Below are 57,671 nucleotides of genomic sequence, written 5' to 3' on the forward strand. Positions count from 1 at the left end.
TGCGGGGCATGGCAAAGTGACGGCATGCAGAACGACTTCCCCTCACGGCTTCACCCGGCGGCGATTCTGGCGCTTTCGCTCGCGGCGCTGGTGGCGCTGTGGCAGCTGTCGGCCTGGTGGACGGCGGACCCGACGGTGATGCCCGCCCCGGCCGAGGTTTGGCGGATCGCGGCGGAGCAGGCGAAGGATGGCGCGCTGTGGCACCATCTGGGCGCGACGCTGCGCCGGGTGGCGCTGGCCTTTGCGCTGGCGATGGGGCTGGGGGTTGTGATTGGCGTGGCGCTGGGGCTGTCGCTGCGGGCTAACCGCTGGTTTGGCGCCTGGATCGTGGTGTTTCAGACGATCCCGGCGCTGGTGGTGATTGTGCTGTGCTATCTCTGGATCGGGCTTAACGAAACCGCCGCCATTGTGGCGGTGGCGGTGAACAAGACCGCGATGGTGGCCGTGACCCTGCGCGAAGGCGTGCAGGCGATTGACCCCAAGGTGAACGATATGGCGCGGGTGTTTCGCATGGGGCGCGCGCGCTGGCTGCGCCATGTGTTGCTGCCGCAGCTTTGGCCCTATCTGGCGGGGGCGATGCGCAACGGGTTGGCGATCATCTGGAAGATTGTGCTGGTAGTGGAGTTTCTCGGTCGGTCCGACGGCATCGGCTTTCAGATCCACCTGTATTTCCAGCTGTTTGAGACCGGCTACGTGCTGGCTTATGCGCTGTCTTTCGTGGTGGTGATGCTGGCGCTGGAATATCTGGTGTTGCAGACCATCGAACGCCGCACCACCCGCTGGCGGCGGCTGAGCGCGGGACAGACAGCCTAGGCGGGACCCGATTAATCGATAAATCGGTGAAAATCCATCATGGATTTTGGTCCCGCCAAGGATCAACGTTGGGCGGTCTCCCACTGCGGGTGGATCCAGGGTTCGACGTTTTCGGCGGCCAAACGCTTGCCGAGGATGTGATCCGACACTTTCTCGCCTACCATGATCGACGGCCCGTTCAGGTTGCCATTGGTGATGCGTGGAAAGATCGAGCTGTCCGCAACCCGCAGCCCATCGACGCCGATCACCCGTGCCTCGGGGTCGACCACTGCACCGGGATCGTCCGCCGCCCCCATCCGGCAGGTGCCGCAGGGGTGATAGGCGCTTTCCACATGTTCGCGGATGAAATCGTCAAGCTCGGCGTCGCTCTGAACTGCGGCCCCGGGCTGGATCTCGTGTCCGGCGTAGGGGGCAAAGGCGTCTTGCCCGAAAATCTCACGGGTGAGGCGGATGCAGGTGCGAAAATCCTCCCAATCCTTCGAGTGGGACATATAGTTGAACTGGATGCTCGGGGCCTCGGTCGGATCAGCCGAGCGTAGCGCAACCGTGCCGCGCGAGGGCGAGCGCATCGGGCCGACATGGGCCTGAAACCCGTGGCCTTCGGCTGCGGCCTTGCCATCGTAGCGCACCGCCATCGGCAGAAAATGGTACTGAATGTCGGGATAGCGCACCCCGGCCCGCGACCGGATGAACGCCGCGCTTTCAAACTGGTTCGAAGCACCGGGGCCAGAGCGGGACAACAGCCATTGCAGCCCGACCCAGGCCTTGCCCGGCAGGTTCCAGTATTTGAACAGCGAGATCGGCTGGGTCGCGGCCATCTGCACGTAAAGCTCCAGGTGGTCCTGCAAATTCCGCCCCACGCCGGGCCGATTGGCCACCACATCAATGCCAAGCGCCGACAGATGCGCGCCGGGGCCGATGCCCGACAGCATCAGAAGCTTGGGCGAGTTGATCGCGGAGGCGGCGATGATGACCTCACGTTCGGCATGGATGACTTCTTGCGCACCGCGCCGTTGCAGCTCCACCCCCGTGGCGCGCCCATTTTCGATCACCACGCGCGATGCCAGCCCTCGCACCACGGTGCACAGCCCGGTCGCGCGCGCCGGTTTGAGATAGGCCAAAGCCGCCGACCACCGCTCGCCCTTGTGGATGGTGCTGTCCATCGGGCCAAAGCCCTCTTGCTGCGCGCCATTGTAATCGTCGGTGGTTTCATACCCCGCCTGACGCCCGGCCTCGACAAAGGCCTTGACCAGCGGGTTGCTGCGACTGCCCCGGCTGACATGCAGCGGGCCGTCTGTCCCGCGCCGCTCGGGGTCGCCGCCATGGCCGCTGGCGTGCCAGTTCTCCATGCGCCGGTAATAGGGCAGCACATCCGCACCGCTCCACCCCGCAGCGCCTTGGCTGGCCCAGTGATCGAAATCCTCGGAATGCCCGCGCACATAGACCATGCCGTTGATCGACGACGATCCGCCAATCACCTTGCCGCGCGGACAGGCCAGACGGCGGCCCCCGAGATACGGCTCAGGCTCGGACTGAAAGCCCCAATCATAGCGCTTCATGTTCATCGGATAGCTCAGCGCGCCCGGCATGCGGATGAACGGCCCCGCGTCGGTGCCGCCGTATTCGATAACAATCACCGAATGGCCGGCTTCGGTCAGACGGTACGCCATGGCGCAACCGGCCGAGCCTGCGCCAACGATGACATATTCGGCTTTCATATCAGAACGGTGCCTCGATTTGCGACATGCGGACAAAGACCGATTTGAGCTGGGAGTAGTGCTCGATCGCGGCCTTGGCATTTTCGCGCCCGACGCCCGACATCTTGGACCCGCCAAAGGGCACCTCGACAGGGGCGTCGTTGTAGGAATTGATGAAACAGCTGCCCGCCTCAAGCTGGCGGATCACACGGTGGGCGCGGGTGATGTTGGTGGTGAACACCCCGGCAGAGAGGCCAAATTCGGTGGCATTGCCACGGGTGATCGCCTCGGCTTCATCGTCGAATTTCAGCACCGAGAGGACCGGGCCGAAAATCTCTTCGCGCGCGATGGTCATGTCGTCGGTGACATCGGCAAACACCGTGGGCGCGACCCAGAAACCGGGGCCGTCCATCGCCGTGCCGCCGGTGACAAGGCGCGCGCCTTCGGCTTTGCCTTTTTCGATGTATCCCAGCACCTTGTCACGCTGATCGGCGCTGACCAGTGGGCCAAAGTTCACCTCGGAATTCATCGGATCGCCGGTTTTCACGCCCTTCAAACGCTCGGCCAGACGCGCCACAAAGGCGTCGTAAATCCCGGCTTGCACAAAGACCCGGGTGCCGTTGGAACAGACTTGGCCGGAAGAATAGAAGTTGGCGAGGATCGCGCCCGATACCGCATCCTCCAGCACCGCGTCGTCAAAGATCAGCAGCGGGGATTTGCCGCCCAATTCCATCGTCACGTTCTTGATGCCCGCGGCGGCCGCGGCGTAAACCTTGCGGCCCGTCGGCACCGATCCGGTGAGGGATACCTTGGCGATCCGAGGATCGGAGATCAGCTTTGCACCCACATCGCCGCGCCCTTGGATCACGTTGAACAGGCCCGGAGGCGCACCGGCCTCGACCAGAATTTCCGCCACTTTCAACGCGCAGAGCGTGGTGGTTTCCGACGGTTTGAACACCATTGCATTGCCGCAGGCCAGCGCCGGGGCGGCCTTCCAGCAGGCGATCTGGGTGGGGTAATTCCATGCCCCGATCCCGGCGCACACGCCCAAAGCCTCGCGCACGGTATAGGCCCAGTCTTCGCCCAACTGGATGTGTTCGCCGGTCAAAGACCCGGCCAAACCGCCGAAATATTCCAAAGCGTCGGCCCCAGAGGTGGCATCCACCAGCGAGGTTTCCTGATAGGGCTTTCCGGTGTCGAGCGTCTCAAGCTGGCTTAGCTCATGATTGCGTTCGCGCATGATGTCGGCGGCCCGGCGCAGCACCCGGCCACGTTCGGTGCCAGAGCGCGCGGCCCAGTCTTTTTGCGCGACAACCGCCGCCGCGATGGCCTGTTCCACGATGCTGTCAGTGGCCCCGTGGACAGTGGCAATGCGCTCGCCGGTGAAGGGATACACCACGTCGATGGCGTCGCCAGAGGCGTCTTCGATGTAGTAACCGCCAACGAAGTGGCTGGCTTTCGGCTGTGCTTCGGGGTGGGTGTCGGGCAGGCTCATTGTGCCGTTCCTTTCAGTTCAATCTCGATGTGGGCCATGGCAATCTCGGCAGCATGGCGGTGTTTGGTTTCGCTCGGGTTAAGCCCCTCGCGCAGGTAAAGCCCGTCGATCAGGGCCGCCAAACGCTCGGCGGCGGCCTCGGGGTCGGGCACAAGCGGGCGCAGCGCGTGGCGCAGGTTGGACCGCAACCGCCGCTGATAGATCGACAACAGGCGCGCGGCCTCGGGCGACGACAGCGCCAGCGCGTAGAAGTTCATCCAGGCCGCCACCACCGCAGGGCGAAAGTTTTCCTCGGAAAACCCCGATCCGACGATGGCAACAAGCCGCGCTTTGGCATCCGTGGCGTTGCGCAGGGCGGCGCGGGTGTCGCGGCCATAGGTCTTGAGGATATGGGTCATCGTGGCAAGAAAGATCTGGGTCTTGCCGCCGAAGTAGTGATGCGCCAACCCCGAAGAGACACCCGCCCGGCGCGCGATTGCCGACACCGTAATATCAAGCGTGCCCTTGGCTCCGATCTCGGCAATAGTCGCCAGTATTAAAGCCTCGCGGCGGATCGGCTCCATTCCGACTTTGGGCATTGGTCGCTCCGGTGTTGCGGTTTTAGAAACATATGTTATTGATTGACTGGTCAGTCAACAAAAAACGGGGAGTGCGACGACATGAAACTCAAGATGACGGCATCGGTGCTGGCGCTTGGCCTTGCGGGGCCGGTATTCGCGGATTGCGAAGAAGTGAACTTTGCGGATGTCGGTTGGACCGATATCACCGCCACCACCGCCGCCACGACAACCATCCTTCAGGCGCTGGGCTATGAGACCGATATCAAGGTGCTCTCGGTGCCGGTGACGTATACCTCGCTCGCGAAGGGCGACATCGACGTATTCCTTGGCAACTGGATGCCAACGATGGAGGCCGACATCGCGCCTTATCGTGAGGCCGGTACGGTTGACACCGTGCGCACCAATCTGGAAGGCGCGAAATATACGCTGGCCGTCAACAAGGTGGCCGCCGATCTAGGGATCGCGGATTTTGCCGACATCGCCACCCATATGGATGCGCTTGAAGGCGAGATTTACGGCATCGAAGCGGGCAATGATGGCAACCGTCTGATCCTGTCGATGATCGAGGAAAACGCCTTTGGTCTCGACGGTTTTGAAGTTGTCGAAAGCTCCGAACAGGGGATGCTGGCTCAGGTGGCGCGCGCCGATCGCCGGGGCGAGCCGGTGGTGTTTCTGGGCTGGGAACCGCACCCGATGAACGCCAACTTCGAGATGTCTTACCTGACCGGTGGCGACGATTACTTTGGCCCCAATCTGGGCGGCGCAACCGTGCACACCAACACCTCGGCTGGCTATGTCGATGCCTGCCCGAACGTGGGTAAGCTGTTGAACAATCTCGAATTCACGCTTGCGATGGAAAACGAGATCATGGCGGCAATCCTCGACGATGGCGAAGCGCCGGAAGACGCGGCCAAGGCATGGCTCTCGGCCAATATGGGCGCACTTGACGGCTGGCTTGACGGTGTGACCACCAAAGACGGTGGTGATGCAATGGCGGCTGTGAAAGCCTCGCTGGAGTGATTTCCACGCGATCCAGAAGAAAGGCCCCCGCCGGGTGGTGGGGGCCTGCGACCTGTGCGTCATTCGGGCTTGGGCATCACGGCATTGTCCATCTCGGTGGCGCGCATATGCGCCGGGCGGCTGGTCAGCCGCTTGGCGTAATCGGCAAAGCCCGGACGCTCGGGCAGGGTGGCGAATTGCAGCCCAAAGATGATTTGAGCGCCGACATAGACATCCGCCGCAGTGAACCGCGCGCCTGTCACATAGTCGCGCCCATCGGCCAGCAGCCCGGCCAGCGCATCGGCAACATTGTCGAGACTGCCATACCCCGCACGGCCACGCGCCTCGGGGGTGTCGGGCAGATCAAAGCCAAACGCAGCATTGGTGATCGCCGCCTCGCCGGGACCGGCGGCAAAGAACATCCAGCGGTAAAAATCGGCGCGCTCGGTGTCGTTGGGCGCAAGCCCCGCTTCGGGGAAAGCCATAGCCAGATAGGCACAGATCGCCGCCGCCTCGGTAACGCTGCGGCCCTTGTGCTGGATCGCGGGCACCTTGCCCATCGGGTTGATCGCCAGATACGCGGGCGATTTCATCTCGGGGCCATAGGCCAGGATGCGCGTCTCATACGGCGCTCCGATCTCTTCCAGCATCCAGCGGACAATGCGCCCGCGCGACATCGGGTTGGTGTAGAAAATCAACTCACTCATCGGAACTTCTCCTGCGGAAACGAGGCAAGAGTGACATCACATGACACAACAGGCAATCAAGGACATCGCGCATGGACTGGCTGACCGATAACAAGATCCCCGTGGGCAAAAGCGCCGCTTGGGTGTTCGATTTGATGCAAACCTATGGCGCGTGGTTTTTCGACGGCATGTCGGATGGTTTGGACGCGATGATCGAGGGTATTCTCTGGGTGCTGCAATCGCCGCATCCGCTTATCATCATTGCGTTTTTCGCCGGGTTGACCTGGGTGTTGCAGCGCAATTGGAAGGTCGTGGCCTTTGTGGTTCTCGGCTTCCTGTTCATCCTCAACCAAGGCTATTGGGAGGAAACCACCGAGAGCCTGACGCTGGTGCTGTCGGCCTGTGTGGTTTGCATGGGGATCGGTGTGCCGGTGGGCATCGCGGTGGCGCACAGGCCCCGGCTTTATGCCTGGATGCGGCCGGTGCTGGATCTGATGCAAACCTTGCCAACCTTCGTCTATCTCATTCCCGCGATTGTGTTTTTCGGCATCGGCATGGTGCCGGGCCTGATCGCCACGGTGATCTTTGTGGTGCCCGCGCCGATCCGGCTGACCCACCTTGGGGTGACCTCCACACCGGATTCCCTGCTGGAAGCGGCGGATGCCTTTGGCGCGACGGGCCGGCAAAAGCTGCTCAAGGTCGAGCTGCCCTATGCCTTTCCCCAGATCATGGCCGGGCTGAACCAGACGATCATGCTGTCGCTGTCGATGGTGGTGATTGCTGCGCTGGTGGGGGCCGATGGGCTTGGCGTGCCGGTGGTGCGCGCACTCAATCAGGTGAACACGTCATTGGGGTTTGAGAGCGGCTTTGTCATCGTCGTTGTTGCCATCATGTTGGACCGTATGCTGAGGGTGGACCGCAAATGAACGCCGTAGAATTTGATAACGTTTCCATCGTCTTTGGCTCACGGCCCGACGAGGCGCTGCCGCTGATGGACAAGGGCATGCAACGGGCCGAAATCCAGACCCAGACCAGTCAGGTTCTGGGCGTGCACAACTGCAAGATCGACGTCAAGGAAGGCGAGATCCTTGTGCTGATGGGCCTGTCCGGGTCCGGCAAGTCGACACTGCTACGCGCGGTCAACGGGCTAAACCCGGTGGTGCGCGGCGCAGTGCGGGTGCGCTGCAATGACGAAATGGTCGATGTCACCCACGCCGACGCCAAAACCCTGCGCAATGTGCGGCTGAACCATGTGGCGATGGTGTTTCAGCAATTCGGCCTGCTGCCGTGGCGCACCGTGCGCGACAATGTGGTGCTAGGGCTGGAACTGGGCGGCATGAAGCGCGAAGAGCGCAATGCCCGCGCCGAAGAAGAGCTGGCGCTGGTCGGCCTGTCGGACTGGGCCGACCGCAAGCTGGGCGAGCTTTCGGGCGGCATGCAGCAGCGCGTCGGGCTGGCACGCGCCTTTGCCACCAAGGCTCCGGTTTTGCTGATGGACGAGCCGTTTTCCGCGCTCGATCCGCTGATCCGCACCCGGCTTCAGGACGAGTTGCTCGACCTGCAAGAGCGGCTGAACCGGACGATCATCTTTGTGAGCCACGACCTCGACGAGGCCTTCAAGATCGGCGACCGCATCGCCATCATGGAAGGCGGGCGGATTGTGCAATGCGGCACCCCGCGCGAGATTTTCTCAAATCCGGCGACGGAGTATGTGGCGGAATTCGTGGCGCATATGAACCCGCTCGGCGTGCTCTGTGCGCAAGACATGATGGTGCCGGGCCAGCCAGACGCGCAGGCAGGCGGGCCAGAAGTTGGCCCCGAAACCCCGATCAACGATCTGGTGCCGATGTTCTCGGACGAGGTGCAGGAAATCGCCGTGGCCGCCGATGGCCAACCCTTGGGCGTCGTCACCCGCGACACGCTCCTGCAACGCCTCGCCCAAACGATCCCGGACTAACCCTCAAATACCCTCTCCCAAAGGCTTCTTCTGTTTGAAAATACCTTGGGGGAGGGCTGAAAGCCCGGGGGCAAAGCCCCCAAGACCTTACTGCGGGCAAAGCCCCCAATCTTACCTGCGGGCAAAGGCCCTAAGCTTACCTGTGGGCAAAACCTCTACGCCGAAAGCGCCATCCGCGGCAGGCCATACCCCGCCACAGCGCCGGTCTTCGGCCATGTGACCAACATCGTGGCCACTCCCTGAACGCTCGCCGTTTGCAAAGTTTCGGTCAGCGTGTCGAGCGTGCAATCGAAATGACGTTCCCCCGGCTTTGACACCTCAACCGCCACACACACCCGCGCCGTGCCGGGCATGCCGCGCGCGCGCAGCCCCGCCACGATCCGCGCCGATTGCCGCACGCCCATGTAAAGCGCCAGCGTCGTGCCCGGCGCGGCGTGGCGGGCGCAATCGGGCAGGGCGTCGCCCTCGCGGCAGGTGCCGGTGGTCAGGATCAGCGTGTCCGACACGCCGCGCTCGGTCAACGACCGGCCGGTGCTGGCGGCGGCGGCAAAGGCGGCAGTGACGCCGGGCACGATCTCAACCGGAATGCCCGCGCCGCCCGCCGCTTCGATCTCTTCTGTCGCGCGGCCAAAGATGCCGGGATCGCCGGATTTGAGCCGCACCACCCGCTGCCCCTTCAAAGCCGCCGCCACGATCACCGCGTTGATCCGCTCCTGTGGCCAGGCATGCGCGCCGACAACCTTGCCAACATACACCCGCTCTGCATCGCGGCGGGCCAGTTCAAGGATCTCTTCGTCGACCAGCCGGTCATAGAAAATCACATCCGCTTCCTGCATCCGCTGCACCGCGCGCAGGGTCAAAAGATCACGCGCACCGGGGCCAGCCCCGACCAAAGCGATGGAGCCGCTTGCCTCTGCATCCGGCGCGCGGCCTGCGGCAATCGCAGATTTCAGCGCATTCGCTGCCTCGCGTTCGGCACCACGGGTCCAGGCTTTGCGCGGTGCCTCGGCAAATACCCAACGCCAAAAGGCGCGGCGTTGCTCTTGCGGCACGCGCTGCGCCACAGCGGCGCGCATCCGCCCGGCAAAGGCCGCCAGACCGCCAAGATTGGGTGCGAGCATTTGCTCAACTTGCGTCTTGATCTGGCGGGCCAAAACCGGGGCCGTTCCTTCGGTGCCAATCGCCACCACAACCGGGTCACGGTCCACCAGCGAGGGCGTTGTCAGGTCACACAGATCCGGCCGGTCGACCACATTCACCGCGCATCCGCCCGCTTTGGCCACGCCGTGCAACGCGCTGTCCAACCCCGGACACCCCGTGGCGATAAAGCCCATCGCCGCCCCTTCAAACAGCGTCGCCGTGATTGGCCCGCCGTGATGGGTGGCGCGGCCTTCGTCCACCAGCGCCTGCAATTCGGGGTCCAGCTCGGGCGCGGCCAGCACGATCTGCGCGTCGGTTTTCAGCATCAGCCGCGCCTTTTGCGCTGCCTGTTCGCCGCCGCCCGCAATGACCACGCGACGTCCGGTGGTGCGGATGAACATGGGAAAGCTTTTCATGTCAGTCTCCTTCAGGCGGCCAGTTCAAGCGGCCAGTTCATGCAGCCAGTGCCGTGTTACGTTTGGCCCAGAGTTGGCCTGCCATTTCTTCGGGGTGCGCATGGCCGAGCGTGTCGAGCGCCAGTGCGGCGGTGCCGATCACAATCGCTTCGGCAAACGGATCGTCGAGGTCGCCAGCCCAAAGCGCGGCAAGGCGGGTGGGATCATCGGTGCCATCGTCAAGCCTGCGGGTGTCAGCGATCAAGGCGGCGGCGGTGCTCTGCCAATGATCGCCGTTGCGCAGGCCATAGGTGGCGATGTCCTTTGCGACATGGCGTTCAAATTCGCCGCCGCCGCCCTTGATCACGGTCTGGCTTTTCAGTCCGAGCAACTGCGCCGCCTGGCTCTGCAATCCGCGATACGACGGGTGGAACACGCCTTGCACGCTGGCCTCGGCATTGCCGGGATTGAACATGCGGCAGACGGTGTTGACGCAAGAGCGCAGGCCAAACGTATCGCGCAGTTTCAGCAACTTAAACAACGGCGGCGAGAGCTGTTCCAGCGGCAGATAGACGACGCCGGTGCCCCGCAACGCGGCCTCAACCTCACTCGCATCGTTCAGCCTCGCAATGCCCGCCGCGTCCAGCCCGGCCCGCACCGCGCCGTCCGAACCGTTGAAACCGTGCAGCAGAACCGTGTGCCCGGCCCGCGCCACCAGCCGCGTCGACAACAGGAACCACGGCAGCCCGCGTGTGCGCCCGGCGGCATATGACGGCCAGTCGAGATCGGGGCGGGGCAGGGGCGGCAAGGACTTCGCGGCGGCGCGGGCAAAGCCTGCGATTTCCTCCGGCGTTTCGCCCTTCATCCGCAACAGCATCAACAGCGCACCGGTTGCCTCGGGCGCGGACTCACCCGACAGCATCAGCGCCATCGCGGCCTGCGCCTCATCCAAAGTCAAAGACCGCGACCGGCCGGGGCCACGGCCCAGAATGCGCACATAAGGAGCAAGGCTCATTCTGCTGCCTCGCGGGTGTCGAACCGGGCCAAAAGATCGGCCAGTTCCGGTTTGCACGAGCCGCAATTGGTGCCCGCGCCGAGGGCTGCGCCAATCGCCTCGACGCTGATCAACCCTTGGGTTTCGATCGCACTCAGGATGGTGTTCACCCCGACTGAAAAGCACGAACACAGCACCGGGCCGGGATCGGGCTGGTCGGCGGCGGTGACCCCGGTCAGCACATAAGGCGCGTCGGCACCGGGCAGGGTGGTGAGGTAGTCGCGCATCACCGCAACCGGGCTGGGCGCGATGAACAGCGCGGCCAAGAGCGTGCCATTTTGGTAGAAGGCAAGCCGGGCAACGCCGCGTTGCAGGTCGATCACCGATGTGACCTCGGCGCTGTCGAGCCCAAACAAAGCGCGGGCCTTGGCCTCCCAATCGGTGACTTTGTCGGTCCCGGCCAGTTCGGCGCGGTATCCGGTGGTGGTGCGGGCGCGGGCCCAATAGGCGCACTCCGGCGTTATCGCACTGGCAGACACCGCAAAGCCGTACCATTCGGCCTCAAGCTTTTCGATGGCAACGACGCTGGCCTTGCTTTCGGGTTGGCCCGACACCGGATCAACCACGGGCGCAACCAGCGCATCAATCCGGGCGGAGGGGGCGGTTTCGCCGGTCCAGTGCATCGGGGCAAACACATCGCCCTTGCGCACATCGGCGGTGATCCGGGCGCGCAGAATGCCACTGCCATGCGGGCTTGTGAGTGTGACCAGATCGGCCGCGCCCAGCCCGAGTTCGGCGGCATCCGCCGGGTGGATGTCGAGAAACGGCTCGGCCAGATGCGCCGACAGCCGGGGGCTCAGGGCGGTGCGGGTCATGGTGTGCCACTGGTCGCGGATGCGCCCGGTGTTGAGCCGGAAGGGAAAGCGCGGCGCGGTGCGCGCCTCGGGCGGGCGGTGGCGCAGGGGCAGCATCTTGGCGCGGCCATCTTCGTGAAAGAACTTGCCATCGGCAAAGAACCGGCCACCCTGACGGCGGATGGTCAGTGGCCAGCGCGCGGGGGCAAGCGCGTCATATTCCGCGTCCTCAAGGCCACGCAGGGCCGAAATGTCAAAGTCACGCCCGAAGTACCCGGCGATGCCCGAGAGTGCGGCGTATTCGCGGAAAATCTCGGCCGGGGTCTCGTAATCAAACGCCTCGCGCCAGCCCATGCGGCGGCCCACGTCGGCCAGAATATCCCAATCGGCGCGCGCCATGCCGGGGGCAGGCAGAACGCTGCGCTGGCGGCTGATGGTGCGGTCAGAGTTGGTGACGGTGCCGGATTTCTCGGCCCATGCGGTGGCGGGCAACAGCACGTCGGCCAGCCGGGCGGTATCGGTCTCGGCGGTGATGTCGGAGACCACCGTAAAGTCGCAGCCCTTGATCGCGTCGCGCACGCGGTTGGCATCGGGCAGGGTGACGGCGGGGTTGGTGTGGATGATCCACAGCGCCTTGATCCGGCCATCCGCCACGGCTTCGAACATGTCGACGGCCTTGAGCCCCGGAGCCTCGGGCATGGCGGGGGCCTGCCAAAAGCCGCGCACCGCGCTGCGGTGGCTGGGGTTTTCAAGATCGAGGTGGCAGGCGAGCATATTGGCCAAACCGCCCACCTCGCGCCCGCCCATCGCATTGGGTTGTCCGGTCACGCTGAACGGGCCAGAGCCGGGCTTGCCGACGCGGCCGGTGGCAAGGTGGCAATTGATAATCGCGTTGACCTTGTCAGCCCCGGCGCTGGATTGATTGACGCCTTGGCTGAACACGGTCACGACCTTTTCGGTCCTGAGCCACAGCTGGCAAAAGGCGCGAATTTCGGCGTCGCTTAGTCCGGTGACAGCCGCGTTGTCGGCATAGGCCGACCGGAGCGCCGCGTCAAAACCATCGACAGAGCGCAGGTAATCCTTGTCAAAGGCACCGCCTTCGTAAATCTCAACCAGCAGCCGATTGAACAGCGCGACGTCACTGCCGGGGGCCAAAGCAAGGTGCATATCAGCGCTGTCACAGCTTGCCGTGCGGCGCGGATCGATCACGATGATCCGTGTGCCACGGCGCGCGCGGGCGGCCAGCAGACGCTGGTACAACACCGGGTGGCACCACGCCAGGTTTGACCCGACCAGCACCACGAGATCGGCGTCGTCGAGGTCTTCGTAGGTGCCGGGCACGGTGTCACTGCCAAAGGCGCGTTTCTGGCCAGCCACAGTTGAGGCCATGCAAAGCCTTGAATTCGTGTCGATATTGGCCGAACCGATGAAGCCTTTCATCAGCTTGTTGGCGACGTAGTAATCCTCGGTCAGCAATTGCCCCGAGACATAAAACGCCACCGAATCCGGCCCGTGACGGGCAATGGTATCGCTGAACCGCTTGGCCACCAGACCAAGAGCGCGGTCCCAATCGGTGTCCTGCCCGCTGATCTGCGGGGCCAGAAGCCGCGCCTCATGCCCTACGGTTTCGCCCAGCGCCGCGCCTTTGGAACACAGCCGGCCAAAGTTGGCGGGGTGGTCCGGATCGCCTCGCACGTCCAGACCGCCCGCTCCATCCGGGCTTAGAATGACGCCACATCCCACGCCACAATAGGGGCATGTTGATTTCGTCTCACATGCGCCCCGGTCGGTCATCACGCGGCACTCCTTTGCGCAAGCTTCGTGGTGTCGATCAGGATGCGCCCCGCCTCGACCCGCACCGGATAGGTCGCGATGCGGCCCGCGTCTGCGCCCTGGGCCTCGCCGGTATTAAGGTCAAACACCCAGTTGTGCAGCGGGCAGGTGATGGATTGCCCGTGTACGATGCCGTGGTTCAGCGGCCCGCCTTTGTGCGGACAGCGGTCAGAAGTGGCGAACACCTCGGCCACATCGGTGCGGAACAGCGCCACACAGCCCACCTTGGTCTTGATCACGCGCGCGCCGCGCAGGGGGATGTCGTCGATTTGTCCGATATCGAGCCAGTTCATTCCGCAGCCTCCAGAGTAAGATCGGCAAGGGGGGTGTATTGCTCGGCCTTTTTGGTGACCTCCACTTCCCACGGGTCCTTGCGATAGATTGATTGCGACAGTTCAAAGCGTTCGATCAGGGCGGCGCGTTCGTCGAGATCGTCAACCACGCGCTCCTTGACCCAGTCGAGCCCGACTTTGGCGACCCATTTGTACGGCCGATCCAGATACTTGGCGTTCTCGCGGTAGATCTGCATAAAGGCCGCCGCCAGATCGAGCGCTTCCTGTTCGGTGGCCACATCCGCCAGCCGTTCGGTTTCCTTCAGGTCCATGCCTGCCGCGCCCGCGACGCCGATCTGATAGCCACTATCGACACAGATCACACCGATGTCCTTGCAGGTCGCCTCGGCACAGTTGCGCGGACAGCCCGACACCGCGAGCTTGACCTTATGCGGCGTCCACGACCCCCAGAGCCGTTTCTCCAGCTTGATGCCAAGGCCGGTGGAATCCTGCGTGCCAAAGCGGCAGTGATCCTTGCCAACGCAGGTTTTCACCGTGCGCAGACCCTTGGCATAGGCATGGCCCGACACCATGCCAGCGGCGTTGAGATCGGCCCAGATTGCGGGCAGGTCTTCGCCTTTGACGCCCAAAAGGTCGATCCGCTGGCCGCCGGTGACATGCACGGTCGGCACCTTGTATTTGTCGGCGGCATCGGCAATCGCGCGCAGTTCGTTCGGCGTGGTCATGCCGCCAAACATCCGAGGCACAACCGAGAATGTGCCATCTTTCTGGATGTTTGCGTGTTTGCGTTCGTTGATAAAGCGGCTTTGCGGATCGTCCTGATACTCGACCGGCCAATCGGCCAGCAGGTAATAGTTGATCGCGGGGCGGCACACATGACAGCCGTTGGGCGAGGTCCAGCCCAGCTCTTGCCAGACCGCAGGTTGCGATTTCAGCTCTTTGGTCTTGATCAAAAGCCGCACATCTTCGTGGCTGAGATCGGTACAGCCACAGATGTTCTGCGTCGCGGGCATCTGGAAACTGTCGCCCAGCGTGACCTGAAGCACCTGCTCGACCAGCCCGGTGCATGTCCCGCAAGAGGCGCTGGCCTTGGTGCTGGCCTTTACTGCGCCCAGATCGGTGGCACCGCCTTCGATCGCCTGCACGATGGTGCCTTTGCAAACGCCGTTACAGCCGCAAATCTCCGCATCAAGCGGCAATGCTGCAACGGCTGAGAGAGGGTCCACCGAGGCACCTCCCTGGTAGCTCGGGCCAAAGATCAGCGTTTCGCGCATCTCGTCGATGTTGGTGCCGTCTTTGATCATGCCAAAGAACCAGTTGCCGTCGGCGGTGTCGCCGTACATCACCGCGCCAACCAGCTTGTCGTCTTCGATCACCAGCCGTTTGTAGACGCCGCGCGCCGGGTCGCGGAACACGATGTCTTCGCGGTTGTCACCATCGGCAAAGTCACCGGCGGAAAACAGATCGCAGCCCGTCACCTTGAGCTTGGTCGACAGCTCCTTGGGGATGAAAACGCCGGGTTGAGCAAGCAGCGTGGCGGCGACAACCTTGGCTTGGTCATACAGCGGCGCGACGAGGCCAAAGAGCTGCCCGTCGAATTCCACACATTCCCCAACCGCAAGGATATCGGGGTCCGAGGTCTGCAATTGCGCGTTCACATCGATGCCGCGATTGACCTCGAGATGGGCGTCATTCGCCAGCCGGGTTTCGGGGCGGATGCCGACAGCCATCACCACCAAATCGGCGGGCAATGTTTCGCCATCGTCAAGCAGAACCGCCTCGACACGCCCATCGCCAAGGATCGCCTTGGTCGAAGCTTGGGTCTTGATGGTGATGCCGCGGCGTTCAAGATCCTTGCGCAGCAGATAGCCCGCTGCGGGGTCAAGCTGGCGGTCCATCAGGTGGCCCATCAGGTGCAGAACGGTCACTTCCATGCCGCGCTGGGCCAAGCCCGCCGCCGCCTCGAGACCAAGCAAGCCGCCGCCGATCACCACGGCGCTGCCGCCTTTGCCCGAGGCTTCGATCATCGCGTTGGTGTCATCAAGATCGCGGTAGGTGATCACGCCGGGCAGGTCTTTGCCCGGAACCGGGATGATGAACGGCGCAGAGCCGGTGCCAAACAGCAGCTTGTCATACGGCACTTCGCCGGTCTCACCGATCACAACTTTGCGGTCGCGGTCGATGCCAACCACCGATTCACCAAAGCGGCAAGTGACGTTGTTCTCGGCGTACCAAGTCTCGTCATGGGTGACGATCTCGGCATAGCTTTTCTCGCCCGACAGCACGGGCGACAGCATGATGCGGTTATAGTTGCCACGCGGTTCGGCGTTGAACAGAGTGACCTCATAGGCCTCGGGGTCGGTTTCGAACAGATGCTCCAGCACCCGGCCGGACGCCATACCAGCGCCAATAACGACGAGCTTTTTCATGTCGTTTCCTTTCAGGAATACCAGGCGACGATGTGGGAGAGTTCGCCTTTGGAATGGATCGGGACGGCAACGATTTCGCGGTTGCCGGCAGCAATGCTTGGGGTGCCGTGTTCGACCACCGGCAACCCGGTGCCGAGCGCGCGGCCAATCAGCCCCTGCCATGCGGCGACCTTGCGCGGCTCTTCCGCCTCGCCGGTCCAAAGCGGGCCTTCCTTGGCGCAGATGCCGTCGATCAGCACTGCGCTGTTGGTCTTGCCGACCTTGGCGGCGCGTGCATCCCAGATTTCAAATCGCCGCGCGATGGGGGTGCCGCGCGCTGACAGCAGGGTGAGGATATAGGTCTCATCCCCCGGCACCGGGATCGGCAGTCCGAGGCCCGTGGTCAGCCCCGCCTTGCCCGCGCTTTCGGACCGGACAAAGGCATAGCCCTGGCCAAGATCGCGCATCAGGATCGGGGTGTTCGAGGCCCAGACACCGCCGGGCAGGCCCTGACCACGGGGGAACTGCGTATGCTTTGAGACGAATTCGAAATGTTTCGCCGCGCCGTAATAGCCGTCGTCGAGCGTCAAAAGGCTGTCCGCGCCTTTCCACGATTCAATCGCGCCAATGCGGTCTTCGCTGTCACCACACAGCACCACCAGCACCGATTTCAACGTCTCGCCGTCAAACAGCGGCACCGCGACGGCACTGGTCAGACCGGCCTTTTTAGCAGCCTCGGCGCGCAGGAAGGTCGCCGGGTCAAAGCCTTTGAACACCACCGGGCGCGCCTCGGCCCAGGCCTTGCCGGGCAGGCCTTCGCCCTTTTCAAAGCTGGTCTTGCCCGAGGCTTTTGCGAAGTCGTCAAGGTCGCCGTAGTTGCCCCCGGCGAGCACCAGTTTGCCATCTTCGGGCACCCAATATTCGGTGACCTGAATAAAGGTCCGGGCGTCTTGTTCGATCAGCGCATCCATCATGCGGCCTCCTTCTTATCGGGTGTGCCGGGCGTGGTCTGGGGCGCGGCGGCCTCTGCCTTGGCAGTGTCGGATTTGCCGGTCGCGCCGTGTTCGTACTCCTCAAGGAAGCTCAGAACCTGATCGCGGTAGGCATAGTAATCGGGGTGCTCAAGCAGCGCTTTGCGGGTGCGCGGGCGGGGCAGATCGACGTTGACGATGCGGCCGATTGTGGCCTGCGGGCCGTTGGTCATCATCACCACGCGGTCGGCCAACAGGATCGCCTCATCCACATCATGGGTGACGCAAACGGCGGTCACTTTGGTCCGGCTCCAGACCTCCATCAGCACCTCTTGCAGCTCCCACCGGGTGAGGCTGTCGAGCATGCCAAACGGCTCATCAAGCAGCAGCAGTTTGGGCGACAGCGCAAAGGCGCGCGCAATGCCGACCCGCTGTTTCATGCCGTTGGACATGTCATTGGCCGAGCGGTCCATCGCATCGGCCAGACCGACCCGTTCGAGGTAGTATTCCACCACATCCTGACGCTCGGCCTGCGACGCTTTCGGGTACACCTTGTCGACGCCGATGGCGCAGTTCTCCCGCGCACTCAGCCACGGAAACAGGTTGGGCGACTGGAACACCACCGCGCGCTCGGGATCAGCGCCCTGAACGTGATAGCCATCCAGTCGGATCGCGCCTTTGGAGATGCTGTTGAGCCCAGCGGCCATGGTCAGCACGGTGGATTTGCCACAGCCCGAGTGCCCGATCAGCGAGATGAACTCGCCCCGGTTCACCTTGAGGTCGAAATCTTCGACCACGGTCAGCGGGCCTTTGGGGGTGGGGTAGATCTTGTGCAGTTGGGAAAAGTCGAGGAACCGGTCCTCGATCATGCCGTCCTGCGCGTCTTTGACGGCCTTTGGCACGCCATGCACCGGCGTCACGCTGGGCAGGATGCGGCTGCCTTCGACCTTGGATTCAATGCCCACGTCCATCAGGTAGGTGGTGACTTTCGCGCGCAACGCTTTGAACCCGTCGTGGTGGTTCATCTCGGTGCGTTCACGCGGGCGGGGGATGTCGACGCGGAATTCGTCGCCCAGCGTGCCGTCGGGGTTAAGCGGAATGATCCGGTCGGCCAACATGATCGCTTCGTCGACGTCATTGGTGATCAGCACGCAGGTCTTTTTGTCCGCGTCCCAGATTGCCTCGATCTCATCGGCCAGGTTGGCACGGGTCAGCGCATCAAGCGCTGACAGCGGCTCATCAAGCAGAAGGACCTCGGGGTTCATCGCCAGCGCCCGCGCCACATTGACCCGCTGGCGCATCCCGCCAGACAGTTCGGCAGGGCGGCGGTGGGTGGCATGCGCCAGCCCGACCATCTTGATGTAATGCGCGGCTTTTTCGGCCTTTTCCGCCTTGGGCATGCCGGGGAAGATCGTATCAACCGCCAGCATCACATTGCCCTGCACCGTCAGCCAGGGCATCAGCGAATAGTTCTGAAAGATCACGCCACGTTCGGGGCCGGGGCCGGTGATTGTCTTGCCCTTGAAGGTGACGCTGCCCTTGGTCGGGGTGTCGAGCCCGGCCATCAGGTTGATCAGCGTCGTCTTGCCGGTGCCCGAAAAGCCCAGAAGCACGAGGAACTCGCCTTCTTGCACATCAAGGTTAATGTTCTGCAAAACCGGGGTGGCCTCGGTGCCTTCTCCGAAGCTTTTGGAGACATTGTCGAACTTGAGAATACTCATCTGTTATCCTTTCTGGCGCTACCGCCGCTTGGGCGCGGATCAGCGATTGTTCGAGAATGTGAAAAGCGATTGCAGCGCGAACATCACCCGGTCGAGCAGGAAGCCGATGATGCCAACGGTCAGCACTGCGACCATGATCTTGGCGAGGCTCGAGGAGCTGCCGTTCTGGAACTCATCCCAGACGAATTTGCCAAGACCGGGATTCTGCGCCAGCATCTCAGCGGCGATCAGCACCATCCAGCCAACCCCGAGCGACAGGCGCAACCCGGTGAAAATCAGCGGCAGGGCAGAGGGCAGAACCAGCTTGGTGATCTTGGTCCAGGTGTTCATTTTCAGAACTTTGGAGACGTTGATCAGGTCTTTGTCGATGCTCGCCACGCCGAGGCCGGTGTTGATCAGGGTGGGCCAGAGCGAACAGAGCGTGACGGTGATGGCCGAGATCAGGAAGCTCTTGGAAAACATGCCGTCGTTGGTGGCGTAAACCGCCGAGACGATCATGGTGACAATCGGCAACCAGGCCAGCGGCGACACCGGCTTGAAGATCTGCACCAGCGGGTTGATCGCGGCGTTTGCGGTGGGCGACAGGCCAGCAGCGATGCCCAAAGGCACGGCAACGGCGGTGGCAATCACAAAGCCAAAGAACACGGTTTTGATCGAGGTCCAGATTTGCTGATAATACGACGGCGCGCCGGTATAGGCGACGTTCTTAACGTCCTCGGGGCGCCCCGCAGCAATCATCTTTTCATTGCGCGCGGCCACCATGGTTTCGAATTTGTCGCGCTTGGCGGCCTTGGCGATGGCGTCTTCGTGCAGGTTGACGGCCTCGACCCAGACTTCCGCCGGGCCGGGCACGGCCCCCAGCGAGGTTTGCACCTTGGGCGCCATTGTGGCCCAAAGCATCAGGAAGGCGGCGATGGCGATCAGCGGCACCACCAGCAGACGCCAGATTTCCTTCATCTGCGCTTTGGGGTTGTCACCTGCGGCGGCTTTCAATACCGGGGTCGCCCAGCTGAGGCCCAGCACCTGAAACCATTTGTCGGCGGTGTTGATGCGGGTGAAAAGCCGGGCTTTGCGGGCCTCGCGGGCTTCGGCGGCGGTGAAATCGGGATCGACGGTTGTCATCTGATCTTCCTCTGAGGAGTGTGGTGGAGGCCCCGGAGCGCTGTCCGGGGTCTCTGCCTAAGCTTCGGTCAGCCTTTGACGTCGGTGCCGACGACGGTTTGCGCGCCCTTCAGGCCGATGGGCAGGCTGTCGAGATAGGCGTTGGGGGATTTGCCGTCATAGCCGATGCCATCGATGATATCGCCCGCCGGGGTCGGGGCTTTGTAGCCATCGCTGTCCCAGGGGAAGTCGGCCTCATTTGCCAGACCGTCGTCGACCAGAAGCCGCGCGGCTTCGAGATAGATCGCGGGTTTATAAACCGACTTAGCGACCTCATCGTACCAGCTGTCCGACTTCGGCTCGGAAATCTGGCCCCAGCGGCGCATCTGGGTCAGATACCAGATCGCATCGGAATAGAACGGGTAGGTGGCGTTGTAGCGGAAGAAGACGTTGAAATCGGGAACCTCGCGTTTGTCGCCTTTTTCGTACTCAAACGTGCCGGTCATCGAGGCCGCAATCACCTCGGGGTCGGCCCCGACGTATTCTGGCTTGCTCAGGATTTCGACCGCTTCCATCCGGTTGGCATTGTCATTCTCGTCAAGCCACTGTGCCGCGCGGATCAGCGCCTTGGTCACGGCGAGGGTGGTGTTGGGGTACTCTTCGGCAAAGTCGTTGGTGATGCCGAACACCTTTTCGGGGTTGTTCTTCCACAGCTCATAATCGGTGATCACTGGCACGCCGATGCCTTTGACCACGGCCTGCTGGTTCCACGGTTCACCCACGGAATAGCCATAGATCGTGCCGGCCTCCAAAGTCGCAGGCATCTGCGGCGGCGGTGTCACCGAAAGCAGCACGTCCGCACCGATCTGGCCGGTGATGTTTTCGGGGCTGTAATATCCGGGGTGCAGGCCGCCGGCGGCGAGCCAGTAACGCAACTCGTAGTTGTGGGTTGAGACCGGGAACACCATGCCCATGTTGAACGGCTTGCCGTCGTTTTTGTAGGCTTCAACCACCGGCGCCAGCGCGGCAGCGGAAATCGGGTGGATCGGCTTGCCCTCGGCATCGGCGGGGATATTCGGCTTCATCTGGTCCCAGATTTCGTTCGACACGGTGATGCCGTTGCCGTTCAGATCCATCGAAAACGGCGTGATAATATGCGCCTCGGTGCCAAAACCGATGGTCGCCGCCAGCGGCTGACCGGCCAGCATATGCGCGCCGTCAAGCTGTCCGCCAATCACACCGTCGAGCAGAACTTTCCAGTTGGCCTGCGCTTCGAGCGTTACAAACAAGCCCTCATCAAGGAAATACCCCTGTTCATAGGCCACCGCGAGCGGCGCCATATCGGTCAGTTTGATAAAGCCGAAGGTCAGTTCATCCTTTTCAAGATTCAGTTCCGCCAGCGCCGGGCTGGTGAGCGCTGTACAGGTGGCAAGGCCGAGAAGGAGGGTCTTCATGGGGGTATCCCTTAGATCTGCGCCCGGGAGGAGAGGGTCCGAGCAAAAACAAAAAAGCCGCTGACGCACTCCGCATATGTGCAGAGGGTCGAGCGGCTTTGCTCATGGTCCCCGCTGCATTGGGGGAGAATTTCGACAGCGAACGCCATTGCTCGCCGATGTCTCTTTTATGACGCAGCACCCCTTAGGCGTGCAAAGGCTAGATTGGGAAAGGCGGCGATTATTCTGCGATGCAGCGCGATCATTGCTGCGACTGCACAATAAATGGGCGTCAGCTTAGGTCGGGGTCAAAAATCCGGCCATCGAAAAACCCGTCAGGCGACAGAATCAGGTGGCCGCGCTCTGCCGAAACCGCCGTTTGTGTGCGCACTCCGCCCTCGATCCGCGACGATGCGATGGGCAGCGTGGCGGGCAGATCGGCCAAGGCGGCGCGATGCAAATCGGCGCGAAACACCTGCGCGGCGCTGGCCTTGGCTTGCCCCCGGTCAAGCCCGGTGCGGGCCGCAAGTTGCAGCCCGATCCATTCGGCCTGTGACCGCCAGGGAAAGGTGGCGGCGGATTTGTGAAACTCGACAAAGGCCGGAACGCTGCGCTCTTCGCCGCGCTGCGAAATCACCAGCCGACCCGACAGCGCCCGCTCCAGCAGATCGGGCGCAATGTTGAGGAAATCGGGCCGCGACAGGATCTCGGCGGTCAGGCTGTGCGAGGCGCTGTCCGCCAGCCAACGCCCGGCGCGCCAGACGGCACGTATCAAGCGGCCCAACAGAACGCCCTCGGCCTCGGCCCAATCGTTGCGCACGGCCAGCACCTTTTCCGGCGCAAAGCCCCAGATTGCCGAGCAGGGCAGCAAGAGCTCGCCCATGCCACGCTCGACCGCCTGACTGCCCCAGGGTTCGCCGACGCAGAAGGCATCAATCTCGCCCGCGCGCATCGCATCGCCCATCAGCGGCGGCGGGATCGAGCGGATGTGGATCGATTGCGGCGCAGGCAGGCCCAGCGCCGAGAGCCAGTAATACACCAGCTCGGCATGCATCGAAAACGGGAAGGGCACGCCAATGCGCAGCGCCTTACCCGCCACCTGGATCAGCGATTTCCCCGCCGAATGCGCGTCGGAAAAGCCGAAATCATGCCCGGCGTCGCGCAGTTGCGCCGCCAGATCGCGGCTGACCCCGATCACATTGCCATTGACCGACAGCACCGACACCGCCGACAGCGCCGCGCCGGAACCGCCCAGCCCCAGCGCGCTGGCCACCGGCACCGGCGATAACATATGTGCCGCGTGCACCTGACCAAAGCTGAGCATATCGCGCAGCGACGACCACGACGGCGCGCGCCGCAAATCCAGCGCAATGCCCTCTTCGGCGGCAAATCCCATTTCCTGCGCAATGATCAGCGGGGCGGCATCCACCAATGGGATGAAGCCGACCGACAAGGTTGTCGCGTTCATGACAGCAGCCCCGCCGTGGTGACCAAAGCCTGCGCCACATCGGCCACGCGCTTGCCCTGGTCCATCGCGGTCTTGCGCAGCAGGGCATAGGCTTCGTCTTCGCCAATGCCGCGCGCCTTGATCAGAATGCCCTTGGCGCGGTCGATCACCTTGCGCTCTTCAAGCGCGCGTTTTGTTTCGGCCAGTTCGGTGCGCATCCGTTGGAACATGCGAAACCGGGTGATGGCGGCGTCGAGCACCGGCTTGATGCGCTGCGCTTGCAGGCCGTCGACCACATAGGCCGAGACCCCGGCCTCGATTGCGGCGGTCGACATACCGTCGGGCGATTTGTCGACAAACATCATCACCGGGCGGTCCTGCGGGCCAGAGGCCAGCGCCAATTCTTCCAAGGTATCGCGCGAAGGGTTTTCGACGTCGATCAACACCACATCGGGCTGGCGCGCCTGAATTTGGCGGGCAAGGCTGGTGGCCTCGGCAATGACCTGAATATCGTAATCCCCGGCCGCGCGCAGGCTGTCGACGATCAGCAACGCACGGTCGCGGTCGGCTTCGACAATGGTGATGGAAAGCGGGCGGGTCATCTGTGCAGATGTGCGCGCAGCCGTGGCAATGTAAATGAAAAGCGCGCGAAATCAGAGCGCCGCAGTGCTCAATGCCTGATTTTTACGCAACACTTGAGGGCGCGCTCAGCTTTGGCCGGTTTCCGAGCGGATGTCGCCGAAGGTCAGCACCGGCGCGGCATCGATATCGCGGGCGTCGAGCATCGCGGCCACCCGTTCAAGCGAGGCGATCAACTGCGCCTGCTCCCAGTCCATCAGCTTGGCGAAGGACTGGACAAACCGCTGTTGCAGCGCATCGGGCGAGGTTTCGACGGCGGCGCGCCCGGCATCGGTGATAATGACATCGGTCTGGCGCCGGTCAGTGACCGAGCGGTGCCGCATCACCATCGCGCGCGCCACAAGTTTGTCGACCAGCGCGGTCACGGTGGCCTGGCTCACCCCCATCTGCGTTGCCAGCGCCTTGGGCGTGATGCCAAGCGCATCCTTGCCCGCCACGATCTGAAGCACCCGAAGCTGCGCCGAGGACAGCCCCGCCGCCTGCGCCAAAGAGCGTTCGTAAAGCTCCGTCGCCCGCAGGATGCGGCGCAGAGCAATCAGGCTCTGATCAATGCGAGTGTCGTCGGAACGCGTCATTTCAGCAGTTTGCCACGATTTATGCAGTGCAATCAACGCTTTGATCCTCAAATCAATTAACTTAGCCTTGCTAAGGAGTTATTTCGGGGTTTTCCAGTAATAAACGGCAGTAATGCGCTGAAACGCCGCTATGAGCGTATATTTTGCTTTGAGTGTTGAAATGAATGGGGGGGAGTGTTAGTTCGAGACCTGAAGGAAATAATGAGGCCACAGTCTATGCCCGAGAGCAAAGAAAACACTCGAACGCCTACGCCCTGTCTGCGTAAACCAGAAGCGACGGATGGGGCCGCTATATGGGAGTTGGTCCGCAACAGCGCGCCGCTCGATGAAAATTCGATGTACTGCAACCTGATTCAGGCTGATCACTTCCGCGACACATGTGTCCTGGCAGAGATCGACGGTGAGGTTGTCGGCTGGATTTCGGGTCATCTGATCCCGAACCAGAATGCTTTCTTTGTGTGGCAGGTGGCTGTCAGCCCCGCCGCGCGCGGGCTTGGCCTTGGCCGCAAGATGCTCACCCACCTCGTTGAGCGTGAAAACTGCGCCGAGGCGGACGAGCTGAAAACCACAATCACCAAGGACAACGCTGCGTCCTGGGGGCTGTTCCGCAGCTTCGCCCGCTCTATCGGCGGCGACATCTCGGATGAGCCTCACTTCAAGCGCGATGCGCACTTTGACGGCCAGCACGCCACCGAACACATGGTGACGATCGAGCTGCCCGAGAAGCCCAAGCTGCTGCGCGCTGCCTGAACCCATTCAAATTACAAGTTTCCGAAGGAGGGCCACATGTCTGAGCACATGACCCAAGATATCGCTATTTTCACCCGTCGCGAGAGCGAAGCACGTTCCTATTGCCGTGGCTTTGCCACCACCTTTACCGGTGCCAGCGGTTCGATCATGAAAGACGCCGATGGCCGCGAGTATATCGACTTTCTCGCCGGTTGTTCCTCGCTGAACTATGGTCACAACGACCCTGACATGAAGACCGCGTTGATCGACCACATCGCGGGCGACGGCGTGGCGCACGGGCTTGACCTGCACACCAATGCCAAGGCCGATTTCCTGAACGCGTTCGAGACACATATCCTCGAGCCGCGCGGCATGGACCACAAGCTGATGTTCACCGGCCCGACCGGCGCCAACGCGGTGGAAGCCGCGATCAAACTGGCACGTAAAGTGACTGGCCGCACCAACGTGATTAGCTTCACCAACGGCTTTCACGGTGTGACGCTGGGCGCGCTGGCCGCGACCGGCAACGGCTATCACCGTGGCGGGGCAGGGACCGAGCTGAACGGTGTGACCCGCATGCCGTTTGACGGCTACATGGGCGAAGATTTCGACACCTCGCGCCTGCTCGACAAGATGCTGAACGATGCGTCGTCTGGCATGGACGCCCCGGCGGCGATCATCTTTGAAACCGTGCAGGGCGAGGGCGGTCTGAACGCCGCATCGACCGAATGGATCAAGAAGGTGGCTGACCTCGCGCATGAACACGGCGCGCTGCTGATCATCGACGATGTGCAGGCGGGCTGTGGCCGCACCGGCGGTTTCTTCAGCTTTGAGGAAATGGGCATCACGCCCGACATCATCACCATGGCGAAATCGATCTCGGGCTTTGGCCTGCCGATGGGCCTGGTTCTGGTGCGTCCGCAGCATGATGTGTTTGGCCCCGCCGAGCACAACGGCACCTTCCGTGGCAACAACCACGCCTTTGTCACCGCCCGCGTGGCGATTGAAAAGTTCTGGGCCGATGGCAAATTCGCCGAGGTGCTGAAAACCCGCGAACAGCTGATCATCAGTGGTTTGCAGGCCGTGTCCGACCTGTTTGACGGCGCCTACCTCAAGGGCCGTGGCCTGATGCGCGGTGTTGATGTTGGCTCGGGCGAGCTTGCCGCTGACATCTGCGCGCGTGCGTTTGAGAAGGGTCTTGTGATCGAAACCTCTGGCCCGAATGACGAAGTTGTCAAGGTTCTCGCCCCGCTGACCACGCCGGACGAGACCTTTGCCAAGGGCTTTGGCATCCTGCTCGAAGCCGCGACAGAGTCCGCCGCCGCCCGCGACACCATGAAAATTGCAGCGGAGTAACTGGTATGATTGTCAGAGATTTCAACAAGATCACCAAAACCGAAAGAGACCGTGTTGTCTCGGATGCCAACTGGACCTCGGTGCGGATGCTGCTGGCGGATGATGGCATGGGCTTTTCGTTCCACATCACCTTTCTCAACGAAGGGTCCGAGCACACGTTCGAGTACAAGAACCACTTCGAAAGCGTGTATTGCATGAAGGGCAAAGGCTCGATCACTGATCTGGCCACCGGCGAAACGCATGAGATCGTGCCGGGCGTGATGTATGCGCTCGACAAACACGACCGCCATGTGCTGCGCGCCGAAGAAGAGCTGGTCATGGCCTGCTGCTTCAACCCGCCTGTGACCGGCAACGAGGTCCACCGCGAAGACGGGTCTTATGCCGCGCCGGAGCAATTGGAGACCGCATGACCCATACTGTCGAGAAAATCGGCGGCACGTCGATGTCGCGGCTGGATGAACTGCGCGATACCCTGCTGATCGGTGGCCGGACGGGTGCCGATCTTTACGGGCGGATCTTTGTGGTGTCGGCTTTTGGCGGCATCACTGACCTGCTGCTTGAGCATAAAAAGACCGGTAAGTCAGGCGTCTACGCTGATTTCACCAATGCCGATACCGATCATGGCTGGCACGAGGCGCTTGACCGTGTCGCTGCCGCGATGGTGGCCGCGCATGACAAGGTGCTTGATCACTCCGGTGATCAGGCTCGTGCCGCTGAGTTCGTGCGTGACCGCATCGAAGGCGCGCGCAACTGTCTTATCGATCTGCAACGCCTGTGTTCCTATGGCCACTTCCGGCTCGACTCGCATCTGCTGCAAATCCGCGAGCTGCTGTCTGGCTTGGGCGAGGCGCATTCCGCTTTGGTGGCCACGCTGTTGCTGCAACGCGCGGGTGTAAACGCACGTTTGGTCGATCTGTCGGGCTGGCGCGACGAGGCCGAGATGTCGCTCGAAGAGCGTATCAACTCCGCGCTCGATGGTGTTGATCCTGCGGTCGAAATGCCAATCGTGACCGGCTATGCCCAATGCACCGAAGGGCTGATGCGCGAGTTTGACCGGGGCTATTCCGAAGTGACGTTTTCCAAGCTCGCCGCGCTGACTGGCGCGCGTGAGGCGATCATTCACAAGGAATTTCACCTGTCGTCTGCCGACCCGAAACTGGTTGGCACCGATGCCGTGCGCAAGCTGGGCCGGACCAATTTCGACGTGGCCGATCAGATGTCGAACATGGGGATGGAAGCGATTCACCCCAATGCGGCGAAAACCCTGCGGCAGGCCGAAGTGCCGCTGCGCGTGGCCAATGCCTTTGAGCCCGGCGATCCCGGCACGCTGATCGACGATCAAAAGGCCGAAAGCCCGGCGGTTGAGATGGTCACGGGCCTTGATATCATCGCGCTTGAGGTGTTTGAGCAGGACATGGTTGGGGTCAAAGGTTATGACGCCACGATCCTTGAGGTTCTGACGCGCCACGATGTGCGCATCGTCTCGAAAGTGTCGAACGCCAATACGATCACGCACTTCGTTGATGCCTCGCTGAAAACCATGCGGCGGGTCGAACGCGATGTGGCCAAGCGCTATCCGCAGGCCGAAATCCGGTCGCGCACTCTTGCCATGGCCTCGGTGATTGGCCGTGATCTCAGCGGGTTGTCGGTGCTGACCAAAGGGTTGCAGGCGATTGCCGAGACCGGTCGCGAAACCTTGGGCGCAAGCCAAGGGCCGCGGCATGTGGACACCCAGTTCATCCTTGAGCGTGAGGATCTGAAACCCGCGATCAAGGCACTGCATCAGGTGTTCATCGAAGAGGCGAAAGTGGCCTTTCCAAAAGCCGCCTGACGCCCCCTACATGAAATTCCAAAACGGGCCCGCAGTCTCTGCGCGGCCCGTTTTTCTTTGCCTGCCAGCCCGAGAGGGATTTAACCTAAGATGCCCGTTCTTGCCTTTGCATAACATCACGTTATCCTGACGGCGGGAGGTGCCACCATGTCCGAAATGACCCTCAGGCAGATCGAAGTGATCCGCGCGGTGATGATGACCGGCACGATCAGCGGCGCGGCCGAGATGTTGAACGTTTCGGCCCCCGGCATCAGCCGCCTTGTCAAACACACCGAGGAATCGCTGGGCATCCGGCTGTTTGAACGCAAGGCCGGGCTGTTCATTCCCTCGGTCGAGGCCAGCGCCGTGTTTGTGCAGGTGCGCGAGGTTTATAAAGGCGTTGCCAACCTGCAATCGGCGGTGGGGGCGTTGCAAAAGGGCGATGACGTGCGGCTGGCCTTTGCCGCCGGGCCGTCCATTGCCCAGTTCATCGCGGCGCGTGCGCTCAAACGGGTGCGGGCGCAGTACACCGACCTTTACATTGATCTCAACATTCTCAAAATCGAAGAGACCGTGGACTATCTGTTGCTGGAGCGCGGCGAATTTGTGGTGATGTCTTCCGAGGTGGAAAACGCTGCCATCGAGAATGAGCAAATTGCCGAGGGTCGGTTGGTGGTGATCCTGCCCGAGGGCCATGTTCTGGCCGACAAACGCGACATCTCGGTGCATGATTTGACCGACCATCCGTTGATCGGGGTCGAGCCCTCCGACCCTTACGGCGCGCTGATGGCGCAACCCTTTGTTGATGCCGGTCTGCCGGTCGAACACGCGATGCGCGGACGGTTTGCGCAGACGGTTGTCAGCCTCGTGCGGCACGGGCTTGGCGTCGCGGTGATTGATGAGTTTTCGGTGGCCGAGGTCTATATGCCGGGGCTGGTGCGCCGGCCGCTGCGCGAGGCGGCTTCGGTCAAATCCTTTGTGGCGCGCAAAAAGGGGCGGGTGCTGTCGGGGTTTGCCGAATACGCCATCCGCCAATTTCGCCGTGAACTGAGCCAAGCTGTTGCGGCTGGGCCGGGATTGCGCAGCCCGGATTAACATCAGGTTATCCTGATGGCATTTTAAGCATTCGACGTTAAGCGTCAGTTCTGGCAAGTTGCCAGTGTCACGGGCCGATACGAACCGGCCCAACGTTTCGACATCTAGGGAGGATACCAATGAAACGAGCACTTTTTGGCGCGCTTGGCGCGATTGCACTGACGGCCACAGCCGCGGTTGCCGAGTACCCTGAAAAAGAAATCCAAGGCATCATCCAGTGGGGGGCCGGTGGCTCGACCGATACGGTGATGCGGTCGGTTACGCCGCATGCAGAAGAGATCTTGGGCGGCACGGTCGTCATGCAGAACATGACCGGTGCGGTTGGCGCAATTGCGCTGAACCACGTCGCAGGGGCCAAGGCCGATGGCTATACCGTGCTGATGGGCGCGGAAAACCCGATGCTGTACAAGATCATGGGCCTGGGCGACAAAGACTATGGCGAATTCACTCCGATCTCGCTGCTTGCGCGCGGTACGCCGATCCTTGTGGCCAACACCGATGCGCCTTTCGACGACTATGCTGGCATGATGGCGCACATCAAGGCCAACCCCGGCGCGCTCCGGTTTGGGGCCACTGGCCCCGGCGGTCTGCCTTCGGTCATCACGGCGATGATCGACACGGTTGAAGGCGGGTTGGACGTGATCGCGGTGCCCTATGATGGCGACGGCCCAGCGCTGACCGGCCTGCAAGGCGGCGCGGTCGACGTGATGCCTGCGGTTCTGGGCGCGGCCATCGAAGGCATCCGCGCCGGCAAGATGAAGCCGCTGGCGATCTTTGACGTGAAGGCGCATGAAACGCTGCCTGACGTGCCGCCTGTCACCGACTTTAACGCGGCCTATGAGACCTATCTGCCGTGGGGGCCGTTCTTTGGCGTCTTTGTTCCCAAGGGCACGCCAGACGATGTGGTCAGCAAGCTCTCAACCGCCTACGGCGAGGCTGTGCAGCATCCTGATTTCGTCACTCTGATGGAGGATCGCGGCTTTACCCTGATGGGCCTGTCCGGTGATGAAGCCTCGGCGTTTCTGACGAAATGGCAACAGGGCACCGCCTGGCTGTTGCAGGACGCGGGCCACACCAAGAACTCGCCCGAAGAGTTCGGCATCGCACGTCCCGGCAACTGATCGCCTGACGCACGGCCAAAGTGCTCCTATCGGGGCACCCGGCGCCGCACTTCCCAACTGGCGAAGCGCGGCGCTTTTTCTTTTCAGCAGGCTATCTTTGGGAGGACGCCATGCAGCATATCGACCCTGAACACCACGACGGCACATCCGATGCCACGCCCGGCGGCGAAGTGGACAAGCGCCGCCCCGGAGAGCTTGTATTTGCGGGCGTGATGCTGGCCGCCAGCCTTGGGTTGCTTTGGAACGCCTACGGCATTTCCGGTTTCGAGGCCCTGTCTGCGCCCGGCACCGTGCCGATGGCGACAACTCTGGTGATGGCGATTGCCGCATTGGTGGTGGTTCTCAAGACCGCGAAACTGCCGCTTGACCGGGCCGAGACTTTGGCGAAAGACATCCTGCCGCTGACGGTCGTGTTCTTTGCCGTCGCGCTGGCACTCTATGGCTTGCTGCTCAAACCGTTGGGCTTTTTGCCGACTTCGGCGGTGTTCCTGATTGCCGCAATCAAATACCTTGGAAAGCGGAGCTGGCTCTGGACGGTGGGCGTGTCATTGGGCAGCCTGATCGCGATCTGGCTGATCTTTCGCATCGTGTTCTCGGTGCTGATGCCCGCAGGTATCCTGCCCGAAGCCGAATTCATTCAATTCTTCCGCAACCTGATCAACGGGGAGGGCGCATGATGGCCACTCTGATGGATTTCCTGACGGTGTTCACCCAGCCGCAATTGCTGCTGCTGGTCGGGCTGGGCACCTTTGCCGGGGTCTATGTCGGCGCGATACCGGGACTGTCGGTAACGATGGCGGTGTCGATCCTGATTTCCTTTACCTTCTCGTGGGATGTCTATCCGGCGATTTCGCTGATGATCGGCATCTATATGGGCGGCGTCTATGGTGGCTCGCGCACCGCGATCCTGCTCAACATTCCCGGCGCGCCCTCGGCGATTGCCACGGCGCTCGACGGCTATCCAATGGCCAAACGCGGCGAAGCGGGCGAGGCCATCGGCGTGACCACGGTGATGAGCTTTATCGGCGGTTTCATCGGCATCGGTGTGCTGGCCCTGGCCGCGCCGCTGGTGTCGGACTTTGCGCTGAAATTCCAGCCGCGCGACTATATGCTGCTGGCCGTGCTCGGCATTCTGCTGGTCGGCTCGCTGTCGCAAGGCTCGCTGGTCAAGGGCATCTTTGCCGGGGCGTTGGGCATCGCCATTGGGGCGGTGGGCCGTGACCCGCTGACCTTTGCCGAACGCTTTACCTTTGATTTCCAAATCCTCGAAGGCGGCATTTCCTTTATCGCGGTGATGATTGGCATGTTCGGCGTCTCTGAGGCGCTGTCGCAGTTGCACCACGTCAACAAGGACGCCGTGCGCCAAAAGATCAACCGCATCGTGCCCTCGCTGGCGACGGTCAAGAAACACCTGCCGCTCAGCGTGCAAACCTCGACCATTGGCGTGGTGATCGGCGCACTTCCCGGCACCGGTGGCGATATCGCGGCGCTGATGGCCTATGACCACGCCAAGCGCGTGACCAAGAACCCCGAGCGCCCGTTTGGCGATGGCGCAATGGAGGGCCTTGTCGCCCCCGAGACCGCCAACAACGCCGCCGTCGGCGGGGCGTTTATCCCGATGATGACGCTGGGCATTCCCGGCGATGCCGTCACCGCGATCATGATTGGCGCGCTGTTCATCCACGGGCTGAACCCCGGCCCGATGCTGATGATCGACCAGCCTGATATGTTCTGGTTTATCGTCGGCGCGCTTGTCACCGCCAACTGCTTTATGCTGCTGTTCGGCCTGACTGGCATCAAGCTGTTCACCAAGATCGTCGAGATGCCGCGCGCCGTGCTGATCCCGCTGATCATGCTGCTTTCCATCGTCGGGGCCTATGCGGTCAACAATTCGATCACCGATGTGTACTGGATGCTTGCCTTCGGCGTCTTTGGCTACTTCATGCGCCATTACGGCTATCCGCTGGGGCCGGTGATCCTTGGGGTGATCCTGTCGCGGCTTCTGGATGACAACTGGCGCCGGGCGATCATTTCGGAACGCGAAGAGCTGGGTCGTTTCTTTGAAGGGGTGGTGACAAGCCCGCTGTCGTTGGTGCTGTTTGTCTCGGTCATCCTGATCTTTGTCAGCCAGACCCCGGTTTGGGCCAAGGCCAAGGCGCGGGTGTTCGGCAAGAAAGGAGCGCGGCAATGAGTGCACAAACCATCAAACTCGGGTTGATTGGCGACAATATCTCGCGCTCCAAATCCCCCCGTTTGCACCGCGAGGCGGGGCGGCTGACCGGCAACACCGTCACCTATGATCGGTTGATCCCCAAGGATATGGGGCTGACCTTTGACGAGGTGTTCCAACAGGCCCAAGACGCCGGGTTTCGCGGCATCAACGTGACCTATCCGTATAAAGAGCTGGTGACTTCCAAGGTCACGGTGAGTGACCCCTTGGTGCGCGCGATCGGGGCGGTGAACACGGTGGTGTTCGCGGCGGAGGGCCCGCAGGGGTTCAACACCGATTACACCGGGTTCATGGCGGCCTACCGCGCGGTGCGCGGCGCGGAAAACCCCGGCACGGTCTGTCTGATTGGCACCGGCGGGGTGGGCAAGGCCGTGGCCTTTGGACTTGTCGCGCTCAAGGCCCGCGCGATCCGCTGCGTCGATCTGGATCCGGCCAAGGCCGAGGCGCTGGCCGCAGCGCTGCGCGCATTGGGCACTGGGATCGAGGTGACGGCAGGCAGCGATGCGATGGCGGCGGCCAAAGGCGCGGACGGCATCATCAATTGCACGCCGCTCGGTATGGTCGGGATCGGCGGTTCGCCTTTGCCCGCGTCCGCCCTGCAAGGCGCGACATGGGTGTTTGACGCAGTGTATACCCCGGTCGAGACGCCGTTTTTGCAAGACGCCGAAGCCGCCGGGCTGGCGATTATCTCGGGGTATGAACTGTTCTTCGGGCAGGGCGTCGACGCGTGGGACATCTTCACCGGCATCCCCCTCGACCACGCCGCATTGCGGAATGCGATCCAAGGGGATCAGATATGAAAACCTCGATTGCCACGGTTTCGATCTCTGGCAACCTGCCGGAAAAGCTCGAAGCGATTGCCGAGGCCGGTTTTGACGGCATCGAGATTTTCGAGCAGGATTTCATCGCCCACGACGGGGCCCCGCGCGAGGTGGGCGATCTGATCCGCTCGATGGGGCTTGAGATCACCCTGTTCCAGCCGTTCCGCGATTTTGAGGGTCTGCCGGACCCGCTGCGCGCCAAGGCGTTCGACCGCGCCGAGCGCAAGTTTGACCTGATGCAGGAACTCGGCACCGATCTGGTGCTGGTCTGCTCGACTGTGCATCCGCAGGCGCTGGGCGGCATTGACCGCGCGGCGGCGGATTTTCACGCGTTGGGCGAACGCGCCGCTAAACGCGGGCTGCGTGTGGGGTTTGAGGCGCTGGCCTGGGGGCGGCACGTCAACGATCATCGCGATGCCTGGGAGGTGGTGCGCCGCGCCGATCACAGCCATGTCGGTCTGATCCTCGACAGTTTTCACACCCTCAGCCGTGGCATTGATCCCGAGACCATAAGGCGCATTCCCGGCGACAAGATCTTTTTCGTGCAACTGGCCGATGCGCCGCGCATCGACATGGATCTGCTCTATTGGTCACGCCACTTTCGCAACATGCCGGGCGAGGGCGATCTGGCGGTGACGGATTTCATGCGCGCGGTGATGGCGACGGGCTATAGCGGCCCGGTCAGTCTTGAGATTTTCAACGATCAGTTCCGCTCTGGCCCGCCGCGCACCATCGCCAAGGATGGCCATCGCTCGCTTGTGGCGCTGATGGACGATGTGCGCCGGGCCGAGCCGAACGTGGCCGCAGACCTGCCCGATATGCCGGCGCGCGCGGCGGTTGACGGCGTGTCTTTCGTTGAATTCGCCGCGCGCGGGGCCGAGGCAGATACGCTGGAGACCCTGTTGAAAACGCTGGGGTTTCAGCGGTCTGGCAGCCATATCGCCAAGCAGCTCTCGCTTTGGACCCAAGGCGACATTCGCATCGTGGTGAACCGCGAAACCAAAGGCTACGCCAGCAGCGCCTACACCATGCATGGCACCACGGTTTGCGACATCGGCCTTTCGGTTAGTTCGGCCGAGGATACCGTCGCGCGGGCCAGTGCCCTGGGCGCCAAGCCGTTTGCCCAGCCCATCGGCCCCGGCGAGCTCAACATCCCGGCGATCCGCGGTCTTAGCGGTAGCGTGTTGCATTTTATCGAAGAGGCCAGCGGGCTGGATGATGTCTGGACAGTCGAATTCACCGCGCAAGGCAGCGATGACCCCGGCGCGGGATTGAAGCGGATCGACCATCTGGCGCAGACCATGAGTTATGACGAAATGCTCAGTTGGTCGTTGTTTTACACCTCGCTGTTCCAGATGCAGAAATCGCCGATGGTGGATGTGATCGACCCCGACGGGCTGGTACGCAGTCAGGCGCTTGATACCGGCGACGGGCGGTTTCGCATCACCCTGAACGGCGCGGAATCGCACCGCACCTTGGCGGGCAATTTCCTGGCAGACAGTTTCGGGGCCTCGGTGCAGCATATCGCGCTGGCCACCGATGACATCTTTGCCACCTCTGATGAATTGGCGCGGCGCGGTTTCAAACCCTTGCCGATGTCAGACAATTACTACGCCGATCTGATGGCCCGGTTTGATCTTGAGGACGAGTTGTTGGCCCGCCTCAAGGCCGGAAATATCCTGTATGACGAGGATTCCGAGGGGTCTTTCCTGCAAGTCTATTCGCGCCCCTACGCCGGTGGCATGTTCTTTGAAATCGTCGAGCGGCGGGGCGGGTATCAAGGCTATGGCGGCCCCAATGCGCCGTTCCGGATTGCCGCGCAAAAACGCCTGATGCGGCCCAAGGGGATGCCGACGCAGTGACATATACTTTTCCGGCGTCGACGGCGTTGCTGCATTGAACGACCGGGGCGGAGGTGCGATGACTTACCCCAAATGGACAGAACGATGAGGGCATACCCATGCAATTTCTGACTTTTGACGACAGCACGCTGCATTATCGCTATCAGACAGGGCAGGGCACGCCGATTGTTCTGCTCAATTCGCTTGGCACCGATCTGCGGATCTGGGACGGCGTGATTGATCGGTTGGAGCTGGGCACCCCGGTGCTTGGCCTCGACAAACGCGGGCATGGCCTGTCGGATGGTGAGCCGATCTCGATGGACTTGCTGGTGGCGGATGTGGCCGCGCTGATGGATCATCTCGGGCTGCAAAAGGCGCTGATCTGCGGCGTGTCGGTTGGCGGGCTGATCGCGCAGGGGCTGGCGCAGGCGCGGCCTGACCTTGTTTCGGGCCTTGTCCTGTGTTGCACCGGGGCCAAGATTGGCGACGATGACACTTGGAATGCGCGGATCGATGCGGTTGCGACGGGTGGGATTGCCGGGATGTCTGAGGCCATTCTGGAACGCTGGTTCAGCGCCGGATTTCGCAGCGGTCGCACCGCCGAATTGTCAGGCTATCGCAACATGTTGGTGCGCACCTCGGCGGATGGCTATGCGGCCGTCTGCGCCGCGATCCGCGACACCGATTTCACCGCATCAAGCCACGCCATTCAGGTGCCGACGTATTGCATTGCCGGCTCTGAGGATCTCGCCACGCCGCCCGCATTGGTGCAGGCGCTGGCCGGGATCATCCCCGGCGCGACCTATGAGGTGATCGAGGGTTGCGGCCACCTGCCGTGCATCGAAAACCCCGACAGGGTGGCCGCGCCGATCCGCGAGATGTGGAAGAGTTTGGCATGATCGGCGTCTCTGATCACCCGTGGCTTGGCGGGCTGTTTGGCGATGCCGAGGCCGCGGCGATCTGGTCGCCACAGCGGCAACTCGAACACATGATCGCGTTTGAGGCGGCTTATACCCGCGCGCTGGGGCAGGTGGGTTTGGTGCCCGAGGACGTAGCCAAGGACGTGGCACAGCGGATCGCGGCCTTCCGCCCCGATCTTGACGATCTGCGCGCGGGAACGGCCCGCGATGGCCTGCCGGTGCCGGCCTTGGTGGCACAGCTCAAGACGATGGCGGATGTGCCGCCCAAGGCAGTCCATGCCGGGGCCACATCGCAGGATGTGATCGACACCGCGCTGACGCTTACGCTGGCCGAATTCAACCCGCTGGTGCAGGCGCGCCTTGAAGCGTTGAAAGCGGCAATCGCCGACCTGTCGCAGCGCTTTGGCACGAACCCTTTGATGGGCCGCACGCGGATGCAGGCGGCGCTTGAGATCACCGCCGCCGACCGTCTTCGGACCTGGGCACAGCCGCTTGAGGCGCATTTGGCACAGCTTGAGCACATGCGCCCGCGGGTCGAGATTTTGCAGTTCGGCGGCGCTGTTGGCAACCGCGCGGCGGTGCACCCGCACGGCGCGGCGATGGCCGCCGATATGGCCGCGCGCCTTGGTCTGGGCGACAGTGGCACCGTCTGGCACACGGCGCGTGAGGGGCTGGTGGACTACGCCGGGTTGCTGTCGTCGATCAGCGGGTCATTGGGAAAAATGGGTCAGGACATTTGCCTGATGGCGCAGCAAGGCGTTGACGATTTCGCACAGCAGGGCGGTGGCGGATCCTCGGCGATGCCGCACAAACAGAACCCGATCCTTGCCGAAACGCTGGTGACTTTGGCGCGGTTTAACGCGACGCAGATCGGCGCCATGCATCACGCGCTGGTGCATGAACAAGAGCGCTCTGGCGTGGCTTGGGCCTTGGAATGGATGATCCTGCCGCAGATGGCTATGGCGACGGCCCGAGGCCTGGGCGTGGCGCAAACGCTGTGCAGCGTGACATCGCGTATTGGGCGAGCGGGCGAAAGCTAAGCTACTGAAGTGGTACGGCATTTGCCCGCTGGTGCTGCGCGGGATGGCGGCTGTGACAGGCCCATGCCAGCGCAGCAGCAAGGGGCCGGACACTGGCTTGGCATTTGCATTGCGGGTGTTTTCACCGGTGAGCGAACTTAGAAGTTAAAACTTGGTTGAAACGTCCCATGGTCCCGCTAATTAATCATGCGCGGGCCTGCAAAGCGGCGCGCGGCGGATGCACGCGGACGATGGGACGCTGGCATACCCTGCGGCGCGGTTTTGATGGCGATGCGGATCGGGTGTGAAACACTGGGTGTGAAATACTGGGTGGGAATACTGGGCACAAAATACTGTGCACGAACAAGGGGACGGCCATGTCATCTTATGCTGACGAAGCGATGACGTTGTACTTGGGGCAGGGCGCGCTCGGGGTGCTGATGCGAAGCCGTGACTGGCAGAGCCATCCCTTGGGCCGCCCAAGCGACTGGCCGCAAAGCCTTAGGACCGCGCTTCAGGTTATGCTGGCGTCGCCGATGCCAAGCTGGCTGTGCTGGGGGCCCGAGAACTATCTGTTTTACAACGATGCCTGCTGTCCCTTGATCGGCGCGGCACACCCCGAGGCGCTGGCGCAACCGGCACCGCTGCGCATCGCACATCTGTGGGACCAAGTGGCCCCGTCGCTGGCCAAGGTCAGTGCGCAAGGCGAGGCCGCGCGCCTGACCATCGCGGCCCCCTGGGGCGCGGACCCTATCGCCCAAGACACCGCCATGACCCTAAGCCCCATCGCGGATGGCCAAGGCCGCACTGCGGCGGTGCTGTGTACCGTGACCAGCCCGCTGCCCGATCAGGTGCGCGGCAACGGCGTCGACGATTTGCAGGCCTTACAGCACAGGTTGCTGGAACTGACCCTACAAGAGCGCCCTCTGAAGCTGGTTCTGGAAGAGCTGATGCGGGCGGTGCAGAGCTTTATCGGCATGGAGACCGCCTGTTCGCTGCTTCTGACTGATGCAGACGGCGACAAGCTGTTTCACGGCGCGGCGGTCGGTTTGGCCAAGGACTACACCGACGCGATTGACGGGATCGCGGTTGGCCCCGCTGTTGGGTCTTGCGGTACGGCGGCGTACAGCCGCGCGCCGGTGCATGTGGCCGACATCGCGACAGACCCGCTTTGGGCAGAGTTTCGCGATCTGGCCTTGCCGCAGGGCCTGCGCGCCTGCTGGTCACATCCGATCATCGGGGCCAAGGGCAAGGTGCTGGGAACCTTCGCAATCTATCGCCACACGCCGGGCCTGCCCACCCCGCAAGAGGATGACTTCCTTGATCTTGTTGCCCGGATCACGGCGCTGGTTCTGGAGCGTTACGCCGCGCAAGAGGCGCTGAACGATCACCAGCGGCTTCTTGAGACGCTGAACCGCACCGGGGCCGGGGTGGCGGCAGAACTCGATCACACTGCGCTGGTGCAGATGGTGACTGATGCCGGGGTCGAACTGACGGGCGCGCAGTTCGGGGCGTTCTTTTACAACGTCAACGAGGACTCCGGCGAAAGCTATATGCTGTACACCCTGTCGGGCGTCGCGCGCTCGGCCTTTAGCGACTTTCCGATGCCCCGCAACACCCAGGTCTTTGCCCCAACGTTTGCCGGCGATGGCATTGTGCGCTCGGACGATATCCTTACCGATCCGCGCTATGGCCACAACGCCCCGTACAGCGGTATGCCAGAGGGGCATCTTCCGGTGCGCAGCTATCTTGCGGTGCCGGTGATTTCGCGCTCGGGCGAGGTTATGGGCGGGTTGTTCTTTGGTCACGCCGAGCCGGGCCGGTTCTCGGCGCATCACGAAAAGCTTATGGATGGCCTCGCGGGGCAGGCGGCCACGGCGCTCGACAATGCGCATCTGTACAGTTCGGCGCAGCGCGAAATTCAGGAACGCAAGCGGGCCGAAGCCGACCTGTTGAAAACCAAGAACGATCTGGAACTGGCGCAAGAGCGGGTTGAACTGGCCTTGGCCGCCGGGGCGATTGTGGGCACCTGGATCTGGCACATTCCCACCGACAGGGTCACCGCCGACGAACGCTTTGCGCGCGCCTTCGGGCTGGATCTGGACCTGTCGCGCGACGGGTTGCCAATTGCCGAGGTGGCTGCATCGATCCACCCCGAGGATTGGGACCGCGTCAATGGGTTGATCGAAGTCGCGATCAAGGAAGGCAGCACCTACCGGGCGGAATATCGGGCGCGGCATGCCGACGGAACCTATCGCTGGGTCGAGGCCAACGGCTATTGCGAACATGACGCCGACGGGCAGCCGGTTCGGTTTCCCGGCGTGTTGATCGACATCGAACAGCGCCGCCGGATCGAGAGCGATCTCAAGCGGCGCGAGGCCGATCTGGCGCTGTTGCTCGATGCCACGGCGGATGGGTTCTATGCGGTCGACACCGAGGGCTATACCACGCGGTGCAATGCGGCGTTCCTGCGGATGCTTGGCTTTGACAAGGAAAAGGATGTGATCGGCAAGCAGTTGCACGCGATCATTCACCACTCTCACGCCGATGGCAGGCCTTATCCGCACGAAAAATGCCCGATCTATCAAGTCGCCTCAAACGGCGGCATGGCCCATGTCGATGACGAGGTGTTCTATCATACCGATGGCACCTCGTTCCCGGTGGAATACTGGGTCCGTCCGGTTGTTTGGCAGGGCGAGCTGCAGGGGGCCGTTGTCAACATCGTCGACATCAGCGAACGTAAGCGGGCCGAAGAGGCGCGCCAGCTTCTGATGCGCGAGCTCGATCACCGGGTGAAGAACCTGTTTTCGATTACGGCGGGCATGATCAAGATGACCGCCCGCCATGCCGACAGCGTGGAAGAGTTGTCCGGCACGCTCAGCGGTCGGGTGATGGCGCTGGCCCGCGCGCATGAGTTGATCAGCAGTTCAATCTCGGCAGGCCGCAGCCACGATGCGCCAAGCCAGCTTCATAAGCTGATCGAGGTGGTGATGGAGCCGCATGCCAAGGGGCGGGAGCAGGCGCTTGACCTTGCCGGTCCGTCGGTGAACGTCGGCCCCACCGCCACCACAAGCTTTGCGTTGATCCTGCATGAATTGGCGACCAACGCCGCCAAATACGGCGCGCTTTCGGTGCCGGAGGGCAATGTGCAAGTCCATTGGGCAACAGACGGCGAGGCGCTGTCGCTGACGTGGATCGAGACCGGCGGACCCGAGGTGACAGGGCCGCCCCAGCGCACCGGTTTCGGCAGCCAGTTGGCGCGGCTGAGCGCCACCGGCCAGCTTGGCGGGACAATTGATCACGCGTGGAACAAGGGCGGCGTCGAGATCCGGCTGACCGCTTTGTTGGATCGGCTGTCGCAGTAATTCGGCTTGTTTATGTGAAGCAAAGAGAGGTGTGTGATGGCAGAACCGGATCGATTTCTTGACGGCCTCAGGGTCTTGGTGGTGGAAGACGAGCCGTTCATTGCGCTGGATCTGGCCAGCGGTGTCGAGGATGCGGGCGGAACGCCGGTGGGGCCGGCCTCTACCGTGGCGCAGGCTTTGGCGTTGATCGACGCGGGGCTGCCGGATGCGGCGATTGTCGATGCGGATTTGCCTGATGGCGATATTGGCCCGGTGCTGGCCGTGCTCTGCCCCAACGTGCCGGTCGTCGTGCACACCGGCGTCGGCCTTCCCGAACGGTTGAAGCAGGTGCATCCCGACGTGCAGGTCTTTACCAAGCCGACCCCACTGGCGAAACTTGCGGCCCGGCTGACCTCCGAGATTGCGCGCCGCTGACGGGGCGGCTGGCTGGGCGGCTGGCTTGCGGATTGCCAGCGAAAAGCCGCACTCGTTCAGGCAGGAAATCCTGTCGCGCGCGGAATTTATCGCGTCGGGCGGGCAGGGCCGATGGCGCAAGAACTTCGGTTGAACGCTCATAAAACAACGCGCCCCGCGCGGCTGGATTCTGTTACAAAATCACAATTCAGAATGGTTTTTGCCCCCGCCGGGCAAGACCTCACACCCTTATATGTATATATTAGTCATTCAAAATCAGCCTGAAACGACCGTATTTGACCTATTTCACAGATCCAATATTACAAATGTTGACAAATATCTGGCCGAAGTGTAGCACCTACATCAATGTTTTGGGGAGAGACAGGTGGCGCATGACGCTGGGTTTCTGGGCTGGCCGCGTGCCGCCGGGGACCGAGGGGGAAACCGCCACAGCCTGCTTTGCCCACAGCTGCCAGACGTCACACCATAGGAATGAACCATGAACGATTACACCCTGTCTGCCGAAACCCGTGACAAGTTACTCAAGGTGTCCACGGCCTCTGTGGCCACCGCGCTTTATAAGCGGGGCCTGCGCAACCAGTTCGTGCAGGGTGTCACGCCGGTCGAACGCAAATCCACAACCATGGTTGGCCAGGCCTTTACCCTGCGCTACATCCCCGCGCGCGAAGATCGCAACCCGATCACCGTGTTCCGCGACCGCGACCACAAACAGCGCGTCGCCGTTGAAACCTGCCCCGAGGGCCACGTTCTGGTGATGGATGCGCGCAAGGATTCCCGCGCCGCGACCGCCGGTTCGATCCTCGTGACCCGGCTGCAACAGCGCGGCGTTGCCGGTGTGGTGTCGGATGGCGGTGTGCGCGATGCGGCGGGCATTGGTGCGCTCGACATGCCGGCCTATTTCGCCAATCCCTCGGCCCCCACCAACCTCACCCTGCACGAAGCCATCGACATCAACGTGCCGATTTCCTGCGGCGATGCGGCGGTGTTTCCCGGCGACGTGATGCTGGGCGACGGCGATGGCGTCATGGTCATTCCGGCGCATCTGGCCGACGAAATCGCCGACGAATGCACCGAGATGGAGGTCTATGAAGACTTCGTGCTCGACCAGGTGAACGGCGGCGCAGGCATCATTGGGCTGTACCCGGCCACCGACGAAGAGAGCCTTGTGAAATTCAAAGCATGGCGCGAAAAGGCAGGACGTTAATCATGGCTTTCACCCCTCACGGAGATCACCTGATTGCTGGCAAACGTGTCAGCGCAGAGCCTAAATTCTCGTCCGCTCCGGCCAGTGGCACCGCGTTTGACTACTCGGTCGGCTCGCCCGATCTGGTGGCCGAAGCCTGTGCCGCGGCGCACGCGGCGTTCTCCGCCTTTGCCGCCACCACGCGCGAGGAACGCGCGGTTCTGTTGGACACCATCGCCGATGAAATCGACGCGCGTGGCGACCTGATCACCGAAATCGGCACCTCTGAGACCGGTCTTCCCGCCGCACGTCTTCAGGGCGAGCGTGGTCGCACCACCGGCCAATTGCGCCTGTTTGCAACGCATATCCGCGATGGGGCCTATCTGGACCGCCGCCATGACACCGCTTTGCCAGACCGTCAGCCGCTGCCGCGTCCCGATCTGCGGATGATGCAGCGCCCGATTGGCCCGGTTGCGGTCTTTGGCGCCTCAAACTTCCCGCTGGCCTTTTCCACCGCAGGCGGCGACACCGCTGCGGCGCTGGCGGCAGGCTGTCCTGTTGTGGTCAAAGGCCACGGCGCGCACCCCGGCACCGGCGAGATTGTCGGCGACGCCATCGTTGCGGCGCTGGCCAAGCTTGGCATGGACGGCGGTATCTTTAGCCTCGTCCAAGGCGGCACCCGTGCGGTGGGCGAAGCGCTTGTCACCGATCCCCGGATCAAGGCCGTCGGCTTCACCGGGAGCCTGGGCGGCGGGCGCGCGCTGTTTGATCTCTGCGCCAAACGCCCCGAACCGATCCCGTTTTTCGGCGAGCTCGGCAGCGTTAACCCGATGTTCGTTCTGCCCGAGGCCGCTGCGGCACGCGGAGCCGATCTTGGCACCGGTTGGGCTGGCAGCCTGACCATGGGCGTGGGGCAATTCTGTACCAACCCCGGCATCGCGATTGTGGTGGATGGACCGGAGGCGGATGCCTTTGTCGCCGCCGCGAGCGCCGGCCTGAATGCCGTTGCCGCGCAAACCATGCTGACCGATGGCATGGCCGACGCTTACCGCGACGGCGCGCGCCGTGTGTCGGAAGGGGCGGGCGTGAAATCGCTGCTGACCACCGCCTGCGAAGGCCGCTCTGCCGCGCCCTATCTGTTTGAGGTCTCGGCCGATGACTGGATCGGCAACGAAGAGCTTTCGGAAGAGGTGTTTGGCCCGCTGGGTCTGGTGATCCGGGTCAAGGATGCGGCGCAGATGCAGGCCGTGGCCGAAAGCTTTAAAGGCCAGCTGACCGCGACGCTGCAAATGGACGATGGCGACATCGATCTGGCGCGCACCCTGTTGCCGGTGCTGGAAAAGATGGCGGGCCGCGTGCTGGCCAACGGCTTCCCCACCGGGGTCGAAGTGGCCGATACGATGGTGCATGGCGGGCCTTACCCGGCCTCGACCAACTTTGGCGCAACCTCGGTCGGCACGCTGTCGATTCGTCGGTTCCTGCGTCCGGTCTGCTATCAGAACCTGCCCGAAGCGCTTTTGCCTGCGGATCTGCAAGCGGTCTGAGCTTTGACATACCAAACAGCCTGCCGGCCCAGTGTCGGCAGGCTGATCCGCCCGAGCGCAGGGCGATGAGTTTACAACTTTTGCAAAGCGCGCCGGTGTGACGCGCGCAATAAGCTGTTTTTGCGCGCAATATGTTTGATAAGTGAACAAATATGCCGGAAATTAGTGCGTAAATCGCCTTTGCCCGGTTAAATTTGTGTTGATTTGTAAAAATTGGTATTCTAATGTGGCCAAAGCTTCGACGACCTCGCCCCAGCGGCGGAAGTCCGGTGAAGCGACGGGACGAGACTTGAAGGGGAGGAACGTATTGGTCGCATCGAAGGCCCGGGTTGCATGAGTGACCCAAGTACAGGCCAACGCATCCGACCGCATGACGCGACCCCCTCACACTTACGCTGAACGATACCCATGACGCCGAACCGGCAACGCCTAGCTTTGCCGGATCTGTCGACGCATGCACGACGCCAGACTTGTCTGGCACCCGACATCTGTAAAGGAGGAACAGATCCATGTTTTATAAAAGCCTGAAAACCACACTTGGGGTTGCGCTTGGCGCGGCCATCCTTGGCACATCCGTTGCCGCGGCGGATTTCCCGACGCGTGACATTCGCCTGATCGTGCCGTGGCCTGCCGGTGGCGGTGCTGATGCGATTTCGCGCAAAATCAGCAACATCGCCGAGCAAGACCTGCCCAAGTCGATCTATGTGGAAAACATCGCTGGCGCCGTAACAGCCACCGGTCTGATCCAGATGACAAGCGCGCGCCCCGATGGCCACACTGTCGCTGTGATGACCTATGACAGCATCATCACCCTGCCGCGCGGCCAGATGGTGCCGGGCTATTCGCTCGACAACATGAAGCTGATCGCACGCATCACCTCCGAGGCCGACGCCATTGTTGTCTCCAAGCATTCGGGCATCGAAAGCTTTGAAGACCTGGTGGCCCGTGCCAAGGAAAACCCCGGTGAAGTGCGTGTGGGCGTGGCGCCCAAAGGCTCGGGTCCGTATCTGTCGGTGATGCAGCTGGAAAAACTGCTCGACGTTGATTTCAACGTCATCACCTATGCCGGTTCGTCGAGCGCCGAAGCCGAAGCGCTTCTGTCGGGCGAGCTGGATGCTGCGATTTCCAGCCTTGGCGATTTCAGCGGTCTGCTGTCCTCTGGCGATGCCAAAGGCGTGGTCGAGCTGACATCGGTGCAAAACGCGACTTACACCGACGTTCCGACGCTGAAATCCAAAGGTCACGACCTGCAAACCGGCTCTTTCATCGTGCTTGCGGCTCCGGCCAACACACCTGATGATGCGGCTGAGACGCTGGAAGCCACCTTCAAGTCGGCTTACGACAGTGCTGAATTCCAAGACTGGCTGGCACAGATCGGCGTGACCGCCGATTGGCTTGGCTCCGACGAAGTTGGTGCCTGGGTCCAAGGGCTGCAGGACAAGACGTTCTCCCTGATGGACGAACTGGAACTGTAATCGCCCCAGTCGCCCCAGTCGCCCTGCCTGCTGTCCGGTCCCTAGGGCCGGGGGCAAGCCTCGGGTGAAAGACACAGGTTGGGGCCGGAACCGTCACTGACGTCCGGCCCCGATTTCCAATCCCCGACTTCTAAACTTGTGACCATGATACCGGCTCCCGTGATGCCGGGTCATACCCCCCGACCTTGCAGCGAACCACGCTTCCGACGCCCCCAAGGCGACACGCCTCGCGCCCCGAAGCACCCGCCCTGCGCTGCTGATCCCATCACCCCCAGCCCGGGAGAAGACGATGCTCTTGAACAGGCAACTGGTTTTTCTATTTGTCATACTGGCCGTGTCTCTCGGCTATCTCGTGACCGCTGTGCGATTGGGTGCGCCCTTTGCCGACGGCGGCCTGACGCCCGCGTTCTTTCCGATGCTTGTGGGCGCTGCGGCGATCCTGTTTGCCGGCATCCTGATCGTGCAACAGCTGCGCGCCGCGCCGGATGAGACAGCCGAACCCGCCGAAAAGGCCCCGCGCAACTTCACCCACCTCTGGGTCGTTGTGGCGATCTTCTTCTATATCGTCGCGTTCAAGCCGCTGGGGTATTTCCTGTCGTCCGGGCTGTTCGTTTTTGCGCTGATCCTGCTGTTTTCCTCGTTTGAGAAACTGCTGATGAAGGCCGTGATCTCGGCTGTGATCGTTGGCGTCGCCTTTTTGATGTTCCAGCAATTGTTCGGGGTCCGCCTCCCGACGATTTGGGGGTAAGTTATGGATTTCATTCTACAAGTCTTCGGCAGCTTTTCCTTGCTGCTTGACCCGTTCAACTTGACCTATGTGATCATGGGGTTCTTGATCGGCACCATTTTCGCCGCCATTCCGGGCCTGACCGCGACACTGGCGATGGCGCTGTTGTTGCCGCTGACCTATTCGCTGAGCGTCGAGACCGCGCTGATGGCCTGTGCGAGCATCTATATGGCCGGGATGTGCGGCGGGTCGATCACCGCCACCACCATCAACATTCCCGGTGCGCCATCCTCGATGATGACCGCGCTCGACGGCTATCCGATGCAGCTGCAAGGCAAGGGCGCGCTGGCGCTGGGCCATGCGGCAATTGGCTCGATGTTTGGCGGCGCGGTGGGCGCGCTGTTGTTGATCGCGGTCGCGCCTTTTGTGGCCGAACTGTCGCTTCTGGTGAAAACCACGGGCAAATTCTCGCTTCTCGCCTTCGCTCTGATCGTCGTGGTCATTGCCCAGCGGGGGCGCATTCCGCAGGCCGGTCTGGCAGCTTGTATCGGGCTGATGCTGGCCACTGTCGGGCTTGACGCGATGGAGCCAATCACCCGCTTTACCTATGGCTATTCCAACCTGACGGCGGGGATTGACCTGATGCCGGTGATCATCGGCACCTTTGCGATTGCCGAAGTTCTAAGCCAAGCCAGCAGCCACACCGACATCAGCGCCGCCACCGCCGCCGCCGACAAGGTCAAGATCCGCCGCCGCGATTTCATTCCGCCGCTGGCAGACATCCGCAAGATCGGCTTTGGCGTCTACTTCAAATCCTGCCTGATCGGCTATTTCGTTGGCACCTTGCCGGGGGCAGGCGGCTCGATGGGGTCGTTCCTGGCCTATACCGAAACCGTGCGCACCTCGGACGAGCCCGAGACATTCGGCAAGGGCAACCCCAAAGGCATCGCCGCCTCAGAAAGCGCCAACAACGCGGTTTGTGGCGGGGCGATGGTGCCGATGCTGACCTTCGGCATTCCGGGCGATCCGATCACCGCGATCATGCTGGGCGTTCTGGTGATCAACGGTATCCAGCCGGGGCCGCAACTGATGTCGGACCAAGCCGGGCTGATTGCCCCAATGCTGGCGGCGCTGTTGTTCAGTGCGGTTGTGCTGATCCCGCTGACGCTTTGGCTGATCGGGCCGTATTTCATTAAGATCGTCTCGGTGCGCAAAGATGTGCTTTATGCCGTGATCGCGCTCTTGGCGGTGGTGGGCAGCTATGTCGCGACCTATTCGACCTTCCAGATGTTCATGGCGCTTGCGATGGGGATTCTGGCCTTTTACCTGCGGCGCAATGGCTTCCCGGTCATCACCATGCTGTTGGGCTATATCCTTGGGCCAAATCTTGAGGAATTCCTGCGCCGCTCGCTGGCCTTGTCCAACGGTGATCCGACGACGTTTTTCACCAACCCCGACAGCCTGTTCTTTGTCGGCCTGACGCTGGTGTTCATCTACTTCCTGGTGATCCGCAAACCGGCCAAGGCCCCCGCGGTGATCGCGTCAAAGTAACGGCGCACACGACCGGCGGCCGCCCCCATATCCGGGGCGGCCGTGTTATTTGTGGCCTTGCGCCTGAGGGCGGCTGTATTTCAGGCCCGTGCAGCTTATAAAGGTAACCGCACGGCCCAGAGGCCCAAAGACAAGGAGACCCCATTGCCAGACACTCGGCGCCCCTCGCTGGCGGATCAGGTTTATGACCAGCTGCTGGCCAAGATCCTCGAAGAGGAATTCCCGGTTCACAGCCGGCTGCCCCCCGAAGAGGTGCTGGCGCAAAGCTTTGGCGTCTCGCGCCCCATCGTGCGCGGCGCGCTGTCGCGGCTGCGCGACGATGGTATTGTACAATCGCGCCGTGGCTCGGGCAGCTATGTGCTGCGCCGTCCCGACCGCGAGTTGATCAGTTTTGTGCCGCTTGAATCGATTTCGGATGTGCAGCGCTGTTACGAGTTTCGCATCGATGTCGAGGGGGCGGCTGCCGCATGGGCCGCCCGGCGGCGCGACGAAGAGGATCTGGCGGCGATGGATGCGGCCTACCGCGTGATGGAGCAGACCTATCAAGAGAACGCGCTTGGCGTCGATGCCGACCAGCGGCTGCATCTCTCCATTGCGCAGGCCTCCAAGAACCCGTTCTTTTCCTCGGTGCTGGAGTCGCTGAGCGACCAGATCGCCTTTGGCGTCAAACTTTCACGCTCGCTGACGTTGCTCGATATTCCGGGCCGTCAGGAATTGGTTTTGGCTGAGCACCGCGCCGTGCTTGATGCGATCCGCCTCAAGCAACCCGAGGTCGCGCAAGCGACCATGCGCCACCACATCACCGCCGCAAAAGACCGGATGTTTGTCGGCACGCAAGACGAGTAGCGCTTGGCCAAACGTCGCTATGCGATGGTCCAAGGCTGGCCATTCTCTAGCTCTGCGGCCAGACCGCCACGATCAGAAGACTGCGCAGGCGGGCGGTGGGCAAGTTGCGTTCGAGTTGACCGGCGCCAATCGGCGCTGTCGCAAGGAACCCCGGTAAAATCGCCAGCCCAAGACCTGCGATGGCCATGTCCCGCATCGCCTCGCCGTTGTTCAGCAACAGGCGGGTTTGCGGGGGAGGGGGCGCGGCACCCTCAAACGCCCACATATGCGCATTCGACACATGCTGGTATTCGATAACCTAATGCGCGCGAAGGTCGGCCAGTGTCTTGGGGCGGCCGTGTTGATCAGGATAGGCCGGGCTGGCGCAGGGGATGGTGTCGTCTTTACACAGTTTGCGTTGCATCAACGCGGTGTCGCGCAATTCGCCAATTCGGATGGCAATATCAAACCGGTCGCGCAAGCATTCACCGGGCGCAGCAGTTCGATAATCCGGTTTCTCAACCATAAGTGCGGCGGACTTTCCGAGAGCCGACGCGGCCAAATCAGGACCAAACGGACCAGATCCATATGGATTGGAGGCTCAAACACGTTGAGATTTGCTGATTTGGCGACGCGATGTGCTAACGGGGTTGGAAGCAGGGCGATGAAATCCGAACTGGCAACGGCGCGGTATACTCCCGAAAAAACCGGCAAGGTCATCGCCACCCGACGTTCGCGTCCGATCCGCGCAAGGGCTTCATCCCCAAGGCCGTTAGGATGGCCTCCGGTCGAAAACAGAACATGCCCCAGGTCGCAGAAAAGGTCGAGTGGCATGACATCATCTGATGCAAGCCCAAGCTCGGATGTTCTTGGATGCGCCTTTCTGGCAATGACAGAGAAAGACGAGCTAAAGACCGGTTCGCCTTCTGCCCAATCCGGCAACCTTGTTTCAGGGAGCAAGACGAAATCCAAGTCGTGGCTTGCCATCGTCTCGACACCATCGTCCGGAACCAAGTTCACAAGGTGGACCCGCAGCGAAGGCGCATGTGCCGCCAGATACTCGGCCAATGCTGGCATGAGCATTTCGGCAAAAAAGTCGCTTCCCGAAATCCGGAAGCTGTGTTCCGCCGTCGCCGGGTCGAACGCATCGCGCGGCCCGATGAGCGCTTCGACACCGCCCAAAATGTTTCGAAGCGGTTCTTTGAGCGACAGGGCGAATTCAGTCGCCTCGAGCTTCTGTCCGCTCCGAAAGAACAACTCGTCGCCGAGAGACAGGCGAAGCCGTTTCAGTGCTCCGGATACCGCTGGCTGAGACAGGCCCAAACGCGCACCGGCCTTGACCGTGGACCGCTCGATCAAGAGCGCATCGAGCACACGCAAGAGATTCAGGTCGAAACTGGATAAATTCGCCATACTGATCGCTATCATACAATCTATCGATTTAACAGATTTAGCTGGGGCGACTAGCCTGACATCACTCGCAAGGATAGCTCAAGGAGGACTAAAATGCCGGATCGCCCACGCACCTATAACGTGTTGAACATTCTCATGAAGTTCCATGCCTTTCCATCCGAGGTAATGGACAAGTTCTGTTTCGTCGAATGCCTTGTCCCAGTTGGGGCCGGTGCCCCGCCGAACCACCACGCTGGCGAAACTGAGGCGTTCTATGTCATCGATGGGCAGATCGGCTTCATGATCGATGGCAAGGAGACTGTTGCCGGACCAGGCGATCACGTCGCAATTCCCGATGGGGCCGTGCACGCATTCCAAGCTATCGGGGACAGGCCGGCCCGCCTCTTGATCATCAACGCGCCCGGACACATGCACGACGCGTTTTTCACTGGGGTCGGACACCCGCTTCCCGAGGGCCAAACCGAACTGCCCAAAGCCATGGCGCCGAATATTCCTTCAGTGGTGTCCATGGCGGCACGGGTCGGCATGACACTCGTGGCTCCGGCCGAAGCAACGGCTTGACGCGACCCGCAAAACGCAAGCACGGCAGGTGCGGGACGCGTACAGGCCCCCGCACCCGTAACACCCAGGCGTGAAAATAGCCGGCTTCGCCCAACTCAACAAGGCGAACGTCAGCCTGTCATCGACCTCCCAGCCCTTGCGCTGCAACTTGGAGCGGGACTTCGGGCCGGACGCATCGCGTTAGTGGGCGTGAGCGTCTTCTCCACGCGCCATCATCATGTGATGTTCACGGTGATGGTCTTGGCTTGCCATAAGTCCAAAAAATCCCAGCCCTCGTATTCGGGCCACCACAGACGGGTCGTCACTCGTCACGCGAAGCTCTACTCCGTTTTCTGCGTCGACGGCCTCGACAGTCCAACGGTTGTCCTGCGCAAGCTGGGCCGCGTGGGCAGGCACCATGCGGCGGATCGTGGCGAGCGTGTCGGCTGCCCCCGTTGCCATCGCGGAAAGGCCGTCTGGCAGTTCTGTCTCCTCCACGATTGTGTCCGAGATCAAGCGGTCCATGTCGACCAGATGTGCCCGTAGGCCAGCCAGATCGACTTGGCCCCAGTCTGTGTCAGGATCCGCTTCCAGCACGCGCACGACTTCGGACAGGGCGGCGAAAGCTCCTTGTCCCGGTTCAGTGAGGATGGTGTTTTGGAGCGGCTGGCCGTGAGAATGTGTGTCGTGATCCATGCCCTCGCCATGGCCGGAGTGCGCTGTCTGCGCCGCGATAGCCGTTCCACCAAGCAGCGCCGTCACCATCAAAATCAGCTTCGTTTTCATTTTTTGTCCTCACATTTATTAAGAACACCCTATTGGACACTGCGGCAATTCCGTATGATTTCTATCATGTCAGACTGGCAGCATATATTTGATGGCGCGCTGATGAGGAGCTTCGCGCAGGGGGCCGTTCTCTTTCGCAGGGAGGATCGCGTTCATTCGATGTATCTTGTTCGATCCGGCATGGTCGAACTTGTGCGTCCACTCACTGATGGAACAGCATTGACGCTCAGCGTTGCCACGGCTGGAATGGCGCTGGCCGAAGCGTCGTTGTTCGCCACGACCTATCATTGCGATGCGATTGCACGCATGCATGCCGAAATGGCGATCTTGCCCCGCGCCACCTTTCTGTCTGCGCTACGCAAACAGCCAGACGCTGCATTAAGCTTGATCGAAACCCATGCCAAAGAGATCCAAGCCCAAAGAGCGCGCATCGAGATCCTGCGCCTGCGCCGGGTGTCCGACAGACTGGACGCATGGATAGAGCTACACGGTGAGCCACCGACAGGTGAATGGATAAGGGTTGCTGATCAGATCGGTGTATCGCCACCTGCGCTTTATCGGGAACTTGCACGTAGGCGGAAGTAAGAGGGATCGTCGTCCGCACCGTTGATTACGAGGAGCAGACCGTCGCGGCGCAGTGGCGTTTCCGTAAAACGGGCTCACTGCCGACCTCGGATGCAACGCAGTATCGATACGATCTGAGGCACCCCACCAGGCAAGGACGACCCACAGCCGCCATTCGGAACGTTCGTGGCGAATGATTGGTGTCGGCTCGCCCCCGCCGTCCAAACCGATCCGAGGGAGATCCGTGAGGCCTGAGACCAAGGTCCATCATTGCGCATGCACCTTTTGATTGTACTGTTGTCTGCGGGAGGAAGGTCTGATGGTTGACCGTCATCACGTCGCGGAGATCGCGCAGGTTCTGGATGGGCATGCGTCTGGTCGAGACAGTTACGTGGATGCCTCCTGGCGGCGATGCGTCGAGCTTTACGGCATGGACCCGACGCGCAATGACCCGGCCCACATCGTCACAGACACCGAGTTTCGCACGCACCGCGAGCAAGCCGATTGGATGATCGGAGCGGCACGCTCGGGTCTTCAAAGTCTGTTCCGGCAGGTGGCGGGCCAGAACTACGTGCTGTTGCTGGCGGATGCGAAAGGCGTCTGCGTTGACTTCTTCGGTGACGAACTGTTCCTCGATGACTTGCAGCGGTCGGGCCTTACCCTTGGGTCGAACTGGTCCGAGGACCTGGCCGGCACCTGTGGCGTCGGCGCCTGCATCGTCACCGGTGAGCCGGTCACCGTTCATCAGGATGACCACTTCGGAAACGCGCATACTGTTTTGTCCTGCACCTCGGCGCCGATATATGACAGTCTCGGCCAACTCGCGGCGGTCCTCGACATCTCGCTGCTGCGCTCGCCCTCCCCGAAAAGCAGCCAGAACCTTGCCATGTCCCTGGTGACGGCAGCCGCGCGTCGTGTCGAGATGGCGAACCTCATGGCGGCCAGCCGTCGGGAATGGGTGTTGCGGTTTTCGTCGAGCCCCGAGTTTCTGGACGTGGACCCGGAAGCGGCGGTGGCGCTTGATGGGTCGGGCCGGGTGATCGGGGCCACGCGCGCGGCCACACAGATGCTGTCGCGTGGCCAAAGCCTGATCGGCGCGCGGATCGACGGTCTGCTGGGGTTGAGTGTCGATGACTTGCCTGACTTGATGCGCGACCGCCCGACAGAAGAAAGGGTCGTGGCATTGGGAGATGGCGGCGCCGTCTTTGGCCATGCGATCGCGCCACAGGCGCCGCGCAGAGCGCAAGGCAGCCAAAGCGCGCGCCCCACTCATGCGCGCGGCGGTGTCCTTGCCGCCTTGGCGGGCAGCGATCCGACCTTGGCACGCCTGCTGGCGCAGGCAGAACGGCTTGCGCCGACACCTGTGCCGCTGATGATCTGTGGTGAAAGCGGCAGCGGCAAGACCAAGCTTGCCCGCGCCGTTCACATGGCGTCTCGGCGGGGCGGCTTCGTTTCCGTGGAGTGTGCCGGCTCGCGGCCCGAGGATATGCGCCAGACGCTCGCCGCGCAGTCGCGGCCGGCAACGCTGCTGCTGCGCCATATCGAGGATTTGCATCCTGACACCGCACAGATACTGGCGGGCCTTCTGGATGACCATCCCGAGCTGCGCCCGATTTCCACCACCGGGACGGCCCCTTCTGATCTGATGTCGGAGGAAAAAATCCCGTCAGCGCTGTATTTCCGGCTGTCGGGATCCGTGCTTGAGCTGCCGCCGTTGCGCGCGCGTCAGGATCTGGGTTGGTTGATTGAACGCCTGTTTCAGCGGCGCTGCGGAGGCGAGATGCGCCTGACGCCATCAGCACGGGCCGAGTTGATGGCGCGCGACTGGCCGGGAAACCTGCGCGAGCTTGGCCATGTTCTTGATGTCGCCTGCGCGCTGGCGGAAACCACGGTGATCGATCTGCAGGACCTTCCTGCCGCCCCCGAGGCGCGCGAGAAGGCGCAGGATCTGGAGGCGGTTCTGGACGCCTGCAATTGGAATATGGCCCGCGCAGCGCGTCGTTTGGGGGTCAACCGGTCGACAGTTCTGCGCCGCATCCGCAAAGACGGGTTGCGCGCGCCTGACTAAGACGTTGCGCGGCGTTGCGTGTGCAACATGCTGCAATGCCGCAACCAAAGAGACGGTGGAATTCATCAGATTTCCGTGGAACCGATGCGGGTCCTTTCGCCACTCTCTGCTCATCACATTGCTGATGAGGAGGAACCGCAATGCTCGACTCGACAGTCACCGCAGAGGTGCAAGAGACACTCGACGCCCTGAACGCCGCCCTTGAGGAAGGCGACGCGCAGGCCGCAAGCGCCCTATTTGCCACGGACAGCTATTGGCGCGATCTGGTTGCCGTAACGTGGAACATGAAGACGGTCGAGGGGCCGTCCGGTGTTCAGGACATGCTGACGGCGCAATTGAAACATACCAAACCGCGCGGTTTTGCCCTTCAGGATGGTGAAATCCCCGGCGAGGATGGGGGCGTGACCACCGCCTGGATCACGTTTGAGACCGCCGTTGGCCGGGGCTGGGGTTTGATGCGCCTGAAGGAGGGGCGGATCTGGACGCTGCTGACCGCGCTACAGGAGCTCAAGGGCCACGAGGAAAACCGTGGCAAACGCCGCCCGATGGGGGCGGAACACGGCGCCGCCAAGAACCGCAAATCCTGGACCGAGACGCGCGAAGCCGAAGCGGCCGAGCTGGGCTATTCCGAACAACCCTATACCGTGATCGTCGGCGGCGGTCAGGGTGGCATCGCCCTTGGCGCGCGGCTGCGCCAGCTTGGCGTTCCGACGATCGTTCTGGACAAACACGACCGACCCGGTGATCAATGGCGGTCGCGCTACAAGTCGCTCTGCCTGCATGATCCGATCTGGTACGATCATCTACCCTACATCAAGTTCCCGGACAACTGGCCGGTCTTTACGCCCAAGGACAAGGTGGGTGACTGGCTCGAGATGTACACCAAGGTGATGGAGATCAACTATTGGATCCGTACCGAGGTCCAGAGCGCTGAGTATGACGAGGGCGCTGGTACCTGGACCGTCAAGGTGAACCGCGATGGCGAAGAGGTCACACTGCGGCCCACACAGCTGGTGCTGGCCACAGGCATGTCGGGCAAACCCAACGTGCCGGACTTTCCCGGCATGGACAGTTTCCAGGGCACCATCCAGCACAGTTCGCAGCACCAGGGCCCGGATGCCTGGACCGGCAAGAAGGTGGTCGTTGTCGGGTCGAATAACTCGGCCCATGACATCTGCGCCGCCCTTTGGGAAGCGGATGCCGATGTGACAATGGTCCAGCGCTCTTCTACCCATATCGTGCGGTCCGACACGCTGATGGATATCGGTCTGGGCTCCTTGTACAGCGAAGAGGCGGTGGCCTCGGGGATGACCACGGAAAAGGCGGACATGGTTTTTGCCTCTCTGCCCTACCGGATCATGCACGAGTTCCAGATCCCCCTCTACGACCAGATGAAAGAACGCGATGCAGAGTTCTATGCTGGTCTTGAGAAGGCCGGATTCAATCTCGATTGGGGCGATGACGGCTCTGGCCTGTTCATGAAATACCTGCGCCGCGGATCGGGGTATTACATCGACGTGGGCGCCAGTCAGCTGATCATCGACGGCGAGGTCAAGCTGGTCCAAGGCCAGGTGGACCACTTCAATGAGACCGGCGTGATGCTGTCGGATGGCACGCACCTGGAGGCCGATCTGGTGGTTATGGCGACGGGCTATGGCTCGATGAACGGCTGGGCCGCCGATCTGATCAGCCAAGAGGTCGCCGACAAGGTTGGCAAGGTTTGGGGCCTCGGCTCTGACACCACCAAGGACCCCGGCCCGTGGGAAGGCGAGCAGCGCAACATGTGGAAACCGACCCAGCAGGACAACCTCTGGTTCCATGGCGGCAATCTGCACCAGTCGCGGCACTACTCGCTGTACCTTGCGCTGCAACTGAAGGCACGAATGGAGGGCTTGGACACCGCTGTCTTTGGCCTGCAAGAGACGCATCACCTGTCGTGATGCGCTGACCGGGTCGCACCCTTGATGGTGCGCCCACGCGCCCGGCGATCTCCTCCCGTCGGGCGCACCCAATTTCTGATCCCGGTTGCAGCAATGCGCCGGGGCCCTTTTTATTCTGTTGTCACACGATAATCGCCCATCTTTTCATCAAAGACCCAACTTGCGCCTGACGGCCAACCTTTCGAGGTTTCCTCAAACAACTTAATGATTGTCGGGAAGGGTATGCGCCAGACGGCCTTGTTACGGTCGAAGTCCGAAACAACGACCAAATCAGACCAATTGCGGTCGGTGCCGCGAAGGACAAAGCTTACATAGGCGTGAATACTTTGGTTGCAGACGTAGGCAACGGACTTCTTTTCAAGTTTTTCGGCTTCCCAATCGTAGTTTTCTTCGAGTGAAAAGCGGTTGAGAAAAGTAACGTTTTTTACAGTTGGTGTTCCGAACACATCAACTTTCATTTTCGCGATACGCGATGAAACCTTGTGAAGTTCAATCATCCTGCGAACTATGAAGAAACCTATCATCACGTCACGTTCGACCGTGCAAACCGCACGTTCCGACCAACGCTTCGGCTTGGGAACGGGACGGATAGTTTTCGCTATACGAGCGAGGTCTTCTTTCCAATAAAGGGATTCGATTGCCATGCGCTGTTCCGACCAATGTTTCGCCGACAATGCAGCATGGTCACCGGATACGGCAGGCGAAGTGTTCACGAATGCGTGATCGGGCGCAGTGGCGTCGAGGCGACAAGATGGCGATTTGTTTGCTGCATTAGACTCGCAGCAGGATATGCATGCTTACGATTTTTGCAGCAAAAGCAACGACTTGCAAAGGGAAGTGGCAGCCCGTAGGGGAGTCGAACCCCTCTTTTCAGGTTGAAAACCTGACGTCCTAACCGATAGACGAACGGGCCAGTGCCTGGCATGATGTCTGAAGCCGCAAAGGCCCGTCGTAGCACGCCGCCAAAGCGCATCGGAAGAAGTGGCAGCCCGTAGGGGAGTCGAACCCCTCTTTTCAGGTTGAAAACCTGACGTCCTAACCGATAGACGAACGGGCCAGCGCTTGGCGTGAGGCGGGTTCTAAGAAAAGCCGCCGGGTAGCGCAAGGGGTAAATTGCAAAAAAATGCCGCTTGGGCAAAATGGATTGGACCGCTGAACTTATGTCGATGCTGCGGCGCAGAACTGTGCGGCGACAACCGCGCGTGCACCGGTGTCACCCGTCGGCGCGGGCCGCATCGTCAAGCCGAAGCTGCACTTTTTGCCGTCCGCCCCAGGTATTGATGTCGAGCTTGCCTGCAAGGTGGAACCGCGCACCGCCGTGGTCGAGCAGGGCGCTGCCCAGCGGGCTGTCGAAGGCCCCAAAGGCTATGGCGTCAATCGGCGGCGTGAGGCCGTCGGAAAAGCTCAGCCGCAGGTGACTGTCGCCGGCGCGCTTGGCAAAACGGATCGCCATGTCGGGAAAGGCAAAGCGCGGGGCAGGGGCGGAGGCGCCGTAGGGCCCGGCGTCTTCGAGTTGGTCCACCAGTTCCGTGGTCGCCGCGCCGGGCATCAACGCGCCGTCACAGCGCAAATCAGCCGGGCCGCCGTCGCCCGCGCCTTGACGCGCCAGCAGTTCCGACAGCCGCGCCATCGCCGGCTCGAGCTGCGCCGGGCTGAGGCTGAGGCCCGCCGCCATCTTGTGCCCACCGCCTTTGAGAAGGTGGCCCTCCGCCGCGAGCTTCTGGATCGAAGCGCCAAGGTCGACGCCCGCCACGGAGCGGCCCGAACCTTTGCCATCTTCGCCGTCAAAGCCGATCACCACGGCGGGGCGGTTGGTCAGTTCCTTGAGCCGCGAGGCGACGATGCCGACCACGCCGGGATGCCAGCCTTCGCCCGCCGCCCAGACCAGCGGCGCATCAAAGCCCCGCTCCTCGGCCTGTGCCATCGCTGCGGCGCGCACGGCGGCCTCGATCTCGCGGCGCTCGGCGTTCAACTCTTCCAGACGGTCGGCCATCGCGCGGGCCTCGGCTGGATTGTCAGTCGACAACAGGCGCGCGCCCAGATCGGCCTGGCCGATGCGCCCGCCCGCGTTGACCCGTGGCCCCAAAACATAGCCAAGGTGATAGGCCGCCGGTGCCGTATCAAGCCGCGCGGCATCGGCCAGCGCCACCATCCCGGTGCGTTGGCGTTCGGCCATCACCTTGAGACCCTGCCGCACCAGCGCACGATTGACCCCGATCAGCGGCGCGACATCGGCCACCGTGGCCAGCGCCACCAGATCGAGCAGCGACATCAAATTCGGCCCGCTCTGGCCCGCTTCGCGCAATTGCCGCCCGGCCTCGAC

Annotated in this window: 48 protein-coding genes, 2 tRNA genes and 1 pseudogene (1 of these 51 cut by a window edge); 28 read left to right on the plus strand and 23 right to left on the minus strand. The window is 62.2% G+C overall.

Annotated elements, in window-relative coordinates:
- The first annotated feature begins 24 nt into the window (after positions 1–24).
- Complete coding sequence (locus tag ACW9UO_RS15620) at positions 25–813, plus strand: ABC transporter permease (protein ID WP_457086694.1); 789 nt, start codon at positions 25–27, stop codon at positions 811–813.
- Between the two features lie 62 nt (positions 814–875).
- On the opposite strand, the gene betA is transcribed toward ACW9UO_RS15620, so the two are convergent.
- From betA to betI, 3 genes are read right to left on the minus strand one after another with little or no spacing between them, the layout of a single operon-like run.
- Positions 876–2,531, minus strand: a complete 1,656-nt coding sequence (gene betA / locus ACW9UO_RS15625) for a choline dehydrogenase (protein WP_457086695.1) — start codon at positions 2,529–2,531, stop codon at positions 876–878.
- A 1-nt stretch (position 2,532) separates the two neighbouring features.
- Complete coding sequence (betB, locus tag ACW9UO_RS15630) at positions 2,533–4,005, minus strand: betaine-aldehyde dehydrogenase (RefSeq protein ID WP_457086696.1); 1,473 nt, start codon at positions 4,003–4,005, stop codon at positions 2,533–2,535.
- Complete coding sequence (betI, locus tag ACW9UO_RS15635; RefSeq protein ID WP_457086697.1) at positions 4,002–4,583, minus strand: choline-binding transcriptional repressor BetI; 582 nt, start codon at positions 4,581–4,583, stop codon at positions 4,002–4,004. Before betI ends, betB begins: the two co-directional genes overlap by 4 nt.
- An 81-nt stretch (positions 4,584–4,664) precedes the next feature.
- On the opposite strand from betI, the gene choX reads away from it, so the two are divergent.
- Positions 4,665–5,585 (plus strand): choline ABC transporter substrate-binding protein, encoded by a 921-nt coding sequence (gene choX / locus ACW9UO_RS15640; protein WP_457086698.1) that lies wholly within the window; start codon positions 4,665–4,667, stop codon positions 5,583–5,585.
- A gap of 59 nt (positions 5,586–5,644) precedes the next feature.
- Here choX and ACW9UO_RS15645 read toward each other — a convergent pair whose 3' ends face one another.
- Positions 5,645–6,271: a glutathione S-transferase family protein gene (locus ACW9UO_RS15645; protein ID WP_457086699.1), complete on the minus strand. Its 627-nt coding sequence runs from the start codon at positions 6,269–6,271 to the stop codon at positions 5,645–5,647.
- Positions 6,272–6,342: 71 nt separating this feature from the next.
- On the opposite strand from ACW9UO_RS15645, the gene choW reads away from it, so the two are divergent.
- Together choW and choV are read left to right on the plus strand one after the other, a co-directional pair.
- Positions 6,343–7,176 (plus strand): choline ABC transporter permease subunit, encoded by an 834-nt coding sequence (choW, locus tag ACW9UO_RS15650; RefSeq protein WP_457086700.1) that lies wholly within the window; start codon positions 6,343–6,345, stop codon positions 7,174–7,176.
- On the plus strand, positions 7,173–8,207 hold the full coding sequence (gene choV, locus ACW9UO_RS15655) for a choline ABC transporter ATP-binding protein (protein ID WP_457086701.1): 1,035 nt from the start codon (positions 7,173–7,175) through the stop codon (positions 8,205–8,207). Before choW ends, choV begins: the two co-directional genes overlap by 4 nt.
- 155 nt (positions 8,208–8,362) lie before the next feature.
- On the opposite strand, the gene cysG is transcribed toward choV, so the two are convergent.
- The 12 genes from cysG to ACW9UO_RS15715 all read right to left on the minus strand — a co-directional run bounded on the left by cysG (position 8,363) and on the right by ACW9UO_RS15715 (position 24,011).
- Entirely contained in the window at positions 8,363–9,763 is a 1,401-nt protein-coding gene (gene cysG, locus ACW9UO_RS15660) for a siroheme synthase CysG (protein ID WP_457086702.1), read from the minus strand.
- A 37-nt stretch (positions 9,764–9,800) separates the two neighbouring features.
- Complete coding sequence (locus ACW9UO_RS15665) at positions 9,801–10,757, minus strand: glycosyl transferase family protein (protein WP_457086703.1); 957 nt, start codon at positions 10,755–10,757, stop codon at positions 9,801–9,803.
- The gene (locus ACW9UO_RS15670; protein ID WP_457088674.1) at positions 10,754–13,384 is read right to left on the minus strand and encodes a molybdopterin-dependent oxidoreductase; all 2,631 of its coding nucleotides are present in this window, start codon (positions 13,382–13,384) and stop codon (positions 10,754–10,756) included. The genes ACW9UO_RS15665 and ACW9UO_RS15670 overlap by 4 nt, the downstream gene beginning before the upstream one ends.
- Positions 13,384–13,716 (minus strand): nitrite reductase small subunit NirD, encoded by a 333-nt coding sequence (gene nirD, locus ACW9UO_RS15675; protein ID WP_457086704.1) that lies wholly within the window; start codon positions 13,714–13,716, stop codon positions 13,384–13,386. Before nirD ends, ACW9UO_RS15670 begins: the two co-directional genes overlap by 1 nt.
- The gene (nirB, locus tag ACW9UO_RS15680; RefSeq protein ID WP_457086705.1) at positions 13,713–16,145 is read right to left on the minus strand and encodes a nitrite reductase large subunit NirB; all 2,433 of its coding nucleotides are present in this window, start codon (positions 16,143–16,145) and stop codon (positions 13,713–13,715) included. Before nirB ends, nirD begins: the two co-directional genes overlap by 4 nt.
- Positions 16,146–16,156: 11 nt before the next feature.
- Positions 16,157–17,098 carry a GAF domain-containing protein gene (locus ACW9UO_RS15685; protein ID WP_457086706.1) on the minus strand — a complete coding sequence of 314 codons (942 nt, stop codon included), beginning with the start codon at positions 17,096–17,098 and terminating at the stop codon, positions 16,157–16,159.
- Positions 17,095–18,816, minus strand: a complete 1,722-nt coding sequence (locus ACW9UO_RS15690) for an ABC transporter ATP-binding protein (protein ID WP_457086707.1) — start codon at positions 18,814–18,816, stop codon at positions 17,095–17,097. Before ACW9UO_RS15690 ends, ACW9UO_RS15685 begins: the two co-directional genes overlap by 4 nt.
- A 39-nt stretch (positions 18,817–18,855) precedes the next feature.
- Entirely contained in the window at positions 18,856–19,938 is a 1,083-nt protein-coding gene (locus ACW9UO_RS15695) for an ABC transporter permease (RefSeq protein WP_457086708.1), read from the minus strand.
- A gap of 68 nt (positions 19,939–20,006) precedes the next feature.
- Entirely contained in the window at positions 20,007–21,371 is a 1,365-nt protein-coding gene (locus ACW9UO_RS15700; RefSeq protein ID WP_457086709.1) for a CmpA/NrtA family ABC transporter substrate-binding protein, read from the minus strand.
- Positions 21,372–21,642: 271 nt separating this feature from the next.
- Complete coding sequence (locus ACW9UO_RS15705) at positions 21,643–22,818, minus strand: CmpA/NrtA family ABC transporter substrate-binding protein (protein WP_457086710.1); 1,176 nt, start codon at positions 22,816–22,818, stop codon at positions 21,643–21,645.
- Entirely contained in the window at positions 22,815–23,399 is a 585-nt protein-coding gene (locus ACW9UO_RS15710) for an ANTAR domain-containing response regulator (RefSeq protein ID WP_457086711.1), read from the minus strand. The genes ACW9UO_RS15705 and ACW9UO_RS15710 overlap by 4 nt, the downstream gene beginning before the upstream one ends.
- 105 nt (positions 23,400–23,504) lie before the next feature.
- Positions 23,505–24,011 (minus strand): MarR family winged helix-turn-helix transcriptional regulator, encoded by a 507-nt coding sequence (locus ACW9UO_RS15715; RefSeq protein WP_457086712.1) that lies wholly within the window; start codon positions 24,009–24,011, stop codon positions 23,505–23,507.
- A 216-nt stretch (positions 24,012–24,227) separates the two neighbouring features.
- On the opposite strand from ACW9UO_RS15715, the gene ectA reads away from it, so the two are divergent.
- The 20 genes from ectA (at position 24,228) to ACW9UO_RS15815 (ending at position 48,058) form a co-directional block, all read left to right on the plus strand.
- On the plus strand, positions 24,228–24,761 hold the full coding sequence (gene ectA / locus ACW9UO_RS15720) for a diaminobutyrate acetyltransferase (RefSeq protein ID WP_457086713.1): 534 nt from the start codon (positions 24,228–24,230) through the stop codon (positions 24,759–24,761).
- A 36-nt stretch (positions 24,762–24,797) separates the two neighbouring features.
- Positions 24,798–26,096 carry a diaminobutyrate--2-oxoglutarate transaminase gene (ectB, locus tag ACW9UO_RS15725; RefSeq protein WP_457086714.1) on the plus strand — a complete coding sequence of 433 codons (1,299 nt, stop codon included), beginning with the start codon at positions 24,798–24,800 and terminating at the stop codon, positions 26,094–26,096.
- Between the two features lie 5 nt (positions 26,097–26,101).
- Positions 26,102–26,506, plus strand: coding sequence for an ectoine synthase (locus ACW9UO_RS15730; protein WP_457086715.1), 405 nt, complete (start codon positions 26,102–26,104; stop codon positions 26,504–26,506).
- A complete protein-coding gene (locus tag ACW9UO_RS15735; protein WP_457086716.1) occupies positions 26,503–27,927 on the plus strand; it encodes an aspartate kinase in 1,425 nt (474 codons plus the stop codon). Before ACW9UO_RS15730 ends, ACW9UO_RS15735 begins: the two co-directional genes overlap by 4 nt.
- A 147-nt stretch (positions 27,928–28,074) precedes the next feature.
- The gene (locus ACW9UO_RS15740) at positions 28,075–29,001 is read left to right on the plus strand and encodes a LysR family transcriptional regulator (RefSeq protein WP_457086717.1); all 927 of its coding nucleotides are present in this window, start codon (positions 28,075–28,077) and stop codon (positions 28,999–29,001) included.
- A 119-nt stretch (positions 29,002–29,120) separates the two neighbouring features.
- Entirely contained in the window at positions 29,121–30,122 is a 1,002-nt protein-coding gene (locus ACW9UO_RS15745) for a Bug family tripartite tricarboxylate transporter substrate binding protein (protein WP_457086718.1), read from the plus strand.
- A gap of 110 nt (positions 30,123–30,232) precedes the next feature.
- The gene (locus ACW9UO_RS15750) at positions 30,233–30,799 is read left to right on the plus strand and encodes a tripartite tricarboxylate transporter TctB family protein (RefSeq protein ID WP_457086719.1); all 567 of its coding nucleotides are present in this window, start codon (positions 30,233–30,235) and stop codon (positions 30,797–30,799) included.
- Positions 30,799–32,313 (plus strand): tripartite tricarboxylate transporter permease, encoded by a 1,515-nt coding sequence (locus ACW9UO_RS15755; protein ID WP_457088675.1) that lies wholly within the window; start codon positions 30,799–30,801, stop codon positions 32,311–32,313. Before ACW9UO_RS15750 ends, ACW9UO_RS15755 begins: the two co-directional genes overlap by 1 nt.
- Complete coding sequence (locus tag ACW9UO_RS15760; RefSeq protein ID WP_457086720.1) at positions 32,310–33,152, plus strand: shikimate dehydrogenase family protein; 843 nt, start codon at positions 32,310–32,312, stop codon at positions 33,150–33,152. Before ACW9UO_RS15755 ends, ACW9UO_RS15760 begins: the two co-directional genes overlap by 4 nt.
- Positions 33,149–35,035, plus strand: a complete 1,887-nt coding sequence (locus tag ACW9UO_RS15765; RefSeq protein ID WP_457086721.1) for a bifunctional sugar phosphate isomerase/epimerase/4-hydroxyphenylpyruvate dioxygenase family protein — start codon at positions 33,149–33,151, stop codon at positions 35,033–35,035. The genes ACW9UO_RS15760 and ACW9UO_RS15765 overlap by 4 nt, the downstream gene beginning before the upstream one ends.
- 98 nt (positions 35,036–35,133) lie before the next feature.
- Positions 35,134–35,913, plus strand: coding sequence for a 3-oxoadipate enol-lactonase (pcaD, locus tag ACW9UO_RS15770; RefSeq protein ID WP_457086722.1), 780 nt, complete (start codon positions 35,134–35,136; stop codon positions 35,911–35,913).
- Positions 35,910–36,974, plus strand: coding sequence for a 3-carboxy-cis,cis-muconate cycloisomerase (locus tag ACW9UO_RS15775; RefSeq protein WP_457086723.1), 1,065 nt, complete (start codon positions 35,910–35,912; stop codon positions 36,972–36,974). The genes pcaD and ACW9UO_RS15775 overlap by 4 nt, the downstream gene beginning before the upstream one ends.
- A gap of 356 nt (positions 36,975–37,330) precedes the next feature.
- Positions 37,331–40,318 (plus strand): GAF domain-containing protein, encoded by a 2,988-nt coding sequence (locus ACW9UO_RS15780; protein ID WP_457086724.1) that lies wholly within the window; start codon positions 37,331–37,333, stop codon positions 40,316–40,318.
- Between the two features lie 36 nt (positions 40,319–40,354).
- A complete protein-coding gene (locus tag ACW9UO_RS15785) occupies positions 40,355–40,732 on the plus strand; it encodes a response regulator (RefSeq protein ID WP_457086725.1) in 378 nt (125 codons plus the stop codon).
- Positions 40,733–41,210: 478 nt separating this feature from the next.
- A complete protein-coding gene (locus tag ACW9UO_RS15790) occupies positions 41,211–41,936 on the plus strand; it encodes a ribonuclease activity regulator RraA (RefSeq protein WP_457086726.1) in 726 nt (241 codons plus the stop codon).
- A 2-nt stretch (positions 41,937–41,938) separates the two neighbouring features.
- Positions 41,939–43,459, plus strand: a complete 1,521-nt coding sequence (locus tag ACW9UO_RS15795; protein ID WP_457086727.1) for an aldehyde dehydrogenase (NADP(+)) — start codon at positions 41,939–41,941, stop codon at positions 43,457–43,459.
- Positions 43,460–43,968: 509 nt separating this feature from the next.
- Positions 43,969–44,934: a Bug family tripartite tricarboxylate transporter substrate binding protein gene (locus ACW9UO_RS15800; RefSeq protein ID WP_457086728.1), complete on the plus strand. Its 966-nt coding sequence runs from the start codon at positions 43,969–43,971 to the stop codon at positions 44,932–44,934.
- Between the two features lie 289 nt (positions 44,935–45,223).
- Positions 45,224–45,682: a tripartite tricarboxylate transporter TctB family protein gene (locus tag ACW9UO_RS15805; RefSeq protein ID WP_457086729.1), complete on the plus strand. Its 459-nt coding sequence runs from the start codon at positions 45,224–45,226 to the stop codon at positions 45,680–45,682.
- Positions 45,683–45,685: 3 nt separating this feature from the next.
- Entirely contained in the window at positions 45,686–47,212 is a 1,527-nt protein-coding gene (locus ACW9UO_RS15810) for a tripartite tricarboxylate transporter permease (RefSeq protein ID WP_457086730.1), read from the plus strand.
- Between the two features lie 144 nt (positions 47,213–47,356).
- Complete coding sequence (locus tag ACW9UO_RS15815; protein ID WP_457086731.1) at positions 47,357–48,058, plus strand: FadR/GntR family transcriptional regulator; 702 nt, start codon at positions 47,357–47,359, stop codon at positions 48,056–48,058.
- A gap of 46 nt (positions 48,059–48,104) precedes the next feature.
- On the opposite strand, the pseudogene ACW9UO_RS15820 reads toward ACW9UO_RS15815, so the two are convergent.
- Together ACW9UO_RS15820 and ACW9UO_RS15825 are read right to left on the minus strand one after the other, a co-directional pair.
- A pseudogene (locus ACW9UO_RS15820) lies at positions 48,105–48,563 on the minus strand (substrate binding domain-containing protein).
- On the minus strand, positions 48,461–49,450 hold the full coding sequence (locus ACW9UO_RS15825) for a LysR family transcriptional regulator (RefSeq protein ID WP_457086732.1): 990 nt from the start codon (positions 49,448–49,450) through the stop codon (positions 48,461–48,463). The pseudogene ACW9UO_RS15820 and the gene ACW9UO_RS15825 overlap by 103 nt, the downstream one beginning before the upstream one ends.
- 93 nt (positions 49,451–49,543) lie before the next feature.
- Between ACW9UO_RS15825 and ACW9UO_RS15830 the strand changes: the two genes are divergently transcribed.
- A complete protein-coding gene (locus ACW9UO_RS15830) occupies positions 49,544–50,011 on the plus strand; it encodes a cupin domain-containing protein (protein WP_457086733.1) in 468 nt (155 codons plus the stop codon).
- 180 nt (positions 50,012–50,191) lie between these two features.
- On the opposite strand, the gene ACW9UO_RS15835 is transcribed toward ACW9UO_RS15830, so the two are convergent.
- Positions 50,192–50,776 carry a hypothetical protein gene (locus ACW9UO_RS15835; RefSeq protein WP_457086734.1) on the minus strand — a complete coding sequence of 195 codons (585 nt, stop codon included), beginning with the start codon at positions 50,774–50,776 and terminating at the stop codon, positions 50,192–50,194.
- 66 nt (positions 50,777–50,842) lie between these two features.
- Between ACW9UO_RS15835 and ACW9UO_RS15840 the strand changes: the two genes are divergently transcribed.
- The 3 genes from ACW9UO_RS15840 to ACW9UO_RS15850 all read left to right on the plus strand — a co-directional run bounded on the left by ACW9UO_RS15840 (position 50,843) and on the right by ACW9UO_RS15850 (position 55,348).
- A complete protein-coding gene (locus ACW9UO_RS15840; protein ID WP_457086735.1) occupies positions 50,843–51,361 on the plus strand; it encodes a Crp/Fnr family transcriptional regulator in 519 nt (172 codons plus the stop codon).
- 298 nt (positions 51,362–51,659) lie between these two features.
- Positions 51,660–53,408, plus strand: coding sequence for a sigma-54-dependent Fis family transcriptional regulator (locus tag ACW9UO_RS15845; RefSeq protein WP_457086736.1), 1,749 nt, complete (start codon positions 51,660–51,662; stop codon positions 53,406–53,408).
- A gap of 140 nt (positions 53,409–53,548) precedes the next feature.
- Positions 53,549–55,348, plus strand: a complete 1,800-nt coding sequence (locus tag ACW9UO_RS15850) for an NAD(P)/FAD-dependent oxidoreductase (RefSeq protein ID WP_457086737.1) — start codon at positions 53,549–53,551, stop codon at positions 55,346–55,348.
- A gap of 110 nt (positions 55,349–55,458) precedes the next feature.
- Here ACW9UO_RS15850 and ACW9UO_RS15855 read toward each other — a convergent pair whose 3' ends face one another.
- The 4 genes from ACW9UO_RS15855 to recJ form a co-directional block, all read right to left on the minus strand.
- Entirely contained in the window at positions 55,459–55,992 is a 534-nt protein-coding gene (locus ACW9UO_RS15855) for a hypothetical protein (RefSeq protein WP_457086738.1), read from the minus strand.
- A gap of 194 nt (positions 55,993–56,186) precedes the next feature.
- Positions 56,187–56,261 (minus strand) — tRNA-Glu (locus ACW9UO_RS15860).
- Between the two features lie 69 nt (positions 56,262–56,330).
- A tRNA-Glu gene (locus ACW9UO_RS15865) sits at positions 56,331–56,405 on the minus strand.
- A gap of 156 nt (positions 56,406–56,561) precedes the next feature.
- Positions 56,562–57,671, minus strand: partial view of a single-stranded-DNA-specific exonuclease RecJ gene (gene recJ, locus ACW9UO_RS15870; protein WP_457086739.1) — the 3' portion only. The gene runs 639 nt beyond the window's last position; 1,110 of the gene's 1,749 nt are visible here — the last part of the coding sequence; the start codon falls outside the window, past its right edge; its stop codon occupies positions 56,562–56,564.

This window comes from Marinovum sedimenti (genome assembly GCF_054052205.1).

What these genes read in the sequence shown, in the direction of transcription:
- ACW9UO_RS15620 (WP_457086694.1), top strand. Translation starts at nt 25, where the DNA reads ATGCAGAACGACTTCCCCTCACGGCTTCACCCGGCGGCGATTCTGGCG.
- betA (WP_457086695.1), bottom strand. Translation starts at nt 2,531, where the DNA reads ATGAAAGCCGAATATGTCATCGTTGGCGCAGGCTCGGCCGGTTGCGCC.
- betB (WP_457086696.1), bottom strand. Translation starts at nt 4,005, where the DNA reads ATGAGCCTGCCCGACACCCACCCCGAAGCACAGCCGAAAGCCAGCCAC.
- betI (WP_457086697.1), bottom strand. Translation starts at nt 4,583, where the DNA reads ATGCCCAAAGTCGGAATGGAGCCGATCCGCCGCGAGGCTTTAATACTG.
- choX (WP_457086698.1), top strand. Translation starts at nt 4,665, where the DNA reads ATGAAACTCAAGATGACGGCATCGGTGCTGGCGCTTGGCCTTGCGGGG.
- ACW9UO_RS15645 (WP_457086699.1), bottom strand. Translation starts at nt 6,271, where the DNA reads ATGAGTGAGTTGATTTTCTACACCAACCCGATGTCGCGCGGGCGCATT.
- choW (WP_457086700.1), top strand. Translation starts at nt 6,343, where the DNA reads ATGGACTGGCTGACCGATAACAAGATCCCCGTGGGCAAAAGCGCCGCT.
- choV (WP_457086701.1), top strand. Translation starts at nt 7,173, where the DNA reads ATGAACGCCGTAGAATTTGATAACGTTTCCATCGTCTTTGGCTCACGG.
- cysG (WP_457086702.1), bottom strand. Translation starts at nt 9,763, where the DNA reads ATGAAAAGCTTTCCCATGTTCATCCGCACCACCGGACGTCGCGTGGTC.
- ACW9UO_RS15665 (WP_457086703.1), bottom strand. Translation starts at nt 10,757, where the DNA reads ATGAGCCTTGCTCCTTATGTGCGCATTCTGGGCCGTGGCCCCGGCCGG.
- ACW9UO_RS15670 (WP_457088674.1), bottom strand. Translation starts at nt 13,384, where the DNA reads ATGACCGACCGGGGCGCATGTGAGACGAAATCAACATGCCCCTATTGT.
- nirD (WP_457086704.1), bottom strand. Translation starts at nt 13,716, where the DNA reads ATGAACTGGCTCGATATCGGACAAATCGACGACATCCCCCTGCGCGGC.
- nirB (WP_457086705.1), bottom strand. Translation starts at nt 16,145, where the DNA reads ATGAAAAAGCTCGTCGTTATTGGCGCTGGTATGGCGTCCGGCCGGGTG.
- ACW9UO_RS15685 (WP_457086706.1), bottom strand. Translation starts at nt 17,098, where the DNA reads ATGATGGATGCGCTGATCGAACAAGACGCCCGGACCTTTATTCAGGTC.
- ACW9UO_RS15690 (WP_457086707.1), bottom strand. Translation starts at nt 18,816, where the DNA reads ATGAGTATTCTCAAGTTCGACAATGTCTCCAAAAGCTTCGGAGAAGGC.
- ACW9UO_RS15695 (WP_457086708.1), bottom strand. Translation starts at nt 19,938, where the DNA reads ATGACAACCGTCGATCCCGATTTCACCGCCGCCGAAGCCCGCGAGGCC.
- ACW9UO_RS15700 (WP_457086709.1), bottom strand. Translation starts at nt 21,371, where the DNA reads ATGAAGACCCTCCTTCTCGGCCTTGCCACCTGTACAGCGCTCACCAGC.
- ACW9UO_RS15705 (WP_457086710.1), bottom strand. Translation starts at nt 22,818, where the DNA reads ATGAACGCGACAACCTTGTCGGTCGGCTTCATCCCATTGGTGGATGCC.
- ACW9UO_RS15710 (WP_457086711.1), bottom strand. Translation starts at nt 23,399, where the DNA reads ATGACCCGCCCGCTTTCCATCACCATTGTCGAAGCCGACCGCGACCGT.
- ACW9UO_RS15715 (WP_457086712.1), bottom strand. Translation starts at nt 24,011, where the DNA reads ATGACGCGTTCCGACGACACTCGCATTGATCAGAGCCTGATTGCTCTG.
- ectA (WP_457086713.1), top strand. Translation starts at nt 24,228, where the DNA reads ATGCCCGAGAGCAAAGAAAACACTCGAACGCCTACGCCCTGTCTGCGT.
- ectB (WP_457086714.1), top strand. Translation starts at nt 24,798, where the DNA reads ATGTCTGAGCACATGACCCAAGATATCGCTATTTTCACCCGTCGCGAG.
- ACW9UO_RS15730 (WP_457086715.1), top strand. Translation starts at nt 26,102, where the DNA reads ATGATTGTCAGAGATTTCAACAAGATCACCAAAACCGAAAGAGACCGT.
- ACW9UO_RS15735 (WP_457086716.1), top strand. Translation starts at nt 26,503, where the DNA reads ATGACCCATACTGTCGAGAAAATCGGCGGCACGTCGATGTCGCGGCTG.
- ACW9UO_RS15740 (WP_457086717.1), top strand. Translation starts at nt 28,075, where the DNA reads ATGTCCGAAATGACCCTCAGGCAGATCGAAGTGATCCGCGCGGTGATG.
- ACW9UO_RS15745 (WP_457086718.1), top strand. Translation starts at nt 29,121, where the DNA reads ATGAAACGAGCACTTTTTGGCGCGCTTGGCGCGATTGCACTGACGGCC.
- ACW9UO_RS15750 (WP_457086719.1), top strand. Translation starts at nt 30,233, where the DNA reads ATGCAGCATATCGACCCTGAACACCACGACGGCACATCCGATGCCACG.
- ACW9UO_RS15755 (WP_457088675.1), top strand. Translation starts at nt 30,799, where the DNA reads ATGGCCACTCTGATGGATTTCCTGACGGTGTTCACCCAGCCGCAATTG.
- ACW9UO_RS15760 (WP_457086720.1), top strand. Translation starts at nt 32,310, where the DNA reads ATGAGTGCACAAACCATCAAACTCGGGTTGATTGGCGACAATATCTCG.
- ACW9UO_RS15765 (WP_457086721.1), top strand. Translation starts at nt 33,149, where the DNA reads ATGAAAACCTCGATTGCCACGGTTTCGATCTCTGGCAACCTGCCGGAA.
- pcaD (WP_457086722.1), top strand. Translation starts at nt 35,134, where the DNA reads ATGCAATTTCTGACTTTTGACGACAGCACGCTGCATTATCGCTATCAG.
- ACW9UO_RS15775 (WP_457086723.1), top strand. Translation starts at nt 35,910, where the DNA reads ATGATCGGCGTCTCTGATCACCCGTGGCTTGGCGGGCTGTTTGGCGAT.
- ACW9UO_RS15780 (WP_457086724.1), top strand. Translation starts at nt 37,331, where the DNA reads ATGTCATCTTATGCTGACGAAGCGATGACGTTGTACTTGGGGCAGGGC.
- ACW9UO_RS15785 (WP_457086725.1), top strand. Translation starts at nt 40,355, where the DNA reads ATGGCAGAACCGGATCGATTTCTTGACGGCCTCAGGGTCTTGGTGGTG.
- ACW9UO_RS15790 (WP_457086726.1), top strand. Translation starts at nt 41,211, where the DNA reads ATGAACGATTACACCCTGTCTGCCGAAACCCGTGACAAGTTACTCAAG.
- ACW9UO_RS15795 (WP_457086727.1), top strand. Translation starts at nt 41,939, where the DNA reads ATGGCTTTCACCCCTCACGGAGATCACCTGATTGCTGGCAAACGTGTC.
- ACW9UO_RS15800 (WP_457086728.1), top strand. Translation starts at nt 43,969, where the DNA reads ATGTTTTATAAAAGCCTGAAAACCACACTTGGGGTTGCGCTTGGCGCG.
- ACW9UO_RS15805 (WP_457086729.1), top strand. Translation starts at nt 45,224, where the DNA reads ATGCTCTTGAACAGGCAACTGGTTTTTCTATTTGTCATACTGGCCGTG.
- ACW9UO_RS15810 (WP_457086730.1), top strand. Translation starts at nt 45,686, where the DNA reads ATGGATTTCATTCTACAAGTCTTCGGCAGCTTTTCCTTGCTGCTTGAC.
- ACW9UO_RS15825 (WP_457086732.1), bottom strand. Translation starts at nt 49,450, where the DNA reads ATGGCGAATTTATCCAGTTTCGACCTGAATCTCTTGCGTGTGCTCGAT.
- ACW9UO_RS15830 (WP_457086733.1), top strand. Translation starts at nt 49,544, where the DNA reads ATGCCGGATCGCCCACGCACCTATAACGTGTTGAACATTCTCATGAAG.
- ACW9UO_RS15835 (WP_457086734.1), bottom strand. Translation starts at nt 50,776, where the DNA reads ATGAAAACGAAGCTGATTTTGATGGTGACGGCGCTGCTTGGTGGAACG.
- ACW9UO_RS15840 (WP_457086735.1), top strand. Translation starts at nt 50,843, where the DNA reads ATGTCAGACTGGCAGCATATATTTGATGGCGCGCTGATGAGGAGCTTC.
- ACW9UO_RS15845 (WP_457086736.1), top strand. Translation starts at nt 51,660, where the DNA reads ATGGTTGACCGTCATCACGTCGCGGAGATCGCGCAGGTTCTGGATGGG.
- ACW9UO_RS15850 (WP_457086737.1), top strand. Translation starts at nt 53,549, where the DNA reads ATGCTCGACTCGACAGTCACCGCAGAGGTGCAAGAGACACTCGACGCC.
- ACW9UO_RS15855 (WP_457086738.1), bottom strand. Translation starts at nt 55,992, where the DNA reads ATGGCAATCGAATCCCTTTATTGGAAAGAAGACCTCGCTCGTATAGCG.